Raw genomic sequence first — 55,604 nt, forward strand, 5'->3', positions numbered from 1 at the left:
TCAGTTCGGTGTACTCGTCCAGGCCGCCGCGGCCCAGTTCGCGGCCGATGCCGCTGGCCTTGTAGCCGCCCCACGGCGCTTCAGGGAAGTACGGGTGATAGTCGTTGGCCCACACGGTTCCGAAACGCAGTGCGCGTGTCACGCGGTTTGCGCGGTTCAGATCGGCTGTCCACACAGCGCCGGCCAAGCCGAACGGCGTGGCGTTGGCGCGGCGCACCGCTTCTTCTTCGGTGGAGAAACGTTCAACGGTGAGCGCCGGGCCGAAGATTTCTTCGGTGGCGATCTTCATGTCGTCGCGCACGTTGGCGAGCACAGTGGGCTCCAGCCAGAAGCCGCGCTCGAACGCCTTGCCTTCAGGCGCCTTGCCGCCACAGCGCAGCACGGCACCTTCCTGCACGCCGGCCTGGATCATGTTGAGGATCTTCTGGCGCTGGAATGCCGACTGCACTGGGCCCATCTCCGTACCTTCGGCAAAGCCGTTCCCGATACGGATGCGCTTGACGCGCTCGACCACCGCATCGACAAAGCGGTCGTGAATGCCGTCTTGCAGCATCAGGCGCGATCCGGCCGAGCACACTTGGCCCGCGTGGAAAAACGCCGCATTGACCGCGTAATCGACAGCGGTATCGAAGTCCGCGTCGTCGAAGATGATGTTCGGGTTCTTGCCGCCCAGCTCCAGGGCGACTTTCTTGAAGTTGCCGATGGCTGCATTCATGACCGCCGCGCCGGCAACCGCGCCCCCCGTGAACGAAACGAGATCCACGTCCAGATTGCGCGACAGCTCGGCCCCGGCCTCGCCCGCACCGGTGACAAGGTTGAACACGCCCGCCGGCACGCCCACCTCGATCAGCAGTTCGGCAAAGCGGTGCGTGGTCAGCGGCGTCAGGTTGCTCGGCTTGACGATGACGGTGTTGCCCGCACCCAGCGCCGGCGCGATTTTCCAGGCGGCTTGCAGCAGCGGGTAGTTCCACGGCGTGATGAGGCCGCACACGCCCACCGGTTCGCGCAGCGTACGGCTGATGACCGTGTCCGGCGCCTCGTTGATGAGGCCGGATTCCGTGGCAACCAACCCCGCGAAATAGCGGAACGTCGCGGCAATGCCGTCCATGTCCCAGCGGCTTTCGGTGATCGTCTTGCCGGTGTTGAGCGATTCGAGCGTCGCGAGGTTCTCGGCGTCCGCGTCAATGGCGTCGGCAATGCGGTTGAGCAGGCGAGCGCGATCGCGGGTGCCCGTCTGGCGCCACGGGCCTTCGTCAAACGCGCGGCGGGCGGCGGCAATGGCACGCTGCACATCGGCCACGGAGGCATCGGCCGCCTGCGTCAGGACGTTTTCGGTGGCGGGATCGACGATGTCGCGGTACACGCCGCCTTCAGGCTGGACCCACTGGCCGTCGATATAGAGATCAAGACGGGGTGCCAGCGTGGCGGAATGGAATTCGGTGGAAAGGGAAGCTTGCGTCATATCCAGTACCCCTGTGGATGGCTGGCGCACAAAGAGACGGCGCCCGAAATGCCGACACCGTAGCGTCTTGGCAGACGACATTCGGTGCGGCGACCCAGAAATTCACTGTTGGTATTTTTATTTACCTTCGGAGAATTTTGGACTAGTCTAGGAAAAATTAGTTGCGTCAGGCCAATCGTTATGGCCTAACGATGACGAATTTCGATAAATTTTGACTATTTTTAACGCGCTATACTCTTGGGAATCACTGCCAGTAAATCCGCCCCATGACCGCCGCAGCACTTCCGCCGCCCGACGGCCCCATCGATGACGACAGCTTTGCCGGCCGCCTCAAAGGCGTGCTCACACGCGGCCGCATCCAGCTCAAGCAAGTGGCGGCGGCACTCGGCGTGTCGCCGTCGGCGGTCCACAAATGGACGCGTGGCGGCGAGATCGAATACGCCAACCTGCTGGCATTGGCCCGCTTCCTGAACGTGAATTGGCTGTGGCTGCGCTACGGCGATCGCGCCCTCGCCGATCTGGAAGCCAGCCTGGCCACCGACGCCCGCGCCCGCGAAGGCCGCCAGAAACACATCGCGGCCATCATGGAAAGCGAGGCGCGCATGACCTTCGCGCAGGAGATTTCCGGCGTGGTCACGTGGGAGTGGAACCTGTTGACCGACGCGGTCGCGTATTCACCGAATGCCGCGCGCCTCTTTGGCCGGCCGATCCGGACGCTGGACGATTTTTGGCAATGCGTGCTTCCCGAAGACGTGCCCGGCGTGCGGGCCGCGGTCTCGCAGAACCTCAGCGCGGGCGGCGTCTACGAGCATGAATTCCGCATTGCGCCGGCGCCGGACGTGGTCCGCTGGATCGTCTCACGGGCAACGCTCGTGCGTGATGCGCAGGACCGCCCGGTCAAGATGATCGGCCTGAGCCTGGACACCACGGAGCGCCACACCGCCGAAGCCGCGTTGCGCGATTCGGAAGCGTTGCTGGCCAAGGCGCAGCAGATCGCCCACCTCGGCAGCTGGCTCTGGGAACCGGGCACCGATGCCTGCCGATGGACGGACGAGGCTTACCGCATCTTCGGCTGGGCGCCGCAATCCACACCCGTGACGATGGCGCGCTATCTGGAGGCCATCGTTCCCGCCGATCGCCCCCGCGTGCAGGCCGTGCTGGACCGCGCCGTGGCATCGCGCCAACCGTATCGCGTTGAATACACCATCACCCTTCCCGACGGTTCGCACCGCCATCTTCGTGAAGAAGGCGAAGCGCAAGACCCGTCAGCCGCCACGCCCACGATGATCGGCGCGGCGCAGGACATCACCGCTGAAGTGGAAGCCCAAGCCGCCTTCCGCGACAGCGAGGCCAAGCTGCGGACGTTGTTCGAACAGGTGCCCGTCGGCATCGCGCAGGTCAGTCTGGAAGGCCGCTGCCTGCGCGCCAACCCGTGGCTTTGCACGCTGCTGGGCCAGTCCGAAACAGCGCTGCAGCAACGCACGCTGCTCGACCTCACACACCGCAACGACCTGGCCCGCCACCTGCGCCTATACGGTGAGTTGCTCGCCGGCACGGTACCAACGTATGCGCTATCGCTGCAGTTGGTACGCGGGGATGGCTCTGCCGTACTGGCGCGGATCACCACGTCCTTGGCGCGCGATACAGCTACGGACGCACCGCTGCATCTGATTACCGTGGTCGACACCGTGCCCGAGGCGGGCGCCTCGTAGCCCACGGCACACCCCCGACGTCGCAGACGTCAACTTCTGACAATCCCGTCAATCATTGCGATTTTTTCCGGCATGCCTGGAGGGCCGGCATAGACTCCAAAAAACTTATAGTTAATTTATCAACCTCCAGTAATTAAAGCGTCACCCCGGTTTTTTGGGGTCTGATGCGTACAGAACAAGGAGATCGGTTTGGCTTCTTCCTCCGCCGCTCGCGCGGCCCATCATCAACGCACGCTGCAGTGGGGCTACCGCTGGGCCCTATGGGCCGCCATCCTGTGGGGCGCTTGGTACGTGCCCGGCACGGCCGTCTGGCATGAATCCCCCTTCGCCGCGATGGACCTTTCCGACCCGCGCGTCTTCCTCGTCTGCGCAGCGGTCATCACGGCGTTTCATAGCGTCATGGTGACGGTCTTCCAGTGGGTGTGGCTCGGCTCGCTCGGCAAGCTGGGGGATTACTTCCGCACCCTCGGCCAATTCCGCAAGATCTCCCGCTGGTACTTCATTGCGGCGGTCGTGGGCGGACTGATGGCCAACTTCGGCTCGTATCTCGCGATGGGCTATGTGGGCGCCGTGTTTGCGGCCGTGGCGGGACTGCTGTATCCGGTGGTGGGCGCGACAGTGGCCAAGCTTTGGTACAACGAGCGCATCAGCGCACGGGCGGCGGTGGGTATCGCCATCATCATCCTGGGCGGCGTGGCGATCTACGCGCCGGCACTGATGGCCGAATCGCACAGCGGCAGCCATCAGTGGATCGGCTATCTCGGTGGCGCCATGGCCGCCATCGGCTGGGGCCTGGAAGGCGCGATCGTCGGCCGCGCCATGGACGTGACGGACCCCGACTGCGGCGTCTCCATCCGCTACACCGCCGAGGCCATCTACTGGGTCGTCTTCATCCTGCCGGCCATCGCGTTGTTCGTGCATGTGCCGGTGCCCGTGACGGAGATTGCCTCGGGCATCGTCCATAGCAAGGCGCTGCTGTGGCTGGTCGTGGGCGGCCTCACCTTCTCGTTCTGCGCAGTCGCCTGGTACAAGTCGTTCCCGTTGATCGGCGTGGGACGCGGACAGGCGCTCGGCGCGTTCTACGCAATGTTCGCGACCCTCTTCACGGCCATCTTCACGCTGCAGTTTCCGGAGTGGTACTTCCTGATCGGCTTGGCGCTGGTGATCTTTGGCGGCTTCGTGATGGTGTCGGAAAGCGCGGAAAACCTGGAAGTCATCCGCGGCGGCGCGGCACCTGTAACCACGGAGACGCACGCATGAAACTGCACATGAAGGGCTACATCCTGCAACTGCTCGCGGGCAGCGACATGCTGTGGGACAGCGAAATCGCCCATCGCACCTGCATCGAATACGGCAAACCCGAAGACGAGTACTGGACGGGCAGCATCCGCGCCATCCTCGCAGACCTGTACTCCGGAGGCCTGGTGCAAACACCCGAAGACCAGCTCGACGAAGCCACCAACAAGGTGCACTTCCGCTACGCCATCACCGAGTTTGGCCGTCAACGCATGGCCGACACCGGCCTGCTCGACCTCGAATCGAAGGAGACCACGCAATGACGCAGTATTGGGGCTATCCGTTTGCCGACGTCCTGGCGATCGTGGTGATCGTCGGGCTGAGCGCGCTGGCGCTGTATCAGGCACGCACGTACACGAAACAACTCTGACGCTGAGCGTCGCAAGGAAAAAAACGGCCCGCTGGCGTGACTTGCCAGCGGGCCGTTTTGCTTGGGTGTCGCTTATGCGCTCAGCGCCGGATCGGACGCGCTGACACGGCCGGTTTCAACGTGGCCGGCAAGGCGACGCTCGAAGCCGGCATCGCTGCTGGCCGTGACGGTCACGTCGTACCAGGCGTGCTGGCCGCGCAGGTCCAGGTACACCGCCGCATCGTCACCGCCGCGCACTTCGCGTTGCACGCTCTCGCCCGTGTAGGCGCTCTTGATGGTGAAGACGGTAGACGCGCGGCCGCGGTTGATGAGACGCAGTTGCAGGTTGCCGTTGGCCACGTCGTAGCCTTCCTTCACTTCCAGCGCACGGCCATGCGGACGCAGCAGGCCCGACAGCGTGAGCTTGCCGACAAAGCGGCGCAGGAAGCCGTTCGGGCCGTGGACCGTGAAGTCATACGCGCCGCCTGCGTTGACGGCCAGCTTGTCCGACAGGCGCTTGCCCGCCTCGACCGTGTAGGTGCGCGGTGCGTCCGTGCTGCCGGCGGTGTAGACGAGGAAGGCGGCGCCCAGGTCCCCGGTGTTCACGAATTCCAGTTGGAACTTGCCGGCGGCTTCGTCCTGGCGGCCGCGCACGAACAGTTCGTACGGCAGCGCACGCGATGGGCGCACGCCGGCTTCCTGCTTCGGCACGGCCTGCACCAGCGGGGGCAGCGGCACGTAGCTGGCGTGGCGCAGCTTGTCTTTCGGCACGTAGGCGGCAGTGCTCGGCAGCGCGGGCACCACCTCGTTGGGCGTGGCGAAGTTGAACGCCGACGTCAGATCGCCGCAGACGGCGCGACGCCACTTCGAGATGTTGGGCGAGCGCACGTTGTGCGTGCGCTTGAAGCGCTGCTCGATGAAACGGATGATCGACGTGTGGTCGAACGTTTCCGAACACACGAAGCCGCCCTTGGACCACGGCGACACCACGAGCATCGGCACGCGCTGGCCCAGGCCGTAGCTGCCGGCGCCGTACGTGCTGTTGCCCGGAAAGTATTCGCCCGTGGTGTCGACCGTCGACAGGCCATTGCTGCCCGACGATGCAAACGGCGGGACGAGGTGGTCGAAGAAACCATCGTTCTCGTCGTAGGTGATGAACACCGCGGTCTTGCTCCACACCTCGGGGTTGGAGGTCAGGACCTGCAAGACTTGATCGATGTACCAGGCACCGTAGTTGGCCGGCCAGTTCGGATGCTCGGAGAACGCTTCCGGCGCGGCAATCCACGACACCTGCGGCAGCGTGCCGTTCTGCACGTCGCGCTTGAGGATGTCGAAGTAGCCGTCGCCGGCTGCTGCGTTGGTGCCGGTGCGCGCCTTGTCGTACAGCGGGCTGCCGGGCTGTGCATTCTGGTATTGCTTGAAGTACAGCAGCGAGTTGTCGCCGTAGTTGCCGATGTAGGCGTCGCTCGTCCAGCCCCAGGAGCCCGCGGCGTCCAGGCCCGTGCCGATGTCCTGGTAGATCTTCCACGAGATGCCGGCGGCTTCGAGCACCTCCGGATACGTCGACCAGCCGTAGCCGGCTTCAGCGTTGTCGATCACGGGGCCGCCGCCGACGTTGTCGTTGCCGACATAGCCGGTCCACATGTAGTAGCGGTTCGGGTCGGTCGACGTAGGCGTCGCGCAGTGATAGGCGTCGCAGATGGTGAAGGCGTCGGCCAGCGCATAGTGGAACGGAATGTCCTGGCGCGTCAGGTAGGCCATCGTCGTGGTGCCCTTGTGCGGGACCCAGCCATCGTAACGGCCGCCGTTGACGGCAAGGTGCGTGTCGTTCCAGCCGTGCGGCAGGTCTTGCAGGAACTGCAGGCCCAGATCGGGCGCGCTCGGGCGGAACGGCAGCACTTCACCCACGCCACCGGCCATCGGCTGATGCCACACGCTCTTGCCGGTCGGCAGCGTGACGGTGCGCGTATCGCCATACCCGCGCACGCCACGCAGCGTGCCGAAGTAATGGTCGAACGAGCGGTTTTCCTGCATGAGGATCACGATGTGCTGCACGTCTTCGATCGTGCGGTGCGTGTTATGGGCGGGAATCGCCAGCGCCTGGCGAATGCCTTCGGGCACCGCGCCCATGGCTGCGGAAGCAGCAGCCAACTGGGCAGCGGAACGGAGAAAACCACGGCGACTGTTGGAGGTCATGTTTTCGTCCTGATGTCTGAGTGTTTTGGGGTTGGGGGGAGTGGGGGGGGGACAACACGGGGCGGCGACTGATTGCACGCAGTGAGCAAGTCAATCGACGGTATCGGCGAGCGCTGACGCCAAGCCGTGTCGCGGGACAACGGCCTCAGGCGACGACGCAGACAGGGCGGCGCCGGCTTTTCGGTACGCAAACACAGATGACCTCCTGATGACTTCAGCAAGCCGGACTGTGCAGCGCGCGGCGTTTGCTCACCACGCGCTAAGGTAGAAAGGATTCATGTCGGTTACGTGAAGACGCCACGCGCCGACTCCGTCACGCGCGATCCATAGATTGATGGAATAGTGTTGCAAGTGCGAATAATTCTCATCTACACTGCAGCGCACCAAATGGCGCCTTCGCAGCAGACCCGCTGCTCGCATTGCGTACATACCTAGAAGAACGACCCTCGCTTGCAGCTTCCTCACAGGAGCCTTGCATTCCCGCCTGCCTCTGACGCGGCCCCTACATCTGGACCCCCTGTGCTGCAGGGCCGAGCCCCGCTCGCCTGCACACGCTCATGTCCCGTAGGAGCCCTCGTGCAACGTCGATCTGATACCGCCGCCCACACCGAAACCGCATCTGCTGCCGCCGCGGCCGGCAACCTCCGTCTTGAATCCATTCCCGCGCTGCGCGACGCCGGCGTGCAGGCCGAACATTGGTCGGCAGCGCAGCAGTTGGCACGCCGCCGGGTGCTGTCGCGCCTGTTGCAGGCGCTGTTTCGTGAAGCGCTGCTCAGCGCAGACCAACTCATCGCCGATACACGCGCCGATGTGACCTTGCTGCCGATCTGGCAGCAGCGTGTGCTGTTGCGCTTCACCGGCTTGCGGCCGGGCGCGCTCGGTAGCTGGACGCTGACGGGCGACGTCGCTGTCCTGGCGCACGGTCGCCCGCCCATGGCCATCGAGCGCCCCTCCGCCCTGCTCCACTGGCTCACGCCCATGCTCGACATGGGCGATGCCGCCGACGCCCCTCGCCTCGCCGCCATTGCCCGGCTCGCGACGGAACTGGACAACAGCCAGGACAACGACACGCTCTGCCAAGCCTATCGGCTCGCCTGGGGCGAGCGTCTGGCTGCCGAGCACCGCGCCGCGGCGTCGCAAGACGCGTTGGCCTTGCTCTGCGGCGACGGCACGCCGCACGCCCTGGCGCGTACCGAGCAATGGGGCACCGGCGGCCACCCGTGGCATCCGGCGTACAAGACACGGCTGGGGCTCGCGCCTGAGCAGGTCATCGCGCTCTCCCCCGAATTCGAGGCACAGGTGCCGCTCGGCCTGGTGGCCGTGGCGGCGCATCGTCTGCAGATCACGACGATGGACGATGTGCAGCCGTACGCCGACTGGTTCGCGGCGACCTTCCCCGACGCCATGGCGGCGTTTCGCAAAGCCCTGCTGGCAAGTCAGCTCGCACCCGAAGCGTGGCTGCCGCTGCCCGTTCACCCTTGGCAGCGCGACACGACACTCGGCGAGACCTTCGCCGCGGAATTTGCCGCAGGCGAACTGATCCGCCTGCCGGACATCAGCATCGCCGCCCGGCCAACGATGTCATTCCGCACGGTGGCCGCGACGAACGCGCCGGGCGGCCCCATGCTCAAGCTGCCCGTGAGCATGCGGCTGACGAGCGTCGAGCGCACCGTGTCGCCCAAATCGGCCGTGATGGGCCCGCGCGTGAGCGCGCTGCTCGAACGCATCCTCGCGAACGACGCCGCGTTGGCGAGCGTCCTGTCGATCGTGCCGGAACGCCACGGCATCCACTTGGCCGGCACCGACGATGAGCGCGCGCGCCATCTCTCGATGATCGTGCGCGACAACCCGACCACGCGCATTGCCGGCAACCAGCGGCTGCTGCCGGTCGGCGCGCTCTTCACGCCGGACTTCACCGCCGACATGACGCAGGCAGCGGCGCCGATGCTGCTGGATACCGTGCTGGCGCGCCAGGCCGGCGGCACCCGCGCCGAGCGGGCCGAACGTTTCTTCGAGGCATACCTGCGCGTCGCCATTCCGGCCATCGTCGGCCTCTACCTGCGTTACGGCATTGCGCTGGAGGCGCATCAGCAGAACACCTTCGTCGTCATCGACGCGGCCGGCATGCCGGTGCGGCTGGTGGTGCGCGACTTTGGCGACGTGAAGATCGCGTTGCCAACGCTGCAGGCGCAAGGCTTCTCGATCACGCCGTTCCGCGCCGGCCACACCACGTATCCCGATCGGGACATTCCGCGCAAGAAGCTGATCCACGCCTTCCTGCTGTGCCATATCGGTGAACTGGCGCTGGGGCTGTTCCCGGACCACGGCAGCACGGCCGGGCTGCGCCAATGGCGTGATGCCATGCACGCCGTGTTCGAGGCGAACCGCACCACCATGAATGCCGACACGTGGTCGCACGAACGCCACTCGCTGCTGGAAGCGCCGTGGACGTTCAAGACGTTTGTCCGCATGCGTCTGCGCGACCAGTCCGACGACATGCACGCCGCGCTGCCCAACCCACTGGGCGCAGCGGACCGAGCATGAGCCCGGCAACGCCCGTCCACACGTGGCGCAGCGCCATCCGGTGGCTCCTTGTCATCCAGGCCCTTTCGATGGGCGCCATGGAGATGACGGGCCCGTTCTGGCCGCTGTTTCTGCGTGAACTGACGCCGTTGCCGGCGGTGCCGTTCGCGTGGGTGGCCAGTGCAGCCTACTTTGCACCGATGGCGGCCACGCTCGTCACCGCGCCATGGTGGGGGCGCCTCGCCGACCGTGTCGGACCCAAGCCGATGATCCTGCGGGCGCTGGTCGCGCTGGCGGCGTCACAGCTGTGGTCCGTCTATGCAGACTCGGCGGCCAGCGTGCTGTTGGCGCGTACGGTCCAAGGCGGGCTGGCGGGCTTCCTGGCGGCCGCGCAAATCTATGCGATGCGCGTGGCGCCGCCTGACATGCGCCGCCGCGTCTTCGCCGATCTGCAAACCGTCACGGCATGCGGCAGCTTCATGGCGCCGCCGGTTGGTGCGTGGCTCGTCGCGTGGATGGGTTTCCGGATGGCGAACACGGCAGGCGCGCTCGTCATCCTGGCGTGCATTCCGCTGGCGATGTTCTGCTTGCCAGGGATTGCCCCCGCTCCGCGCAACACAGCAAAACGAGCCGCCGAGACGTCGCAAGCACGGCATGCCCCGTTGGGCGGCCTGGTGGTCGGCTTGCTGCTCGGCATGGTCGCCGTGCAGGCGGCGCGCGTCATGCCGCAGGGCTTTCTCGCGCCGTACATCACCGAGACGCTGCATGGCTCGGTGATGCTGGCCGGTCTCGCCTACAGCGCCACGGCCGCGACGCTGGCGCTGTCTGCGCGCTGGTGGGCAAAGCGGTTTGCGGGACTGCCCGTGCATGTCACGCTGGGGCGCGTGTGCGCATTGACGGCAGTCTGCGGCGTCACCGCGCTCTGGCAAGGCGTTGCGCAAGGGGAAGCTGGCTTCATCGCCGCGCGCCTGGCCTGGGGCCTGTGCCTGGGCGGCCTGCTGCCGGTCCTCAACAGCCTGGTCGCTGAAACCAGCCCGGAAGATCGTCAAGGTTTTGCGTTGGGATTGTGCAGCAGCGCAGCCAAGGGTGGTGCGCTCATCGGCCTGGGCGTGGCGGCGGTATCGACGGGGGTGTTTGGATGGCGCGCTGGATTTTTCGCCATGGCGGCGGTGTACCTTGCGGCACTGGTTGCGCTGCTCGCAGTCCGGCGCGCAGCCTCACCACATGCGGCATCGGCTGCGGCGCGCGCTCAACGCGCCTGACGTCCGGCGCGCCGCTGCAGCTGTGTCTGCTCGGCGCGCCAGGCCAGATAGCCCAGGCCGAGAAACGGCCACAGCCAGCCGATCCATTGCGACAGGCTGTTGAAATGGACGAAGCGCCCAAGCCGCCAGCTCTGCGCCGACACCCACGAATACGGGCTCGGCGGCAGCACGTTGGACAGGATGATCAGCGCGATCAGCAGGGCCATGGCCAGCGCACCACGCAGCCAGCGCGGCAGCCGCACCAGCAGCACCAGCACCAGCGAGCCGACGACCAACCCAAAACGCGCGCCGGACGAAAGCCAATCCCACGCGCCGCCCAGCGGAAACTGCAGCACCGTCGCCCCCGCCTTCACCAGCAGCGCCCCGGCCAGCAGCGCAGCCAGCAGGCGCAGCATCGGCGCGCCGCGGCGCATGGCCACGCTGGCCAGCAACCCGGTGCCGATCCAGCTGCAAGCCGTGATGAGCGCTTCGAGCAGTTCCTGGCGCTGCAGTGCTTCCGGGTGCGCCGTCAGCTTGTCCTGCCAGTCGAACAGCTCCGGAAACCAGCCGTTGACGAGGTTGACCACAAACGCATCCGGCGATGGATCGAGCAGGATGCTGCGGATCACCCCGCCCATGCTGAAGAGGAATTCCTGCGGAAAGATCTGCGCGAACGGCCACACCAGCATCAGCAGGATTGCAAAGGTCGCATGCGGCTCGAACCAGCGGCGGCGCAGACGGCGCAGTCCGCCCCGGTCGATGAGCCGCGCTGAAAACGGCAGCATGACGATGCCGCCGAGCAAGGAGCCCAGCGTATTCGTCGCCAGATCGACATTGGAGGACACGCGCGTGGGCAGATAGGTCTGGATCGCCTCCATCGCGCCGGAAAGCACCAGCCCCGCCAGCAGCGACAGCAACACCGCGCGCCACCCCGTGATGCGCGGATGCAGCGCCAGCACCGTCAGCATGCCCAGCGGCATGTAGCCCCACACGTTGGTGAGCAGGTCGAAGCCGGTGTTGTAGCGCGGCAGCGGTGCGCTGAGGAAGGCAAACGGCGACACGCCGGTGTCTGTCCAGCCCGCAAACGGATACAGGCTTGCGTAGACAACCAGCAGCACGAACCACCCCAGCCCGGCGCGCGCAAGCGGCGAGTGACGATGCGAGGTGGGCGCGGCGGGTTGCGAGTGGAAGTCCGTCACCGGAGAAGCTGCAATCGAAAAGGAGGGGCGGACGTGCCCGGAAGAAGCCGCCCATGATAGCGTCCGATGCCGCGCATCACGGATGGTTCCTCCGTCCGGTTGAGAGGTCGGGAGATCAACGCCGGCGCGTACCGAATGCCGCCCCCGGCGTTGCGGGCCCGGCAGAGGTCGACGCCGCCAGCGGCAAGCCGGCCACCCAGTCCAGCACCTCGCCGATGGCCTTGTCCGACGCCTGCGTCAGTGCCGCCACACCACCCGCTGCATCAGGGCTGGGCGCCGGGGCATCGGCCTGCACTACACGCTGATCGATCACGCCGCGCGCCAGCGACACCGTCGCTCGCAACCGCACCACGCCGCGGCTGGCTTCGGGCCTGTCGAACACCTGAGAGAAGTCGACCAGCTCGACGCGCAAGCTCGGCACATCGGGCGTGGGATAGCCCACCACTTGGCCGCGCGCGGCCGCCGCGTTGCGCAGACGCGCCTCGAACAGGTTGACGGGCGATTCCACCCAGCGGCTGTTGGCGTAGACGTCGGTGCGCTGGCTTTGCGCATACGCAAGGCGGTAATAGATGGCGTTGCCGTCCATCCAGCCCGGGCCGGCCACGTCGGCCACACGCAGGGCGGTGGGCAGGCGCGCGCCAGCGCTTGCGGCCGGCGCGAGCCCAAAGTCATACAGGGCAGCGGGCGCCACGGGCGCGCTCGAGCAGGCTGCCAGGAGCGACAGCGCCATCAGCGCAGGCAGCGCGTGCGCGCGGCGGAACACAGCAGACAACATCGGCATGGACTCTCCTCAGGGCTGGGCCGAAGCGCGGGCGGCGGGTGCGGTAAAGCCCGTTTCACCGGGGCCGGGCGCGGCGGGTGCGGGGCCAAACAGCACGCTTTGCGGCCGGGCGTTGAAGTCGGTCACGGCATGATCGAAGCCGCGCACGGCCTGGCGGGCCTCACGCGCAAAGCCATTGAGCTGCGGCAGCGTTTCGTACGTCAGCACATTGGCGGCGGATTGCATCGACTGCGTTGCCGCCGTCAGATCCGTGCCGGCACCGGAAAGCGTCGTCATCAACGGCCCCTTCGGATCCGACAGCGACTGCGTGAGCTTGCGCGTGGCCACCAGCGTGGAATCGAGGTTGTCGGCAATCTGCGGCAGGCGGCGCATGGTCGGTTCAGCCTGCTGTGCGAGCGTGCTGTAGGCGTCCATCGTCTTCTGGAACGATTGCAGCGACGCGGTGACCTGCTGGCGATGCTCGTCGTCAAACATGATCGACAGCGAGCTGAGCGTCTGATCGAGCTTGGAAAGCATCTGGTCGCCGCGCTTGTCCAGCTCGTCGAGGAAGCCGGCTTCCATGCGGATGCGCGCGGGGTTCTTGTCTGATGTAGCGAGGTGCGTCGGGTTAGGCGCGCGCTGGCTGTTGTCGAAGCCGCGGTCGTCAAGCTGAACATAGGCGAGACCCGTCACGCCCTGATAGGCCAGTCGGCCGTACGTGGTGGTGGTGATGGGCGCATCCTTGTCGACCAGCACGCGCACGACGATCTGCCCCGGCACCTTGTCGTCAAAGCGGATGCTGTCGACCTTGCCGACGTCCAGCCCGCGGTACTTCACAGAAGCTTGCGGGTTGAGTCCGTTGACGGTCGAACGCGTGACGACGTCGTACGGCAAGCGCACCGTCTGGTCGCGGTTGAACCACATGACGGCCAGGCCGATGAAGATGACCAGCCCGATCGTGAACAGCCCGGCCAGGAATGCGTGGGCCTTGTTTTCCATCAATCCTCCTGCGTCGAAAGCGAGGCTGCAGCCACCGCCTCCGTCATCTGCGGGCCCAGCGCCATGAGGGCCCGTTTGCCCCGTTCACCGAGGAAGTATTCCTTGATGAACGGATGATCGATCTGAATGATCTGGTCCAGCGGCTTGGCCGCCAGCACCTTGCGATCCGCCAGCACGGCAATGCGGTCGGACAGTGCCACCAGCGTGTCGAGATCGTGCGTCACCATCACCACGGTCAAGCCCAGTTCCTGGCGCAACTCGCGGATAAGCGCGACGTAATCGTCCGACGCGCGCGGATCCAGCCCGGCCGTCGGCTCGTCCAGAAACACCAGCTCGGGCTCCAGCGACAACGCCCGCGCCAGCGCCACGCGCTTGATCATCCCGCCCGACAGGTCCGACGGCATCTTGTCGGCATCGGTGGATTTGAGCCCGACCATCTGCAGCTTCAGCATCGCCACGCGCTGGATGAACGCATCGGGCAGCGTGCGCAACTCGCGCATCGGCAACGCCACGTTGTCGATCACGGACAACGCCGAAAAAAGCGCGCCATGCTGGAACTGCATGCCCCAGCGGTTGCGCATCGACTGCAGATCGTTGCCGACCTGGCAGGTCAGTTCTTCGCCAAAGATGTGGATCGTGCCGGAGGTGGGTTTCTCCAGCCCCACCACCTGGCGCAGCAACGTCGTCTTGCCGCTGCCCGACCCGCCGACGATGGAAAGCACCTCGCCGCGAAACACGTCCAGATCGATGTTGTCGAGCACGGTCACCTTGCCGTAGCGCTTGGTGACGCTGCGCACTTCAATCACGCGTTCGCGCGCGGGCGTGATTGCCGCCGGCGCCGCTGCGTGCTCGATGTGAGGATGGCGGGGCCGCGTCATATCCCGACGTCCTTGAAGAGGATGGCGAACACCGCGTCTGCCAGGATGACGATGGTGATCGACACCACCACCGACGTGGTCGTGCCTTCGCCCAGGCTCTGTGTATTGGGCTGGATGCGCAAGCCGAAGTGGCACGCCACCAGCGCGATCAGCATGCCGAACACCACGCCCTTGCCGATGCCGAGCCACAGGTTGGCCACCGGCACCGCATCGGGCAACGAAGTGATGAAATACGTCGGGCTGATATCGAGCTGGAACTTGGCCGCCAGAATGCCGCCCGCCAGCGCGAGCAGATCCGTCCACGCGACAAGCAGCGGCATGGCGATCGCCAGCGCAATCACCTTGGGCAGGATCAGCCGGAAGCCGTGCGAGATGCCCATCACGCGCATCGCATCCAGCTCTTCGGTCACCCGCATCACGCCGATCTGCGCCGTGATGGCCGAGCCCGAACGCCCCGCCACCAGAATCGCCGCCAGCACCGGCCCAAGCTCGCGGATGATGGCCATCCCCAGAATGTTGACGATGAAGATGCTGGCCCCGAATACGCGCAGCTGGTTGGCCGACAGGTAGCTCAGCACGATGCCGATCAGGAAGCCGACCAGCGCCGTGATGCCCAGCGCCTTGTAACCGGTGCTGTAGATGTTCGCGGAGATCTCGCGCCAGGGCCCGCGATGCGGCGCACGCAGGAACCTGCCGAAGTCGAACACCAGCTGCCCGACCATGGCGATGCCGTCGCGGGCATGATCGAAGAACTCGAGCATGCCTTCGCCCAGGATCGCCAGGGGGTTCATGCGCGGGGCCAGGCGCTGCTTCCAGCCGCCCGGGTCGAGCTTGGCAACGCGATCGAGCATGCGACGCTGGTCGGGCCGGGCGTCCAGGTGTTCGGGCCACTGGTTGCCCCACGCGCGCCAGAGCAGTTGCGCGCCAAAGTGGTCGATCCGGCCGACTTCAGTCAGGCACCACGCGTTGGCGTTGTCCAGCCCGGCGCGGATCTGCTGGCGCGCGCCGCGCACGCCGGCGCGTTCGGCCAAGGCAAGCGTGGTCCAGTCGCCGGAGAGAAAGGCGACGGAACGTCCATCGACAACGCGTACCTCGAGCTGCGGTGTACGGCAGGTGATCAAACGGTTCTCCGTAAGCGGTGATGCCGGATATCGGTCGAATTGTAGCCAACGCGCCGCCAAACGCTGTCACACTGGCTGCCACACTGTGAGGCCTCTGCGTCGCTTGAAGCAAGCGCCGGGCCCGTGTTTGCAACGCTGCTCGTACAATGCGCGCATTCTTAGCGCGAACCTGATCGCCCGTTTTTTATGTCTCTTGCCGAACCCTCCGCGCGGTGGCGCCTTGCGCGCGAGCGTATCCAGCCCAGCGGCCCGGCTGCCGGCTGGCCTGTCGATGTGGTTGAAACCACCGGCTCCACCAGCGCAGATCTGATGGCCGCGGTGCGCGAGGCCCCGTGGCCCGCCAACACGGCGATTCGCGGCCAGGCCGGCACTGCGCCGCTGCTCGGCGCCCGCGTGCTTGCCGCGCAGCGCCAGACGGCAGGACGCGGCCGCCAGGGGCGCCCATGGGGAGGCGACCACGGCCTGACCTTCTCCGTCGCCTGCGCCTTTGCCGGTGAGCCTGCGCAACTCGGCGGCCTGAGCCTAGCCCTGGGTGTGGCCGTGGCCGACGCCGTGGCTGGATACGCGGAAGCGCGGGGCGGCAGCGGACAGGCGCTCGGCCTCAAATGGCCCAACGACGTGCAGATCGCCGGGCGCAAGCTGGCCGGCATCCTGGTCGAGACCGTGCGCAAGGAACCGGGCCAGACCTGGGCCGTCGTCGGCATCGGCCTGAACCTGGAACGGCCACGCGTGTTGGAGACCACGCTCGGCCGCGGCCTGTCGGGCGTGGAAGAACTGGTGGATGCGCCGGAACCGAACGCCGTGTTCTCGGCGCTGCTCACGACGCTCGGTGAATACCTGCAGCGCTTCGGCGCACAGGGCCTGGCGCCGTTCGTGGCGCCGTTTGCCGCCCGCGATGCCTTTGCCGGCGAACGCGTGCGCCTGTGGCAGGACGGCACCGTGGTGCTCGAAGGCGTGGCGCATGGCATCGACGCGCAAGGCCGCTTGGCGATCGAATCCGGTGGACGGGTGCAGTGGGTCCACAGCGGCGAGGTTTCCTTGCGCAGCGCAGACGCGGAGCAGCCATGACACGCCTGAAGGCCTCTGCCGCGCACGCCGCCCCCGCCCGTCCGCTGTTGCTGATCGACGCGGGCAATACGCGCATCAAATGGGCGTGGATTGCCGGTGGTGCCGATGCCGAACTCGCCCTGCCGGAGGAGCCCGGCGGCACGCCCTGGCAGCATGCCGGCGCCCGCGCGCACGATCGATTGGCCGAACTGGTGGAAGACTGGCGCGATTGCCACGCCGCCGGCGTTGCGCCGCCCGAGGTGTGGATCAGCGCGGTGGCCGGTCCGGCACTGCGCGATGCACTCACCGCGCGCATCGCCCGCGTGTTCGACGGCGCGCGCGTGCGCATTGCGGCATCGGAAGACGCCACCGCTGGCCTGCGCAATGGGTATCGCGACCCGTCGCAGCTCGGCACTGACCGATGGGTCGGCGCGGTCGGCGCCCGCCATCTGTGGCCCGACACCGCCCTTCTGCTCGTGACGGCCGGCACCGCCACTACGCTCGACATCGTCACGCCGGATGGCCTGTTTGCCGGTGGCCTGATCCTGCCCGGCCTCACATTGATGATGCGCGCGCTGTCCCGCAACACGGCGCAGTTGCCCGAAGTCGATGTCAGCTACCTGAGCGCGGGCGACGTCGTGGCACCGCCCTGGGCCGACAACACGCAGGACGCCATCGCGCTGGGCTGCGTCATCGCGCAGGCGGGCGCGATTGCGCAGACGTGGATGGCACTGCAAAAGCAGCATCCCGGGCCGGCACGCTGCGTGCTGAGCGGCGGGGCGCGCGCTGCGCTGGGGCCGCATCTGCGCATGCCGTTCCAGATGCACGATAATCTCGTGCTGCTTGGCCTGCAGGTGCTGGCGCGCGCGAGCCGGGAAGGTGCCGCGACGCTGGCGTAGTCTCACTTGGCCGCGCTGTCTTCGTCTGACGTCTTACCGTTGCTGCTGTGTTCCTGCATTCCGAACCACCGTCCGAATCCACGTCCGTTCGCACCATGACGCTTCGCCTCGCCCTGCTGCTCCTGCTGCTCGTCAACGGCGTTCTGCTCGCGGCCAATACCGGCGTGTTCGGGCCCGAAGTGTCCAAGGCGTGGTTCGAAAGCGAGCGCGAGCCTGACCGCATGCGCCGCCAGATCCGTACCGAAGAGATCCGCATTCTCGAGCCGGCACCCGCTTCTGCCCCAGCCGGCGGCGTACCCAAATCGGCGCCGGGCTCGTCGTCAGCCGCTTCCACGCCTGCCGCGTCGGGCCCACAGGCCAACATCGAACGCACGGCTCTGTCCACCGCCACCACCGCTGACAGCGGCGGCAGCTGCACCGAACTCGGCGGCCTGACCGAAGCACAGGCCACGCGCGGCCTCGATCAGATCAAGCAGCTGCCCGGCGTGCAGGTTGAGCGCATCACGCGGCAGGAAGACAACCGCTGGTGGGTCCACATGCCGGCCCGCGACACGCGCGACGACGCCGATCGCAAGGTGGCCGAACTCAAGCGCCGCAACGTGGCGGATTCAGCCATCGTGCAGGAAGGCAATACGTTTGTGGTGTCGCTGGGCCTGTTCCGCGACAAGGAGCGCGCGCAGCAGCGTCTGGACGAACTGCGCGCCAAGGACGTGCGCACGGCCGTGGTCACGCAAACACGCCGGCTTGGCGCGCAGACCACGCTGCGCGTGACCACCACCGCCGATGCGGCTTCGGGCGTCGCAGCCCAGCTGGCCGCGCTGAAGAAGACCCTGGGCGCCGAAGACCTGCACGCTTGCGCGGCGGTCACGGCATCGCGCTAAACGCTCAAGACGTCGCGCGCACGCGCTTGAGCAGCGCCGTCGTCGAGCGATCGTGCTCGAATGGAATCGCCAGCGCCGTGCCGCCCCAGCTGCGCACCACGCGCGTTTCTTCCAGCGCATCGATGTCGTAGTCGCCGCCTTTCACGTAGATGTCAGGGCGCACGCGCTTGATGAGTTCGACCGGCGTGCGCTCGGCAAACAACACCACCAGACTCACCGCTTCGAGGGCGGCCAGCACGGCCAGGCGATCGTCCTGTGTGTTGAGCGGGCGGTCGTCGCCCTTGCCCAGCATCCGCACCGACGCATCGGTGTTCACGCCCACCACGAGCGACGCGCCAAGCGCACGCGCCTGCGCCAGATACGTGGCGTGACCGCGATGCAGGATGTCGAACACGCCGTTGGTGAAGACCAAGGGGCGCGGCAAGGCGCGCACGCGGGCTTCCACATCGGCGGCGTCGCAGATCTTCTGTTCAAAGGCGGGCGCGGGCTGGCGAGCGGTCATGGCGAATGCGAAATCGGAGTGGAAAACAAAACGGCCCATCGAATCGATGGGCCGCTTGCTGCCAGTGGCAAGGATCAGGCAGCTTGTTCGGCCGAGCCGAGCAGACGTGCGTTCAGTTCCTTGCGATAGCGGTTCAGGTCTTGCACGGTTTCGAAGGTGCGCTCGAACAGCAGGCCCATGTTGTGCAGGATGCGCTCGATGACCTTCTTTTCCCAGCCGGCGTCGAACTTGATCTGCTCGTCCAGCCAGTGCTCCAGCCAATCCGGGTTCGGCAGGCGCGACTGCACCGTGTCTTGCGGGAACAGCGCCTTGTTGACGTGCAGGTTGGTCGGGTGAAGCGGCTTTTCGGTGCGACGCGCCGATGCCATCAGCACGCCGATCTTGGCGAATGCGCTGCGCGCGCTGTCGCCAAACTGGCCGAGGTACTTCTTCATGTAACGCAGGTAGGCGCCGCCGTGGCGGGCTTCGTCCTGCGACAGATGCTTGTAGATCGCCTTGATGACCGGCTCGGTGTGCCATTCGGAGGCACGGCGGTACCAATGGTTCAGGCGGATTTCGCCGCAGAAGTGCAGCATCAGCGTTTCCAGCGGCGGAGCCGGATCGAATTCGAAGCGCACGTTGTGCAGCTCTTCTTCGGTCGGCACGAGGTCCGGACGGAAGCGGCGCAGATACTCCATCAGCACCAGCGAGTGCTTCTGCTCTTCAAAGAACCACACGCTCATGAAGGCCGAAAAATCGGAGTCGTGACGATTGTCACGCAGGAACATCTCGGTGGCCGGCAGGGCTGACCACTCGGTGATGGCATTCATCTTGATGGTCTGCGCTTGCGCGTCGGTCAGCAGCGACGCATCGAACGTGTCCCACGGAATATCCTTTTCCATATTCCAGCGGACCGCTTCCAACGACTTGAACAATTCGGGATAGAGCATGGTAAGCCTTTGAATTTGCAGGCGGATTCTAGCAGACATGCTTGACCGGGCCCTGTTTTTCGTGGTTGCCCGAGCAAAGTTCTGTGTCTGCCCGTTTCCTCGTGACAACAGGCCTGCCGATGCCACAGTTGCAAGGTGGCTTGGCGACCCCCTGACGCACGACGCAGTCGCGCGTTGTCTCGCGGTACACCGCGATGTGATCGGCAGCACGCGGCCACCGTCTTTTGTGTCGGACCGGGTCATCGCCCGGCGAGTTCTTCAGTATAGAAAGTGCAGCGATCCGTGCGGCGGATGGCGCGCCACGCATACCGCACATCCCACATGGGGCGACCCCGGCGCGTTATACCCTAGACTGAAGACAAACTCCCGCTCGCCCGCTGAGCGTCCGCTTTTGGAGGATCGCCATGTTGTTTTCTGCCACCGCGTCCGCACGTCGTCCGCGCCTGCAACTGCACACGTCGGGCGTCCTGCGTCGGCACCATCTGCTCATGATCGCCATTGCGATTGCCATTGCGGTCATCGCGTTGCTGCTGCCGCGCACTGGGCACGCTGCGACGGCCGGCGTCGCCCCTGCAGCACACGCGCCGGCCACTGCAGGTGCCTGCCCCGCCAGCCTGAATTTTCGCGTCAAGCGCCTTCAGGACGACGCGCCACAAGACCTTTGCCAGTACGCCGGCCGCGTCGTGCTGGTCGTCAACACCGCGAGCTATTGCGGCTACACGCATCAATACGAAGGGCTCGAGGCGCTGTACGCAAAGTACCGTGACAAGGGCCTGACGGTGCTGGGGTTTCCGTCCAACGACTTCCAGCAAGAACCCGGCAACAGCAAGCAGATCGCCGACTTTTGCTACAACACGTATGGCGTGAAGTTTCCGATGTTCTCGAAGACGGCTGTGGTGGGGGCGAGCGCGTCGCCGCTGTATGCGTGGCTGGCGACGCAGACGGGCCAGCCGCCCAAGTGGAATTTCCACAAATACCTGCTGGACCGCACCGGCCGCGTGGCGGCCATGTTCCCGAGCAGCGTCGAACCGAGCGACCCGGCGCTCATCAAGCGCATCGACGCGTTGCTGGCTGAACCGTCGACACGCTCGTCGCGCTGATCAGGCTGCGCGCATCGTATCCGGAATCGCGCCGTACAGGAACGCCGCCAACTCATCGCGGCGCGCCTGCACATCGCGCTCGCCCAGGTCGATCAATTCCTGCGTGAACTCCGGCTCAAAGAGCAGATAGCTGGCGAATGCCGCCCCCCGCGCCTCAGTGCCGCCCAGCGGCTTGAGCAGTGCGCGGACCGTGCCCGGCAGGCGCTGCACGTGGCGCGAGGCAATCAGTTCGATGCGCTCGGACGGCGCCATGACCAGCACCTCGATCTTGCGCCAGCCGTCGCGTGCGTCGGCAATCTCGGGGTTGCGGGCCACCATGGCGTTGACGTGTTGCAGCCGCTCGATATCGGCCGAAAGCCCGTCGAGAAAGATGCTCGCCAGCGCCTGCCCGGCAATCTGCGCCAGCGACGGATAACCCGACGCCGGTACCGTGTCGTACCAGCCCGGCTGCGAGCGGGACGCGGCACCCACCACCAGAATGCGATTCGCGCCCAGATGAATGGCGGGGCTCAACGGCGACATCTGCCGCATCGTGCCGTCGCCGAACCATTCGTCGTTCCCTTCGAGCGGCACCGGCTCGGCCGGGAAGACGAACGGGATGCTCGACGACGCCAGCATGTGCGACACGCCGATCTGATCCGACACCGCAATCCGCTGCGACCGCCGCCACGGCAGCACGACGTGCGGCGATTGATAGAACGTGACGTGACGCCCCGTGGTGTAAGACAGCGCGGTGATGGCCAGCGCGCGCAGCGCTCCGGCGTCGAATGCGGCCTGCACCTGCTGACCGTCGTGTTGCGATTCAAGCAGCTCGCGCAGCGGTGTGTTGTCGAACAGCGCGCGCGGCGTGCGGCCGGTCATCCAGCCGAACGCCAGTGCGGTCAGCCAGCGCGCGCCGCTGGAGCCGACGCGGCCGACGTCCGTGCGATAGACGCGATCGGCATGCAGGCTGCCCCAGAGCTGGGTCAGCGCCTCGGTAGCGAGCATGAAATCCTGCGCGCCCCGTGCGAGGCCCAGACTGTTGATCGCGCCCGCCGATGTCCCGCAAATGACGTCGAACGGCGTGCGCGCCACATCCGGCGCATACTCGCGCGCCAATCCTGCGATGCCGCGCAGCACACCGACCTGATAGGCGGCACGCGCGCCGCCGCCCATCATCAAGAGTGCAGTGCAGTCTGTCGACATCGATCAGGGCGCGTCGTTGTTGGGTTTATGCGATGCAGATTTCGCGGGCGTTTTCTTGGCAGCGGCCTTTTTGGTGGCGGGCTTCGCCGTCTTGCCTGCAGGCGTCTTGGCGGCCGGTTTCTGCGCCGACTTAGCGGCTGCCCGTTTGGGCTTGGCGGGCGCCGATGTGCCTTCGATGTCTTCCGGTGCCGCATCCAGGCCTTCCGCGCCCGGGGCGCCGCCAAACCCGGGGAAGCCGCCCGGGAAGCCCGGCATCAGGTTCTGCGGCATCGGCATGGCCGCCGCCGCGGAGCTGGCGATCTGGTTGAACTGCTGCTGCAGCATGTTCCACCACGGTGAAGGGTCAAGCGCGGCCGCGGCGGCGCGGGCGGCTGCTTGGGCCTGCGCAGCGGCCTGGGCTTGAGCCTGGGCATTCTCGGCGCGGGCTTCGGCCTGATCGTCGTCGGTGTCTTCTTCCGCCTCGTCTGCGTCTTCAGGCGGTTCGTCTTCGGTCGGCTTGGTCGTGGCGGCGGTGTGCGGCCAGGCAGGTTTGGATTCCTCGTCGGAAGACGATGCGGACGAGGACGCGTCCGGCGTCAGCCCGTCGAACGCAGATTTCATGGCCTCGGGCGACAGTGCGGAGCCGAACGTCTGCAAGGCCACCAGCGTGGCGCGCTGCACTTCCAGGCCCTGGATTGCCGTGCGCAGCAGGCTGGCGTTCAGTTGCAGCCAGCTCTCCACGGCGCGCAGGTCGTGGATGCGCTTGTCGATTTCCTCAAGATCCATCGGCGGCGCGGCAAAGCTTGCCATGTTGGGCATGCCGCCACCGGCCATGCCGGCAAAGCCGCCACCCCACAGCTTGCGCAGGAATTCAAAACCGCCTTCGGCGAAATTGGGCATCTGGGTGAACATGGTGTCTCCTACAAATCGGTCGGGGGTCGGGCGCGCTTGCGAGTCTTCATCTTCAATCACGCGCCGTCGAACGTGGGCGGACGTTTCTGGCGCAGGCTCGTAATGCCCTCGCGCACGTCGGGGCCCGCAAAACCCATGAATTCAAGCGCCAGCGACGTATCGAAACTTGGGCCGGCCATGCGCAGCCAGTTGTTCAGCGCATATTTGGTCCAGCGGATCGCCGTCTGCGAACCGGCCGCCAACCGCTCGGCGACTTCGAACGCGCGGTTCACGAGTTCCGATTCGGGCACGGCCAGCGAAACCAGCCCGATGCGCTCGGCCTCCTCGCCCGTCATGGACTCGCACAGCAGCAGGTAATACTTGGCCTTGGCCATGCCGCACAACAGCGGCCAGACAATCGCGGCATGGTCGCCCGCCGCCACGCCCAGGCGCGTGTGGCCGTCGACGATGCGTGCGTCCTTGGCGGCGATCGAAATATCGGCCAGCAATCCGGCGACCAGCCCTGCCCCCACGGCCGGGCCGTGCATGGCGCTGACGATCGGCTTGTCGCAGTTGATGACGTTGTAGACGAGGTCGCGCGCCTCGTGCCAGACGCGCGTGCGCACCTCGAAGTCGTCGGCCATCTGCTCGACGAGATGCAGATCGCCGCCGGCCGAAAAGCCCTTGCCCTCACCGCGGATCAGCGCGACGCGCACCGACGGCTCGGCGGACACGTCGCGCCAGATTTCCGCCAGCTCGCGGTGCAGGCCGGCATCGGCGGTGGACAGCTTGCGGTTGGCCGACTGCGCCGCACCCATCACGATTTCGAGGATCGGGCCGTGCTGGACGAGCGTCAGCGCCTGGTAGCGGGCAAAGCGGGGAGCGAGCGAGGTCATGGCGTCCGAGGTAATGGATCAAGCATAGCGGATGAGACTGCGCGTGCAACGCGGAATGTGCGCCATCGTCACCGTCACTGTCACTTCGCGGTATCGGCCAGGTGCCATTGGCCGCGGCGGATCTGCGCCATCACGCGGGCACGTTGGTCCAGGCCGACGTGGTCCTGCGGGCTCATGTTGACCACGCCGGTGCTGGTCGGCAGATCGCGCACCTGCTCCAGTGCGTCGCGCAGCGCCTCGCGAAAGGCCGGCGTGCCCGGCTTGGCGCGCTTGAGCGCCACCGGCACCGCGCGCTGCAACAGCAAGCCGATGTCGCCCGTGTAGGCGGCGAAGATCGAGACGCTGCCCTTGCCAAAGGCGGCCTCGTAGCGGCGCGCAAAATCCAGCGCCTGCTTCTTGGCCGGATTGGCGTCGGGCAATTCGGCGGCAACCATCACGGGGCCGGTCGGCACGTAAGCGCCTTCGCAGTCCTTGCCGCACAGCTTGACGAAATCGTTGTTGGAAACGCCGTGGTTGAAGTAAATCTTGCCGGTGTAACCACGCTCGGCCAGCGCGCGGGCCGGCAGTGCGGCGGGCGTTCCGGAGCCGCCAATCACCACCGCGTCGGGCTTGTTGGCGAGCAGATGCAGCACCTGCGCGGTCACGCTGTTGTCGGTGGGCGAAAAACGCTCGGTATCGGTAATGCGGATGTGCTTGAGATCGGCAAAGCGCTGGACCTCCGCGAGAAAGGCCTCGCCCAGCGCGTTGGCAAAACCGATGTAAGCGATGGTCTTCACGCCGTGCGCGGCAGCGTGCTCTGCAATGAGCGAGGCCATGTGTGAGTCCGAATGCGGCGTCTTGAAGATCCAGCGCCGCTTGGCATCCATCGGCTCGATCAAGCGGGCGGATGAGGCCAGTGAAATTACCGGCGTCTTGCCTTCGGCCGCCGCGTCCATCATCGCCAGCGTATTCGGCGTCGTGGAGGAGCCGACGATCACGTCCACGTTCGACTCGCTCATCAGCTTGCGTGTGTTGGTGACCGCGCGCGTGGTGTCCGATGCATCGTCGAGCACGATCACGTCGACTTTTTCACCGCCGATCTCGCGCGGCCACAGCGTGGTGGCGTTCTTCTCGGGCTGCCCCAGCGACGCCTGCGGCCCGGTGGCCGACACCGTGACCCCGATGCGAATATCCGCCAGCGCGGCGGAAGACAACAAAGCCAAACCAGCCAGTACGCCTGCGTGTCGCCGCTTCGGTCGCTGCATTGGGGTCTCCTCCCGTGGTTTGGCAGTGAGCGTAGCGGTTTTGCGACGGTTTGGCGATGCGGAGTCTCCCAGGCTGGACAGGTTCAGGCAGCGAGCGCCGTGATGCCGGCGCGCGGCAGCGCATCCTCCACCAACGCGCGCATCGATTCGAGCACGGCCGATTGCGGCATCAGCCCGAAGTTGTGCAGCGCCATCACATGGTCGACGCCCATGTCGGACAGCTGCGCGAGCTTTTCAGCCACCGCGTCGGGCGTGCCGAACAACGACAGGCCGCTGGCGAGCACATCGTCGTACGTCTGGCGACGCGCGTAGAGCCGCGTGGCGACGTACAGGTCGAATGCGTCGGCGGCCGTTGCACGCACGGCGGCTTCGGTCGGGCCCACATGCGTGTGCAGCGCGACGGCCGCCATGCCGCGCGTGTCGGCAATGCCGGCTTCGGCCAGGCCGCGCCGGTAGTCGTCCATCAACGTGCGGATGTCCTCAAAACTCTCGACCGAGGCATACGGCACGAACAGCATGCGCCGGCCCTGCCGGCCAATGTGATACGCCGCCTCGCGCCGCAGGATCGCCACGTGGATCGGCACGCGGGCCTGCACCGGCAGCACGTTGAGGCGCACGTCGCGCAGCGTGTGGAACTGGCCCGCGTGGTGCACGCGCTCGCCGGAAAGCAGGCGCTCGACAAGCATCAGCGCTTCGTCAAAGCGCTCGCGCTTGATGGCGGGGTCGACGTCGTAGCCTTCGAACTCGTGCTTGAGGTACCCCGAGCCCACGCCCAGCGACAGCCGCCCGCCCGAAAGCACATCGACCATCGCGTAGTTCTCGGCCACCGTGGCCGGATGGTGGAAGGTCAGGATCGAGATGGCCGTGCCCAGTCGCAGGCGTTGCGTCTGCGCGGCCAGATGCGACAGGAAGACCCCAGGATTGGGGACGGCGCCGTACTCGTGAAAGTGATGCTCGGCCACCCAGAAGGTGTCGTAGCCCAGCGCTTCGGCGTGGCGCGCCTGGGCAATGACGTCTGCGTAGAGTTGCGGCAGACTGCGGGGCCGGTCGGGGTAATGGTCCTGCACGGAAAAGATCGACAGCTTCATGGCGTCTCCCGGGTTTGAGGTCTTTTCCAGCGCGCAGGCCGCCGCGCCGGTTGTATCTTTTTACGTAACGCGTATCTTATAAAGCGACATCCGAGACTTCAAGATGCCCATCGACGACCCGCTGCCGCCGGATACCTCACCCGAAGACCTGCCCACAGAAGACGCCACGCCGGAACGCACCAGCGCCGGCATCCAGTCCGCCGAGATCGCGCTGAGCGTGCTTTCGGCGATGGCGCATGCCGGGGGCGCCCATGCCGTCTCCGAACTCGGTCGGCAGCTGGGCATGCCGCGCGCGAAGGTGCACCGCTATCTGGTGTCGCTGGAACGCATGGGTTTTGTCGAGCAGGACCCGGCCTCCGCCCGTTACCGGCTGGGCGCGCAGGCGTTGCACGTGGGGCTGTCGGCGCTGTCCGACGTGGATTTCGTGCGCGAGGGCAGCAACCTGCTCCCCAAGCTGGCCGAGCGGCTGAACGAAAGCGTGTTTCTGTCGATCTGGACCGCGCGCGGCCCTGTCATCGTGCGGTGGGAAGACAGCGGCCGGCCGGTGGCGGTCAATGTGCGGGTGGGCTCGGTCATGCCGCTGCTGAATTCGGCCACGGGCCAGGCGTGCGCCGCGTGGGTGCCCGAAATCCAGATCGTCTCGCTCATCGACCGTGAATTGCGCGGGCCCGGCGCCGGCAAGGCGGGCCTGACCGACTGGCTGAACTGCCGCGCGCGCTGGCAGGCGGTGCGGCAGGAAGGCGTGGCGCGTATCGGCGGGACATTGGTGCACGGCATTGATTCGGTGGCCGTGCCGGTGCTCGATTCACAGGGCAAGCTGGCCGGGGCGATCACGGCGCTGGGCTTGTCCAGCGTGTTCGATTCGAGCCTGGAAGGGCCTGCGTCGCGGCTGCTGCGCGAGGCCGGGCGGACGCTATCGCTGCGCCTCGGGTATCACGGGCAGGCGCTGACGGCCGGTGCCGCCGCGCCAAAGCGGGGGCGCCGCCCGAGGACGGCACCCGAATCCGCTTAAGCCTTACGCTTGCGTGCCCGGGGCAACCACTTCCTGGTCGATCGCCCCGAAAATCGACACGCCGTTGGCGTCGAACATCTCGATCTTCACGGTGTCGCCGTAGCGCATGTATTCGGTGACGGGCGCGCCGGATTCGATGGTTTCCAGCATGCGTTTCTCGGCAATGCACGCGTACCCCTTGCTACGGTCCACGTTCGAAATCGTGCCGGAGCCGACGATGCTGCCCGCACGCACGTTGCGCGTCTTGCAGATATGCGCGATCAGCTGGCCGAAGTCGAACACCATGTCGGTGCCGCACTCGGGCTGGCCAACCTTCTTGTTGTTCCAGCGCACCGTCATCGGCAGATGCACCTTGCGTTCGCGCCAGGCCTCGCCCAATTCATCGGGCGTGACGGCCACGGGTGAAAACGCCGTTGCCGGCTTGCTCTGGAAGAAGCCGAAACCCTTGCTCAACTCAGCCGGGATCAGATTGCGCAGCGACACATCGTTGGCGAGCATGATCAGGCGGATGCCCTCGGCGGCGGCGGCCGGCTCGGTGCCCATCGGCACGTCGCCGGTGATGACAGCGACCTCGGCTTCGAAATCGATGCCGAACGCCTCGCTGCGGCAGACGATGGGGTCGTGCGCGCCTGCCAGATCATCCGAACCGCCCTGGTACATCAGCGGGTCGGTCCAGAACTCGGGGGGCATCTCGGCGCCGCGCGCCTTGCGCACCAGTTCAACGTGGTTCACATAGGCCGAGCCATCGGCCCACTGATACGCGCGCGGCAGCGGCGCCATGCAGTTGGCCGGGTCGAATGCAAACGGGTGACGCGCGCGGCCCGCGTTCAACTGGTCGTACAGATCCTGCAGTTGCGGCGCATGGAAGGCCCAGTCGTCGAGCGCGCGCTGCAGCGTGCCGGCGATATGCGTAGCGAAGTGAGCGGTCTTCAGGTCGCGCGAGACCACGGCGAGTTGGCCGTCGCGCGAGCCATCCTTGAGGGTGGCGAGTTTCATGTGCGTTGTATGGAGAAAGGCTGCGCGGATGGTACACCGAGCATCGGCTAAACTGGCCCGAACCGATCCCTGACCCGTCACCATGTCACCGCTGCCCGCCGACACCGATCTCGACCTGGAGCCCGATGCCGATGGCGAGCTGGATGCGCCCGCGCGCTCGGGCATCCAGTCCATCGAAGTCGGCTTCCGGCTTCTGGAAGTGCTCACGCACACCACTGGGCCGATGATGCTGCGCGACCTCGCGCGTGCCGCGCCCATGAACCCCGCCAAGGCGCACCGTTATCTGGTGAGCTTTGCGCGGCTGGGGCTCGTCACGCAAACGCCTGAGGGCCGTTACGACCTCGGCCCGTTCGCGCTGGAAATGGGTTTGGTGAGCCTGAACCGGCAAGATCCGATGCGCCGCGCCCGGCCCGCCGCCGCTGCGCTGCGCGACGAAATCGATCACACCATCGGCCTGGCCGTCTGGGGCAACCAGGGCCCGGCCATCGTCCACTGGGAAGAAGCGAGCCATCCCGTGACGGTCAGCCTGCGCCTGGGGGATGTGATGCCGATGCTGAACTCCGCCACCGGCCGCGTGTTCGGCGCGTACTTGCCGCGCGCGCAAACGCGCTCGTTCGTCCAGCGCGAACTCGATCGCATTGCGGCCAAAGGCGAGTCCGGCGACACCGAGAACCCGGAGCTGCCGCAAACGCTCGAAGCCTACGACGCCATCTGCGCCGACGTGCGCTTGCACGGCGCCTCGCGCATCCACGGCGGCGTACTTCCGGGCATCAACGCGATGTCGCTGCCCGTATTCGACGCCAACGGCCAACTGTGCCTTGCGCTGATCGCGCTGGGCGCACAAAGCACCTTCGACACCACCTGGAGCAGCCCGCTGGAGCGGCGCTTGCGGCTGGCCGCACAACAGCTTTCCGCCGACCTTGGATACGTTGCCCCCAACGCCCCGCAATCCTGACGAACTGAGTACCGACGGCGTGCCATCGCGCAGGCGCCGTTTCCATCGGCTTGGCCGTCTCGGGGTCGTGCTATTGGCCGTGCTTGTGCTGCATGTCATTGCCGTCGTGTGGATCGCGCGCACCCGTCAGGTGACGTGGCCGCCCGCGCCGGAGCAGATCATCCCCGCCCTGTTGCTGCAACCGGAGCCGGTGCAGCCGCCACCGCCTCCGGCCGCGCCCAAGCCCCAGCCTGCTCCGAGTCGTCCGCACCCCCAGGTCGCACCCGCCCCAGCGCCGGCTCCCACCCCGCTCGCGCCCGACGTGGCAAGCATGGACCCATCCGAGTTCACGAGCGCCGGTGCCCAAGCCTCTGGCGATACCGGCGTGATCACGGATCTTAGTGGCGAAGGCCCGAGCGGGCCGCCCGCTCCGCCGGGGGATGCCTTTGCACTGCCGCCCTCCGCCACGCTGCGGTACGCCACCTACGTCAACGGCGTGCGCAACAAGGACGGTGTGATCCGTTGGGCCACCGATGGCAAAACTTACACGCTGGCCGTGGAAATTCCCTTGCCGCTGTTCTTCGGCACGCTCGCGTTTCGCAGCGCCGGCATCGTGGCTGCGTATGGCCTGACGCCCATGCGGTACGAAGAAGTGCGCGGCCGTCGACAACCCGACGTCACCACGTTCCACTACGCGGCCGGCACCCCACCGGCGTCCGGCCCCCAGAGCGCCTCCACCGTCACATTCACACGCACGCCGGCCGTGCTGCCCTTGCCCGAGGGCACGCAAGACCGCTTCAGCGTCTTCCTCCAATTGACCGGGCTGGCGCGCGGTGCCCCGGAGCGCATTGCCAGCCCGGGCCTCACGCTGGAATTCCCGATCGCCGATACCGACAGCGTGGAAGTCGCCCGCGTCCAGCACATCGGCGAGGAGAGCGTCGACACGCCGAACGGCACGATTCGTGCGCAGCACTTCATACGGCTGCCGCGCCGTGCAGACGACAAGCGCCGCGTGGAGATCTGGCTGTCCCCCGATCGCGGCTGGCTGCCGGTACGCCTGCGCCAGACCGAGCCCAACGGCATGCAGTTCGATCTGGTCTACCAGTCCCAGGAAGGAGGCTGACATGGACGCCAACGCCCTCTCCAATTCCGGCACGGTGCACGCCAACGACATCGACATCCACTACCGCACCGATGGCGCAGACGGGCCATGGATCGTGCTCGCCCATGCCTTAGGTGTCGACAACGAACTGTGGGACAGCATCGCGCAGAAGCTGGCCAGCCGCTACCGTGTTCTCCGCTACGACGCACGCGGCCACGGCAAAACCAGCGCCCCGCATGGCCCTTACACGCTGTTCCAGATGGCGGACGATGTGGCCGGCCTGCTCGATGCGCTGTCGATTGAACAGGCGCATTTCGTTGGCCTGTCGATGGGCGGCATGGTTGGGCAGGTCCTCGGCGTCCGGCACCCGCAGCGGCTGCGGTCGCTCACCCTGTGCGACACCGTGTCCTACACGCCCGTGTCGGCGCACGCCATGTGGGACGAACGCATCGGCCAGGTGGAAGCACACGGGATGAGCGGCATTGTCGAACCCACGATGCAGCGCTGGTTGACCACACCGTTTCGTGAGGCCCATCCCGACGTAGTTGAACGCATCCGCAACCTGCTGCGCGCCACGCCGCCCCACGGCTATGTCGGGGCGTGCCTGGCCATCAAGGCGCTCGACACACGCAGCTCACTGGCGCGCATCGCGTGCCCCACGCTCGTCATGACAGGCGAGCAAGACACCGGCGCGCCCGTGGAAGCAGCACGCGAAATCGCCTCGCACATTCCCGACGCACGTTTGAAAGTGATCCCGCATGCGGCGCACCTGGCCCCTATCGAACAGGAGGATGCCTTTCTCGCCGATCTGGATGAGTTCCTCGGGCACGCAGGATGCGGGAGTCAATGTCACACGCCATGAGGCCTGCTTGCCTTGCCGATAGTTGCAGGCGCCCCGCACACGGCCCCTCGTCTACCGGCCGAACGGCGGAAGGGCGCTTGCTTCTTTCGGTGCAGGACAGGAAAGGTCTTGTTACGCGATCACAACGCACGTCACACATTTCGCCTCGCGTTCGCGAACTTTGTGACCGATCATGAAGCCGAAGGGGTAGATGAAACGGTCATGAGGCGGGAGCTGATCGGCCCTTGAAGTCGTGATGGTGGGCCCCATCTACCCGGTGCAGCAGTAGAGCAGTCCCCACAACAGCAAGACGATTGACGCCTCGGAGGTGCACCATGCAGATGATCTACAACAGCGACAACTACTGTGTTGTTGAGTTCGGTGTAGACGGCCAACACGCCATTCTGGCAGCGGGCGGCTACGAGATCGTGGACAAGAACCTCAAACGTGAGATCTTCCTCGGGGGCGAGCTGGCCGAGCATTTCCGCGAGGACGTGAAAAAGCTGATCGCCAGCGAGCCGACCGTTGAAGAAGTCGACGATTTTCTCGGCAAATTCGACACGGTGATGACGCAACCGGTCACGATGCACTGATGTACTCCGCGGGCGCAACGGCCCGCCACGCGAACCAACCAAAACGCCCGGAGCATGGCGCTGCCGGGCGTTTTTCATGTGCCGACCGGCTATGGCGATGATAGCTTCGTTCTAGCACTGCTCCCACGGCAGGCCGGCATGGCGCCAGCCGTTGAGGGTGTTGCGATGGCGCGTGCCGTCCAGATCGCCCTCGAAGCCGTGGCGGACCACGTAGACATCCCGGAAACCCGCCTCTTCCAGCGCATGCGCGGCAGCCGCCGAGCGATTACCGCTCCGGCAAATCAGCACAACGGGGCGCTCGACGCCATGGCCGCTCAGTTTGCGCACGGTCGGCACGAATTCGGGGTTCACTTCCCAATGCGGGCCGTCGTTCCACGAGACATGGTGGGCGCCGGCCGGATGGCCCACGAACAGGTGTTCCATTTCGCTGCGGCAGTCGACAAACAGCGCGGCGGGTGTGCGTTCCAAGAAGGCGTGAGCGTCTGCGGGATCAAGCAATTGCATGGCGGGCATCGGACGGGCAAATGACGTGATGTGGATTATAGGAGCGCGATTGCCCACAACGGCGGCAAGTCATTGATGCGACTGGTAAAATTCTCCTTTGGCCGCAAATTTTGAATATTTGACCGGCCGCTGCACCTCGGAGTCCCTCCTCATGACCGCGCCCCTGCCCTACACCCGTGCCGCCAACCTGCCCGCGCTGTTGCGCGACCGCATCCTGATCCTGGACGGCGCGATGGGCACCATGATCCAGCGCTACAAGCTGACCGAGGCGCAATACCGTGGCGAGCGTTTTGCCGACCACCCGATCGACGTGAAGGGCAACAACGAGCTGCTGGTACTCACGCGTCCCGATGTCATCCGTGAGATCCACGAGCAGTACCTTGCTGCCGGCGCGGACCTGATCGAAACCAACACCTTCGGCGCGACGACCATCGCGCAGGAGGACTACAAGATGGCGGATCTGGCGTACGAGATGAACGTCGTGGCCGCCCGTCTCGCACGCGAGGCCTGCGACAAATACAGCACGCCCGACAAGCCGCGCTTCGTGGCAGGCGCCTTCGGGCCGACGCCCAAGACCGCCAGCATTTCGCCCGACGTGAACGACCCGGGCGCCCGCAACGTCAGCTTCGACCAACTGCGCGACGCGTATTACGAGCAGGGCAAGGCGCTGCTCGAAGGCGGCGCGGACGTGTTCCTGGTCGAGACCATCTTCGACACGCTCAACGCCAAGGCGGCACTGTTCGCCATCGATCAGCTCTTTGAAGACACCGGCGAGCGCGTGCCCGTGATGATCTCCGGCACGGTGACCGACGCCTCGGGCCGCATTCTCTCGGGCCAGACCGTCGAGGCGTTCTGGAACAGCCTGCGCCACGCCAAGCCGATCACCTTCGGCCTGAACTGTGCGCTGGGTGCGGCGCTGATGCGTCCGTACATCGCCGAGCTGGCGAAGATCTGCGACACGGCCGTCTCGTGCTACCCCAACGCCGGCCTGCCCAACCCGATGAGCGACACGGGCTTCGATGAAACGCCTGACGTCACGTCCAGCCTGGTCGACGAATTTGCTTCGGCCGGCCTGGTGAATCTCGTGGGCGGTTGCTGCGGCACCACGCCCGAGCACATCAAGGCGATTGCCGAGCGCGTGGCCAACCGCAAGCCGCGCGCATGGCCCGGCCAGTATCTCGAAGCCGCCTGACATGAACGCGCGCATCGACAGTACGATCCCGGTGCTGGCCTCGCTGGACCTGCAGGAATCGGCCCGCTTCTACACGGAGCGGCTCGGCTTCACGCAGGAACTGATCGCCGACGACTACCTGATCGTCAGCCGCGATGGCGCCGAAATCCATTTCTGGCTGTGCGACGACCGCCGCATTGCCGAGCACACCTCGTGCTACCTGCGTGTGCCGAGCACGCAGGCCCTGTTTGAAGAATTCACCGCGCGCGGGCTGGAGCTCGCGCCGCCGGCGGTGCGTCCGTGGCGCATGAAAGAGCTCTACGTGATCGACCCGCACGGCAACCTGCTGAAGCTCGGCGAATACGCCGCCGCCTGACCGAACCCCGCACCATCATGACCGACCACCCCATGCGCCTTTCCGGCCTCGAGCCGTTCAACATCGGCGAGAGCACGCTGTTCGTCAACGTCGGCGAGCGCACCAACGTCACCGGGTCCAAGGCGTTTGCGCGCATGATCCTGAACAGCCAGTTCGACGAGGCCCTGGCCGTGGCACGCCAGCAGGTCGAAAACGGCGCGCAGGTCATCGACATCAACATGGACGAGGCGATGCTCGATTCGAAGGCGGCGATGGTGCGCTTCCTGAATCTGATCGCCTCGGAGCCCGACATCGCGCGCGTGCCGATCATGATCGACTCGTCCAAGTGGGACGTGATCGAGGCGGGCCTGAAGTGCGTGCAGGGCAAGGCGATCGTCAACTCGATTTCGCTCAAGGAAGGCGAAGAACAGTTCGCGCACCACGCCAAGCTCATCAAGCGCTACGGCGCGGCCGCCGTGGTGATGGCCTTTGATGAGCAGGGCCAGGCCGACACATACGCGCGCAAGACCGAGATCTGCAAGCGCAGCTACGACTTCCTGGTCAACAAGGTCGGCTTCCCGCCGGAAGACATCATCTTCGACCCGAACATCTTTGCGGTCGCCACCGGGATCGAAGAACACAACAACTATGCGGTGGACTTCATCGAAGCCACGCGCTGGATCAAGCAGAACCTGCCGTACGCGAAGGTGAGCGGCGGCGTGTCGAACGTGTCGTTCTCGTTCCGCGGCAACGACGTGGTGCGCGAGGCGATCCACACCGTGTTCCTGTACTACGCGATTCAGGCGGGCATGGACATGGGCATCGTCAACGCGGGCCAGTTGGGCGTATACGAGAACCTCGACCCCGAACTGCGCGACCGGGTGGAAGACGTGGTGCTCAACCGCCGCCCGGATGCAACCGACCGCCTGCTGGAAATTGCAGACCGCTACAAGGGCGGTGGTACCAAGCGCGAAGAAAACCTCGCCTGGCGCCAGGAGCCCGTGGAAAAGCGGCTGGCCCACGCGCTCGTGCACGGCATCACCGACTACGTGGTCGAAGACACCGAAGAAGTCCGGCAGAAGATCTTTGCCGCCGGCGGCCGTCCGATCCAGGTCATCGAAGGCCCGCTGATGGACGGCATGAACATCGTGGGCGACCTCTTCGGCGCCGGCAAGATGTTCCTGCCGCAGGTGGTGAAATCCGCCCGCGTGATGAAGCAGGCGGTGGCGCACCTGATTCCGTTCATCGAAGAAGAAAAGCGCCAGATTGCGGCGGCGGGCGGCGACGTGCGCTCGCGCGGCAAGATCGTCATCGCCACGGTCAAGGGCGATGTGCACGACATCGGCAAGAACATCGTCACCGTCGTGCTCCAGTGCAACAACTTCGAAGTCGTGAACATGGGCGTGATGGTTCCGTGCAACGACATCCTGGCCAAGGCGAAGGTGGAAGGCGCGGACATCATCGGCCTGTCGGGCCTGATTACGCCGTCGCTCGAAGAGATGGCCTACGTGGCGTCGGAAATGCAGCGCGACGAATACTTCCGCGTGAAGAAGATCCCGCTGCTGATCGGTGGCGCGACGACGAGCCGCGTGCATACCGCCGTGAAGATCGCCCCGAATTACGAAGGGCCGGTGGTCTACGTGCCGGACGCTTCCCGCTCGGTGAGCGTGGCATCGAGCCTGCTGTCCGACGAAGGCGCCGCACGCTACGTCGAAGAACTGCACGCCGACTACGATCGCATCCGCACGCAGCACGCCAACAAGAAAGCCACGCCGATGGTGTCGCTGGCCGCCGCGCGCGCCAACAAGACGAAGATCGACTGGAGCAACTACACGCCGCCCAAGCCGAAGTTCATCGGCCGCCGCGTGTTCCGCAACTACGACTTGAACGAACTGGCGCAGTACATCGACTGGGGCCCGTTCTTCCAGACGTGGGACCTGGCGGGCAAATTCCCCGACATCCTGAACGACGAGATCGTCGGCGAATCGGCCCGTAAGGTGTTCTCCGACGGCAAAAGCATGCTCGCGCGCCTGATCGCCGGGCGCTGGCTCACGGCCAACGGCGTGATCGCGCTGCTGCCGGCCAATACCGTCAACGACGACGACATCGAGATCTACACCGACGAATCGCGCTCGGAAGTCGCGCTTACCTGGCGCAACATCCGCCAGCAGAGCGAGCGCCCGATCATCGACGGCGTGATGCGTCCGAACCGCTGCCTGGCCGATTTCATCGCACCGAAGAGCACCGGCATTGCCGACTACATCGGCCTGTTTGCCGTCACGGGCGGCATCGGGGTGGAAAAGCGCGAGAAGCAGTTCGAAGCCGACAACGACGACTACAGCGCGATCATGCTCAAGGCGCTGGCCGACCGCTTTGCCGAAGCCTTTGCCGAATGCCTGCACGCCCGCGTGCGGCGCGACCTGTGGGGCTATGCCGCGGACGAGACGCTCGACAACGATGCGCTCATCCGCGAGGAGTACAAAGGCATCCGCCCCGCGCCCGGCTACCCGGCCTGCCCCGAGCACACCGTCAAGCGCGACATGTTCCGCGTGCTCGACGCGCAGGAGATCGGCATGGGCCTGACCGAGGCGCTGGCGATGACGCCGGCCGCGTCGGTCTCGGGCTTCTACCTGTCGCACCCGGAAAGCACGTACTTCACGCTGGGCAAGATCGGGCAGGATCAGGTCGATGACATGATCGCCCGCAGCGGCGAAGACCGCGCCTTTGTAGAACGCGCCCTCGCGCCGAATCTCTGATTCTGTGACAAGACGTTTAAGACATGGCGTGATCCACACTGTGTCTTACGTCCGCAAACCCTTGCCGGTGTTGGCTTTGTCGACGTTTCAAGAGGGGCGTGCCTTACATTACAAAGGCTTACACCCCCTAACAGTCGTAACCGGAAGGGCTCCATAGACTGAACCCATTCACTCAACACACACAGAGTGATGCCGCGACGAATCCCTCGCGTGGCCGTTCAGAACGAAAGGAGTCTCTTCCATGAACAAGCTGCTGATCTCCCTGTCCGCCATCGCCATCGCTGCTGCTTCGGCTTACGCCAACGCGCAAACCCCGTCGGCCGGCGCATCGCTGCAAACCAACGGCACGGCTGCCGTGGCCCCGGCGCAAGGCAATGCCGGCGCAGGCCTGAAGGCCGATGCGAAGTCGGACGGCGGCGCCAAACTGGACACCGAGCCCGCCAAGAGCCAACTGAACACCAAGGCCGAGCACGGCGCCAAGGCGGCGCACGAGCGCAAGGCCAAGACGCAAGCCGGCGTCGACAAGACCGCAGACAAGGTCGGCAAGTCGGTCAGCAAGACGGAAAAGTCCGCAGAGAAGTCGGGCAAGGCTGCCCAGGCTGATACGGGCGCGGGCCTGAGCGCCGACGCCGGCGCAAACGCCGCCGCGACTACCCAGACGAAGTAACACGTCACTGCGCAGAACTGCCGGCCCCGTCCGGCAATCCTGGCTACCCTCTGGGGCGGAACTCTTCCGCCCCATTTTCTTTGGCCGCACGCGCCCAGGCACGCCGATTGCTCATTGGGAGGCATCGACATGTTGCGATTCATGCACATTCCCGAGGTCTCTTATGGAAACGCAGACAACTTCCCCTGAACACGCTGGCACGAGGAGCCCCGGTTTGGCGCAACAGTCCGATACAATTGCTGTCGTATCGAACCAACAAGCGCAGCGCGCGGCGTCGGATAGACCGCCCAGCGCGCTCATAAGGAGCAGCATGATTCGCGTCCTGATTGCGGACGACCACGAGATCGTCCGTGCCGGCCTTCGGCAGTTCCTGTCCGAAGAGCGGGACATCGAAGTCGCGGGGGAAGCGGCCAGCGGGGAAGAGGTGATGGAGCAACTCCGCACCGGCGCCTTCGACGTCGTGGTGCTCGACATTTCCATGCCCGATCGCAACGGCATCGACACGCTCAAGCTGGCCCGCCAGCGCCATCCCGATCTGCCGGTGCTGATCCTGTCGACCTTCCCGGAAGACCAGTACGCCATCAACCTGATCCGCGCAGGCGCATCGGGCTACCTGACCAAGGAAAGTGCGCCGGACGAGCTGGTCAAGGCCATTCGCACCGTGTCGCAAGGCCGTCGCTATGTCAGCCCGACCGTGGCTGAGCTGCTGATTGGCGGCCTGGAAAAGCCGACCGATCAGCCGCTGCACCAGACCCTGTCGAAGCGTGAATTCCAGATCTTCTGCAAGCTGGCACGCGGACAATCGGTATCGATCATCGCGGAAGAGCTCTTCCTGAGCGTCAAGACGGTCAGCACGTACCGCACGCGGATTCTGGAAAAGATGGGCATGAAATCCAATGCCGATCTGACGTATTACGCCATCAAGAACGGCCTGGTCGAGTAGCCGCCGGTGGAGCGCCAAAACCCCTCGGCGCGCCGCAAACCCAACTGGCATGTAGGACAACGCCTGATACCACCTCGGCAACCCGCTGGCTAACATCAACCCATGCTGGATCAAGCCGTCACCCTCTCCGCCCGTGGCCTGCGTGTCCTCCTGATCGAGGACTCCCCCGTGCTTCGCGGCATGGTGCTGGAATACCTCAAGGCTTCCGCCTTCGTGGCGACGGTCGAATGGGCAGACACCGAAGATCTGGCGCTCGGCCTACTCGGGCAGGGCAACTACGACGTCGTGATCGTCGACCTGCAATTGCGGCAGGGCAACGGCTTCAAGGTCCTCCAAACGTTGCGCGATCAAGCGTCGCCCAGCGTGCGTATCGTCTACACCAATCACGCGCAAGTGCCGACTTACCGGCAGCGCTGCTTTGAAGCCGGTGCCAACTACTTCTTCGACAAATCGCTCGAGCTCGACAAGGTGTTCGAGGTGATCGAAGAGCGCGCAGGCGTCGGCCGCCCCCGCCAGCAGCCCGCGCAGCATTTCCACCCCTGAGATTCTTCGCGCGCTGCATCTGCCGTCGCGCCGCGCGCTCAACGCCATTTCTCACCCCAAGGAGCGTTCGATGAAGACCTTGTGTGCCGCACTTGCACTGACGTGTATGTTCCTGGCCGGCTGCAACACCATGGCCGGCGCCGGCAAGGACATCCAGACCGGCGGTCAGAAGCTGGAAAATTCCGCCGACAACGCCAAGCAGAAGATGTAACGCCTCCACCGGCCACATCGCCTAAACAAAAAGCCCCATCGCGGGGCTTTTTTGTTTGGGTGATGCCATCACGCCCGGCGGCTTACACCGTCGCGCCCCCGTGGCCCGGGGCGGGCGCGATGCCGCCGGTCAGCGCCTGCATGCCCGATGGTTCGTTGGCGGCAGCGCGGTCGAACACGGCATCGCTGGGCGGCAGCTCGACGATGATCGTCACGCCCCCGCCGGGCATGGAGTCGATGACGAGCGTGCCGCCCAGCGCAATGGCGCGCTGCTCCATCCCCAACAGGCCGTGATGGCCGACCATGCGGCGCCGCTCGATGTCGGCAGGGAAGCCGCGGCCGTTGTCTCGCACGCGCAGGCGCACGCCCTCGTCATCTACGTCGAGCGCCACCGATACGGTCGTCGCATGCGCGTATTTCGATGCGTTGGTCAGCGATTCCTGCACGATGCGATACAGCGCGATGGCCGCATCGTCGGTCAGCTTGGGCATGTCGTCGGGCAGGCTCACTTCCGTATGCCAGCCGTTGCGCGTGCCGACGTCCTCCGTCAATTGCGAGAGCGCTTCCACCAAGCCCAGGTTCAGCAGAATCGTCGGGCGCAGGTCTTCGATCAGGCGGCGCTTGATCTGGATGCCCTGATCAACGTGGGCCATCACGCGCGTGATCTTTTCGCTCACGGCCGGCTCACTGGCGTGAATGCGCGAGCGCAGCCAGTGCAGATCCATCTTGGTGGCGGTGAGGATGGCGCCCAGCTCGTCGTGCAGCTCGCGCGCCAGGCGCGTCTTCTCGTCTTCGGTCACGCGCTGCAGGTGAGCGGCCAAATCGCTCAACTGCCGCGTGCGCTCACGCACCATGCGGTCGAGCTTCTGGCTTTCTTCTTCTGCCATGTCGCGCTCGCGCTCCGTCACGGCAAGACGCTTGGCGTGCTGCATGCCCAGCACCACCAGCAGGATGATGTTGACCGCCGTGATGAGCGCAATGCCGTAGCGCGAGAGCGCCAGATCGCGCTCGGCGTGTTCCAGGCTACGGGCCACGGTGGCGATCTCACGCTGACGCAGGCGATCCAGCCCCTGCCGCACCGCTTCCATCGACGCCTTGCCGAAATCGGTGCGCACAAGATCGAGCGCCACTTCCAGGTCACGCTTGCCGTAGATCAGCGTGAGTTCCATCTCGGTGAGCTTGCGGCTGACCTGCAGCGCCGTCTCGGAGAACAGCTTGAGCGCGTCCGGATCGTTGGCGTAGTGATCGCGAATTTCTGCCATCAACGCGTGGATGTGCGGGATGGCCTTGTTGTACGGATCGAGGTATTCGTCCTTGCCCGTGAGCAGGAAACCGCGCTGGCCGGCCTCGGCGTTCACCAGCTCGGCAAGCAGCTCGTTGATGGCGGTTTCAGCCTGCTGCGACTGAATCACCTGCCGATAGCCCTGGCTCAGGCGGATGTTGCCCGTCTCCGAGGCAATCAGCACCCCGAGCGTCAGCAGAATGCCGCCGGCGAGCAGCAGAGTGGAGCGCAAGGATGACCGCATGGCGTGCAGACCCATAGGAAACGCGTCAAACCGCCCGACGCGGCGCGCGTTGCGTTTGTGTTTTTTTGGCAATTCGGATGATACCGCGTGGGCGCCCCGCGCGACACTTGGGGCGCACCCGGGCCAGGCACGCGATGTGCGTGGGAATACGCGACAGGGCGTCGGCCTCACCCCATGCGCCGTCCCCTGCATTCCGATCCATCCGAACCGGAGACGACAACATGCTGAAATGGGCACTCATCTTCGCCATCATTTCCCTGGTGGCCGGCGTGCTGGGCTTTACCGGCATTGCCGCAGGCGCGGCGAGTATCGCCAAGGTCCTGTTCTTCATCTTCGTGGTGCTGTTCGTGCTGTTTCTGGTACTGGGCGTCACGGTCTTCAAGGCCGTCGATTAGCGCGGACCCTTCGCGCGAAAGCGCGGCCCGTGTCTTGCTAAGTGGTTTTGCATGCGGCCCGCTTTCGCACGAGCCGAAATCGCACCCGAACCAACCGCGCCGCCGGCGTGTTTTCCCGCGGCGCCACGATGAGGAGCTTCACCATGTCACTCTTTGCCAGCCACCGCGTCCGAAGCCGAATTGACGACGTCAATGATCGCGCGCACCGCGCCATGAACAGCGCCAGCGACGCCGTCGACCACGCCCGCTACGCTGCTCGCCCCGCCGTGGAAGACGTGCAGAGCTTGCTGCGCTCGCTCGAAAACGCCATCCACACACTGACCGACGAAGGCAGCACCGAAGCCAACCGCGCAAGCCGCACGCTGCACGCTCGCGCGGAGCAACTGCGCCGGGCCGCCAACGACCGTGCCCATCAAGCCCGCGAACGCATGGACTGGGCACTCGATCGCACCGAAGAAACCATCACCGGCGCACCGTTCAAGTCAGTGGGGGTTGCGGTGGCGATCGGCGCGGCGATCGGGCTGGTAGTAGCACTGGCAGGCGGCAGCAGCCGACGCGACGCCAGCGAATAAGCCCTTTCACGTCCACGCCAATCACCCCGCAGGAGCATTCATATGAGCCGGACCAACGTCGCCGCACCCTCGGAAAGCAGCTTCCTCACCGACATCAAAACGTTGCGCGAACGTGCCCGCAAGCACATCGAAGAAGGTGCGGTGACCGAAGACTACAAAGCCGACCGGGAGACCGTGCTGCGGCTGCTGAACGAGGCGCTGGCCACGGAGCTGATCTGCGTGCTGCGCTACAGGCGCCACCACTTCATGGCCAAAGGCATCAACGCAGAGCCGATCGCCGCAGAATTTTTGGTGCACGCCAACGAGGAACAGGCGCACGCCGACAGCATTGCCACGCGCATCGTGCAACTGGGCGGCGAGCCCAACTTCAACCCGGAGGGCCTGTCGACGCGCAGCCATTCCGAATACGTGGAAGCCGACGGCCTGGTCGACATGATCAAGGAAAACCTGGTGGCCGAGCGGATCGCGATCGACAGCTACCTGGAGATGATCCGCTACATCGGGGACCGAGACCCCACCACGCGGCGCGTGCTGGAACAGATTCTGGCCGTGGAGGAAGAGCACGCGGACGAGCTGTCCGACATGCTCCACGACCAATAACGCGAATGCAGTAAGACGAGATACCGGCCAACGCGCCAGCCCCCTCCCCCGCTCCCGGCCCGCTGTGGCCGGATGCCCGGACCGCCCCGTTTGGCGGCCGGGCATTTTTTTTGGCCGGCGTCCGGAGGTCAGACGCCCCAGAGCACGTTGGACTGCTCGACCAGCGATTCTTCCAGCATGTGCAGCAGCGGATAGGCCCGCTGACCAAGGTGCGGCGGCTCTTCTTCGCCGTTTTCGTCCAGCTCGGAGGCCGACAGCTCTGCCACTTTGATATGTGCCTGGTGGGTGTCGTCCTTGATGGCGCGCTTCAGGCGGTCGATGGCGTGGGGCATTTCTTCGGGCGTGATGACACCACGCTCGCCCAGCGTCTTGCCGATCACGCCCAGCAGCACCATGGCGAGATCCTTCTGCATCGAGAATTTTTGCGAAGCGTGCGAAGTAAAGGTGATCATGATTTCTTATTTCCCTTGGTTGGGTTGGGGCCGCGGATTGCCATGACTGGGGGCGGATACCTCTGAGACCGTGGCTCACCTGATAAAATTTCGTACTTTTCCCCGAACAACGCAACTGGCGGCGCCAGGACTGGATTTCAATCCATTTCAGCACTGCCGGCGTCATGGTTTCTTTATGCTGCCCTCCCACAAACAGACGATCGCCCAATTGTTGTCCGACGCCGTCGGCTCCCTGCTGCCCGAGGGCCAAGCCCGACCGGAGATCGTCCTGGAGCGCCCCAAGCAGGCCGCGCACGGCGACATCGCCTGCAACGTCGCGCTGCAGCTCGCCAAGCCGCTGGGCACCAACCCGCGCGAGCTGGCCGGCAAGATCGCCGATGCCATCCGCGCCGATGCTCGCGGCCAGCGCCTCGTGGCCGCGGTGGAAATCGCCGGCCCCGGCTTCATCAACCTACGCCTGTCTGCCGCCGCGCGCGCCGACGTGATCGCCGCCGTGTTTGCAGAAGGCGATCGCTACGGCGCCGCCAACACGCATGACGGCGCGCCGGTGCTGGTGGAGTTCGTCTCGGCCAATCCGACCGGTCCGCTGCACGTGGGCCACGGCCGCCAGGCCGCGCTGGGCGATGCGCTGGCAAGCCTGCTCGACTGGCAGGGCCACAAGGTCCATCGCGAGTTCTATTACAACGACGCCGGCGTCCAGATCCACAATCTGGCCGTCTCCGTCCAGGCCCGCGCGCGCGGCTACAAGCCGGGCGACGCCAACTGGCCCGAAGCCGCCTACAACGGTGATTACATTGCCGACATCGCCGCCGATTACCTCGCGGGCAAGACCGTACGCGCCTCCGATGGCGAACCCGTGACGGGCGAGCGCGATGTCGAGAACCTCGAGGCCATCCGCCGCTTTGCGGTGACGTATCTGCGTAACGAGCAGGACATCGACCTGCAAGCCTTTGGCGTGAAGTTCGACCGTTACTACCTGGAATCGTCGCTCTACACCGAAGGCAAGGTGCAGCAGACGGTGGACGCGCTCATTGCCGCTGGCAAGACGTACGAGCAGGAAGGCGCGCTGTGGCTGCGCACGACCGACGACGGCGACGACAAGGACCGCGTCATGCGCAAGTCCGACGGCGCCTACACCTACTTCGTGCCCGACGTGGCGTACCACACGACCAAGTGGGGCCGCGGCTTCACGCAGGTCATCAACGTGCAGGGCAGCGACCACCACGGCACCATCGCGCGCGTGCGCGCCGGCCTGCAGGGCCTGAACATCGGCATCCCGAAAGGCTATCCCGATTACGTCCTGCACAAGATGGTCACGGTGATGAAGGACGGCGCCGAGGTGAAGATCTCCAAGCGCGCCGGCTCGTACGTGACCGTGCGCGACCTGATCGAATGGTCCAACGGCGATGCTGAATCGAAATCCGGCGTCGACACCATCCGCGCCTGCGTGGAAGCCGGCGAGCCGAACTGGCCGGCGCGCTTCACGCGCGGCCGCGACGCCGTGCGTTTCTTCCTGCTGTCGCGCAAGGCCGATACCGAATTCGTCTTCGACGTCGATCTGGCGCTCAAGCAAAGCGACGAAAACCCGGTGTACTACGTGCAGTACGCCCACGCGCGCATCTGCTCGGTGTTCGAGCGCGCCGGCGTTGACGCCGACTCGCTCACCAGCGCTGATCTCGCTGCCGTGACGGGCCCCGATGTCAGCCCGCAGGCGACGGCGCTGGTGCAACGCCTGGCCGCATTCCCCGACATGCTGGCCGACGCCGCGCGCGAACTGGCCCCGCACGCCGTGGCCTTCTACCTGCGCGACCTCGCGGGCGATTTCCACGCGTTCTACAACGCCGATCGCGTGCTGGTCGACGACGAGGCCGTCAAGCGTGCCCGTCTGGCGCTGCTGGCCGCCACGCGGCAGGTGCTGCGCAACGGGTTGGCGGTGATCGGGGTGTCCGCGCCGCAAAAGATGTAAACGCGCACGATTTGGCATCACACGGCGCTCTTATAATCGGGCGCTTCTAGAAGGATCGACATGGCACGCAATACGCAATCTTCCCGTGCCCGCTCACAACGGGGCGGCACGTTTCTGGGTCTGGTGCTGGGCTTGATCGTCGGTTTGGCGATCGCCGTGGTGGTGGCGGTGTACATCACCAAGGCGCCGGTACCCTTCGTGTCGCGTGGCGGCGCGCAGCCCAAGCCGAGCGAAGCGGGCAACGTGGTCAACACGCTGCCGACGCCGGTGCAGCCCGCGCCGCAAGCCAGCACCCCGCAGGCAGCAGACCCGAACGCACCGTTGTGGAGCCGCGTGCCGGCCAAGCCGGTCGATCAGGCCCCGGATCAGAACAATCCGCCGCCGGGCATCACCATCCATCCGGCCCAGCCGGGCTCGGCTCCGCAGGTCGCAAGCGCGCCCGCCGCCAAGCCGCCCAAGCCGCCGGTCACCGCCTCCAACGAGAAGCCGGTAACGGACCCGATTGCCGAAATCGCCCGCCAGGATGCCGCCAAGACGGGCTATTTCCTGCAAGTTGGCGCTTACAAATCGTCCGAAGACGCCGAGCGCCAGAAGGGCAATCTGGCCATGCAAGGCTTCGAAGCCAAGGTGACGCAGCGTGAGGTGAACGGCACCACGATGTATCGCGTGCGCTTGGGGCCGTTCAATTCGCTGGATGAGATGACCGCCGTGCGCAGCCGCCTGCAATCGACGGGCGTGGAATCGTCGGTCATCCGCTTCGCCCGCCAGTAACGTGAAGTCTGTGCAGCCCGCTGTGAACCCGGCGGGCTGTGATCGGTCAGAAACCTGAGTCTCAGTGACGCTGACAGCGGCGTCTGTCGGTTCTGCGCTGGATTCCGCTGGTTTTTCCGTCGCTTCGTCCAGTTCGTCGTCTAATTCGTCGTCCATTCACCATGAAAAAACTCGCTGCTTTCCTGATCGCCCTCGCCACCGGCGCCGGCTTCCTGATGACCGCGCCGGCCAACGCCGCGCCCACCGCCGGCAAGGAATACAAAGTGCTGCAAACGCCGCAGCCCGTGCCCGCAGGCAAGATCGAAGTGACGGAGTTCTTCTGGTACGGCTGCCCGCACTGCTACGACTTTGAAAACACCTGGACGGCGTGGGTCGCCAAGCAAGGCAAGGACGTCGTGATCAAGCGCGTGCCGGTGGCCTTCAATGCCAAGCTGGAGCCGCACACCCGCATCTATTACACGCTGGAAGCGCTCGGCAAGCTCGACGCCAAGGATGCCAGCGGCAAGACGCTGCATGACCGCGTGTTCGACCAACTGCACAAGAACTACCGCTCGATGTCCGAACTGGATGACATTGCAAAGTTCATGGCCGCCAACGGCGTCGACGAAAAGCAGTTCCGCGACACCTACAACTCGTTCAGTGTGAACGCCAATACCAAACGCGCCGCGCAACTGGCTGATCAGTACAAGATCGAAGGTGTTCCGACCGTGGTCGTGCAGGGCAAGTACACCACCTCGCCGGCAGATGCCGGCAGCAACGTGGGTGCCGCCCAGACGCTCGACTACCTCGTCGACCAGGTGCGCAACCGCAAGATGTGACGGGTTGCCGCGTTTCCGGGCATCCGCCCGGGCGTGACACCGCCATCGACGCCCGCCCCTGTGCGGGCGTTTTTTGTGCGTCGGCCTTCTTCACACCAACAGGACATCGACATGAGCGAGACCGTCTTCATCACCGGCGCTTCCAGCGGCATCGGCCAAGCCTTGGCACGTCAATACGCAGCGCAGGGCGCCACGATCGGGCTGGTCGCGCGGCGAGTTGAAGTGCTCCACGAGTTTGTCCAGACGCTGCCGGCCGGCATCCAGAGCCGCTGCCATTGCTACGCCGCCGACGTGCGCAACGCCGAATCGATGCGCGACGTGGCCAGCGCATTCATCGCCACGGTCGGCGTGCCCGACGTGGTGATCGCCAACGCCGGCATCTCGGTCGGCACGGACTTGCGCGAACCGGGCGACCTGAAAGCCTTTGCAGCCGTAATGGACACCAACTGGATGGGCGTGCTCAACACGTTCCAGCCGTTCGTCGCGCCGATGCTGGCACGCGCGAAGCCGGGGCGGCCCGGCGGCACGCTGGTCGGCATTGCCAGCGTGGCGGGCGTGCGCGGCTTGCCCGGTGCGGCGGCCTACAGCGCGTCCAAATCGGCGGTCATCAAACTGATGGAGAGCCTGCGCGTGGAGTTCCGCCCGCTTGGCCTGCGCGTCGTGACGATCGCCCCCGGCTACATCCGTACGCCGATGACCGAACACAACCCGTATCCGATGCCTTTCCTGATGCCGGTGGACCGCTTCGCGCAAAAAGCCGTGAATGCGATCCGTCGCGGCGTGCGCTTCACGGTGCTGCCATGGCAAATGGGCGTCGTTGCCAAGCTGCTGCACGTGCTGCCGCGCGGGCTCTATGACTTTGCGTTTGCGCGCGCCGGGCGCAAACCCCGCAACCCCGAGATTTCGTCATGACTTACACCGATGCGGCTGGGTTTGCCCACGCCCCCGTCGACACCGCACCGCGCATTGCCAGCCTGGTGCCTTCGATTACCGATCTGCTGTTCTCGCTTGATCTGGGCCATCAGCTCGTCGCCCGCACCGGCTTCTGCATCCACCCGCGCGAAGCGGTGCGCAACGTGCCGAAGGTAGGCGGCACCAAGACCGTCAAACTCGACAAGCTCCGCGAGCTGGCCCCCACGCACGTGATCGTCAACATTGACGAGAACACGCGCTCGACCGTCGACAAGCTGCGCGAATTCATCCCGCACATCATCGTCACGCATCCTTGCTCGCCGGAAGACAATCTCGCGCTGTACCAGCTGCTGGGCGGCATCTTTCGCCGCGAAGCGCAGGCGCAAAAGTTGTCGGATGCGCTGACGCAGGAGCTGGAGGCGCTGCGCGGCCGCCACTTCCTGCCGCATCGCGTGCTGTACGCCATCTGGCAAGACCCGTGGATGACGGTGTCGCGCGACACGTACATCTCGTGCATGCTCAAGCTCGTCAACTGCCATACATGGCCCGACGATCCGGCGCCCGTGCAATGCGGCACCGACAAGAGCGGCGATTGCGCCCGTCCCAACCGGCCCGACACGCGCTACCCGACGTTCCGCTGGAGCGATGACGTCGTGCGCAACATCGACTGCGTGCTGCTCTCCACCGAGCCTTACAGCTTTAGCGAAGAGCATGTCGACGCGCTGGAAAAGCAGATCGGCAAGCCGGTCTATCTCGTCGATGGCGAGATGGTGTCGTGGTACGGGAGCCGCGCGATCGACGGCGTGCGGTACCTGGGGCAATTTGCGAAGACGCTGCGTTAGATCTTCCAGCGGTGCGCACAAAAAAGAACCCGCCAATTGGCGGGTTTTTTGTCGGTCGGAGCGATGCGTTATCGGACAAACCCATAGTCGTACTCCACCTTGGCAATGCGCAGGTGGTACGACGCATACCACTGCTCGCGCCCTAGCTTCTGCGCGGCAAGGTGGTCGCTCTGGTTCTTCCACTCGCGAATGGCCTCCAGCGACGACCAATACGAGACGGTGATGCCCGGCCGCCCCTGGTCGCCGGCCAGCTCATCGCGCACGGATTCGATGCCGAGAAAGCCCGGCATGCTGCGGGCCAGTTCCACCATGCGGTCGGCCATGGCGCCGTAGCCGTTGTCGCCGTCGGTGCGGGTGGAGGCGAAGATCACGGCGTAATACGGCGCAGTCGGCGTTTGCGCGGGAAACGGCAGGACGACGGCGCTGTCGTCGAGAACGTCATGCTGGTCAGCCATGGGCGGCTCCGGTGAATGGCGGCAGTTGTGCAGCTTACGCTGCTGCGTGGAATCGAACGATACCGTCAGCGCCGGTTTCGCGCACCAGTTCACCGCGATGCCACAGCGCGTGCAGGTGGGCGAGCGCCTCGCCCATCGCAAAGGTCATCTGGTGCACGTCAAACTGGCGCTTGAAGATGACGTTGACGATGTCGCGGGCCGATTGCGGGGCGGCCTTGCATGCAGCCAACGTTTCGGCCAGGCGATCCGCATGGTGGTCCCGCAGTTGCTGGATGCGCGTATGCAGCCCGCGGAAGGGCCGCCCGTGCGACGGCAGAATCAGCACGTCCTTGGGCAGCGGCTCGTACTTGCCGAGCGAATCCAGATACAGCGTGAGCGAATCGGCTTCAGGCTCCAGATCGAACACGCTCACGTTGGTGGAAATGCGGGGCAGGACCATGTCGCCGGAAATCAGCACGTTGGCGTCTTCGCTGTAGAGCGCGACGTGCTCGGGCGCATGGCCAAAGCCGGTAATGACACGCCACTTGTGCTGGCCGATGGCGACGACGTTGCCGTCCATCAGGCGGCGGTACTGGCTGGGCACGCCCGGCACGAGCGTGCTGTAGTAATCCTTGCGGTTGCGGATGCCTTCGATGGAGGCCGGGTCCGTCAAGCCGTGGCGCTCGAAATGGCGCGCGGCGAATTCGCCGCCGGCGTTCGACGCGCCGGTGCCGCCCACCAGCATGCGGGCGAAGGCGTAGTCGCCCAGGCTCATCCACAGACGCACGTTCCAGCGTTTTTCGTCGCCGCCTTCGCACAGCCAGTTCGACAGGCCGACATGATCCGGATGGCAGTGCGTGACCAGCACGCGCAGCACCGGCAGGCCATCGAGGTGGTTCGCGAAGATCGTTTCCCAATACCCGCGAATTGCTTCGTGGTTGATGCCGCAATCGACGATCGTCCAGCCGTCCTGCCCGTCCTGCCGATCGCGCAGCAGCCAGAGGTTGATGTGATCGAGCGCAAACGGCAGCGGCATGCGCAGCCAGTAGACGCCGGGGGCGACTTCAAACCGCGTGCCGCCTTCGGGAAGCGTGTCGCCAAAGGGATAGTCGAGTTGGTGTTCGAGCGCGTTCATGTGGATGGGGTCTCGGTCGCCGCCTTTGAGGGCTTCGGGCGGTCTCTGCGATTGCGGTTTGGCGCCATTGACGCTAACGTAAACGTCAATTCGCCGCCGGTCATCCATCTTAAGCGAAAACTTAATGTCGCTGGCTGGCGTGCATGTGTCATCACACCTCTGTCGTTACTCCGCTCCCGCCGTATGTCTGCCTCCACTCCGTCTGCCGCCGCCGCGCTTGCCGCCGATCTTGAATCGGGCGATGCCGGCGCGCTTGCCGACGCAAGCTTCACCATCACCGATCTTGCACGCGAGTTCGACATCACGCCGCGCGCCATCCGCTTCTATGAGGATCAGGGCCTGCTCGCTCCGGACCGCCAAGGGCCGGGCGGACGTCGACGGGTGTATTCAGCCGGCGAGCGCACGCGCCTGAAGCTGACCTTGCGCGGCAAGCGACTCGGCCTGTCGCTCGGCGAGATCAAGGAGATTCTCGATCTGTACGAATCGCCACGCGATACGGTGCCGCAGCTGGAGCGCTTCCTGGCCTCGCTGGCGCAACACCGTGCGGTGCTCACGCAGCAGCTGGAAGACCTGAACGCGCAACTGGCCGAGATCGACCAGCACGAACGGCAGTGTCGCCAGCTGCTGGAGGATGCGCAGGCCGGCGCGGGCAAGCCGCCCAAGCGACGCAAGGCCGCCTGATCCGCAAATCTACGTAATCGCCAGTCATTGACGTTTACGTAAACGTCAATACAATACGCAACACCTCGCATCACCCTCCCGGCACCGGTGCGCTCGCCACAAGCGGCGCGCACCGCACAGCGCCAGACCACTTACCCGAGACACCGCGGCTTGAACCGCGCCCAAGGAGACCACCATGATTGATCTGCCCGGCCTGAAATTCGACTTGGGCGAAGACATCGAGATGCTGCGTTCGGCCGTGCGCGATTGGGCGCAGGGCGAGCTGGCACCGCGTGCCGGCGAAATCGACCGCACCGACCAGTTCCCGATGGATGCGTGGCGCAAGATGGGCGAGCTGGGCGTGCTGGGCATCACGGTGGCCGAGGAGTACGGCGGCGCCAACATGGGCTACCTGGCGCACATGATCGCCATGGAAGAAATCAGCCGCGCATCGGCGTCGGTGGGCCTGTCGTATGGCGCGCACTCGAACCTGTGCGTGAACCAGATCCACCGCAACGGCACGGCGGCTCAGAAGGCCAAATACCTGCCCAAGCTGGTTTCCGGCGAATGGGTGGGCGCGCTGGCAATGAGCGAGCCGAATGCCGGGTCGGACGTCGTCAGCATGAAGCTGCGCGCAGAGCTGAAAGGCGACCGCTACGTGCTCAACGGCACCAAGATGTGGATCACCAATGGCCCCGACTGCGACGTGCTCGTCGTCTACGCCAAGACCGAGCCCGAACTGGGCGCGCGCGGCATGACGGCGTTCATCGTCGAGAAGGGCATGAAGGGTTTCTCGGTGGCGCAGAAGCTGGACAAGCTCGGCATGCGCGGCTCGCACACGGGCGAGCTGGTGTTCGAGAACGTGGAAGTGCCGGTGGAAAACATCCTCGGCCAGGAAAACGGCGGCACCAAGGTGCTGATGAGCGGCCTGGATTACGAGCGCGCGGTGCTCTCCGGCGGCCCGATCGGCATCATGCAGGCCTGCATGGACGTCGTCACGCCGTACATCCACGACCGCAAGCAATTCGGCCAGAGCATCGGCGAATTCCAGCTCATCCAGGGCAAGATGGCCGACATGTACACCACGCTGCAGGCGTGCCGTGCGTACCTCTACGCGGTCGGCAAGAATCTTGACTCGCTGGGCCGCGACCACGTGCGCCAAGTGCGCAAGGACTGCGCCGGCGTGATCCTCTACACCGCCGAAAAGGCCACCTGGATGGCCGGCGAAGCCATCCAGATCCTGGGCGGCAACGGCTACATCAACGAATTCCCGGTCGGCCGGCTGTGGCGCGACGCCAAGCTGTACGAAATCGGCGCCGGCACGTCGGAAATCCGCCGCATGCTGATCGGCCGGGAGCTGTACGCAGAGACGATGTAACGGGGCGGAGCAGGCCGGCTGGCGGCACGGGGCCATCAGCCAAACGGATAAGGAGGCGCAACGGTTTCAGGACACGAACACAGCACCGAAGACCCTACAATCTAGGTCTGCCTGGTTTGCTGGTTTTGCCGCTTCCCTGCCCTCCCCGCGTACACGCCATGTCCCATTTCCCCAAGCTCCTCTCGTCGCAGATCGCTTTTGACGTCGCCCGCACGATGCTCGACGGCTTCGACAAGCACTACCGCTTGTTCCGCGAGGTGAGCGTACAGGCCAAGACTGCGTTCGAGACCGGGGACTGGGCCGGCCTGCAGCAACTGCAGCGCGACCGCATCGCGTACTACGACGAGCGCGTGCGTGAAGCGTCGGTCATCCTTGAAGACGAATACGACGCCGAGAACATCGACGACGAGATCTGGCGCCAGATCAAGCTGCACTACATCGGCCTGCTGACCAACCATCACCAGCCGGAACTGGCCGAGACCTTCTTCAACTCGGTGTGCTCGCGCATCCTGCACCGTTCGTACTTCAACAACGATTTCATCTTCGTGCGCCCGGCCATCTCGACGGAATACATCGAGAACGAAGAATCGCCCACCAAGCCGACGTATCGCGCGTACTACCCCGGCACACGCGACGGCCTGGGCGCCTGCTTCGAGCGCATCGTCCACAACTTCCAGCTCAACGCGCCGTTTGAAGACCTGGAGCGCGACATCGGCCACGTCGTGCGCGCGGTGGGCGAGCACTTCGGCGATTTCCGCATCGCGCCGAATTTCCAGATCCACGTGCTGTCGTCGCTGTTCTTCCGCAACAAGGCGGCGTACATCATCGGGCGCGTGATCAACGGCGACAAGACGTTCCCGCTGGCCGTGCCGATCCTGCGCAATGCCGCGGGCCAGCTTTCTCTCGACACGGTGCTGCTGCGGCAAGAACAACTGCTGATCCTGTTCTCGTTCACGCACTCGTATTTCATGGTGGACATGGAGATTCCGTCTGCCTACGTGACCTTCCTGCGTGACCTGATGCCGCGCAAGCCGCGCGCCGAGATCTACACCTCGCTGGGTCTGCAAAAGCAGGGCAAGAACCTTTTCTATCGGGACTTCCTGCATCACCTGCAGCATTCGTCCGACAAGTTCATCATCGCGCCCGGCATCCGGGGCCTCGTGATGCTGGTGTTCACGCTGCCGTCGTATCCGTACGTGTTCAAGGTCATCAAGGACTACTTTCCGCCGCCCAAGGAAACCACGCGCGAGCAGATCAAGAGCAAGTACCAGCTTGTGAAGCGCCACGACCGCGTGGGGCGCATGGCCGATACGCTCGAGTATTCCGACGTGGCGTTCCCGCTCTCGCGCTTTGATGACGACCTCATCAAGGAGCTGGAGAAGCATGCGCCTTCGATGGTCGAATACCAGCGCAGCGATGACGGCGGCGAAGAGATCGTCATCCGCCACGTCTACATCGAGCGCCGCATGACGCCGCTGAACATCTGGCTGCACGAAGGCACCGATGCGCAGGTCGAGCACGGCATCATCGAATACGGCAACGCCATCAAGGAACTCATCGCCGCGAACATCTTCCCGGGCGACATGCTGTACAAGAACTTTGGCGTGACGCGCCACGGCCGCGTGGTCTTCTACGACTACGACGAGATCGAATACCTCACCGACTGCAACATCCGCACCGTGCCCGAACCGCGTACGGAAGAAGAAGAAATGTCCGGCGAGGTCTGGTACAGCGTCGGCCCGCACGACATTTTTCCGGAGACGTACCGCACGTTCCTGCTGGGCGACCCGCGCGTGCGCGAAGCCTTCCTCAAACACCACGCAGACTTCTTCGAAGCCTCCATGTGGCAGGGGTACAAGGAGCGCCTGCTCTCCGGGCAGATGCACGATTTCTACGCGTATGACGCAGCGGAACGCTTCGTCAATCGCTACGGGGCGAGCGCGCCCGACAATGCCGCGCAAGACAACACGACGCAGCAGCGCGCCGCCGCTTAACTCTCTCAACACGACGGGAAACCATGCCACATCGCATCAAGGAACTCTTCGAAAACAACCGGAAGTGGGTCGAGCGCGTCAACGCCGAAGACCCGGCTTTCTTCTCCAACCTGGCCAACCAGCAGAACCCCGAGTACCTGTGGATCGGCTGCTCGGATTCGCGCGTGCCTGCCAACCAGATCATCGGTCTGCCGCCGGGCGAAGTGTTCGTCCATCGCAACATCGCCAACGTGGTGGTGCACTCGGATCTGAACTGCCTGTCGGTGCTGCAGTTTGCGGTGGAAGTGCTGAAGATCCGGCACATCACGGTGGTGGGCCACTACGGCTGCTCGGGCGTGAAGGCTGCACTGACCAAGCAGCGCTTCGGGCTGGCTGACAACTGGATCCGCCACGTGCGTGACGTGGCCGAGCAGCACGAAACGTATCTCGGCACAGTGGTCCGTGAGCAGGATCAGCATGATCGGCTGTGCGAGCTCAACGTGATTCACCAAGTCAACAACGTGTGCCTGACGACGATCGTGCAGGACGCGTGGGATCGCGGGCAACCGCTGACCGTTCATGGCTGGATTTACGGCGTGAAGGACGGGATGCTGCGCAATCTGGGGATGGCGGCGAGTTCCAATGAGGAACTGCATGCTCAGTTGGCTGAGGCTTGGCTGAATTATGGGAAGGAAGGGAGTACGCCTAGTCCGGTGGGGTTCTGACTTCTTTTTTGTTTGGGATGGGTTGTTTTGTTGTTGGTCCATCCCTTGTTTCATCCCCTGCCGGGGCTGACTCACTTTTCTTTGTCTTGCCAAAGAAAAGTAAGCAAAAGAAAGGCGCGCCCGAGATGGCGAAAGATTCCTTGAATTTATGTCGCAGAGAGGGGAAGGGAAAAACTCGCTGCGCTCAGACAGTTTCCCTTCCTTTTTCCTCTCTGCAACATAAATTCAAGGCGCCATCTAGGGCAAGAACGTCAACGGCCAAACCATCGGCCACGAGGGCAGTAGGAATCGGCAGCACAACGCGAAGCAGAGCGAGCAGCAACAGCAACAAACAAGAGCCAGCTAGGTCAGCGCACAGATTGTGTGGCCGTACCCTGCCCTAGATGGCGCCTTGAATTTGTGTAAGCGGGCGGAAGAAAGAACGGGAACTGTCTGAGCGAAGCGAGTTTTCCCGTTCTCCGCCCGGTTACACAAATTCAAGGAAGGGGTCGCCATCTCGGGCGCGCCTTTCTTTGCTTACTTTCTTTGGCAAGACAAAGAAAGTGAGTCGGCCCCGGCAGGGGACGAAACGGAGATGGACCAACAAGGCCCACCCACCCAACAAGCAAGAGACACACAACCCCTGCACCAAAAGTGCAGAACATGTCCCAAGCACAGTTCCAGGAGATTGCAGCAATGTCCGACCGCATCGTCATCGCCTCAGCAGCCCGCACACCGATGGGCGCCTTCCAGGGCGAACTCGCCAGCCTCACCGCTCCGCAACTCGGCGCCGCTGCCATTCGCGCGGCGGTCGAACGTGCGGGCTTGAAACCGGAACAGATCGAAGAAGTCATCATGGGCTGCGTGCTGCCTGCGGGCCAGGGGCAGGCACCGGCACGCCAGGCCGCACTGGGGGCGGGCCTGCCGCTGTCGGTCGGCTGCACGACGGTCAACAAGATGTGCGGTTCGGGCATGCGCGCGGCCATGAACGCGTATGACGCGCTGCTCGCGGGCTCGGTCGACGTGGTGGTCGCGGGCGGCATGGAAAGCATGACGAATGCGCCGTACCTGATCCCGAAAGGCCGCGGCGGTTATCGCATCGGCCACGGCATGATCTACGACCACATGATGCTCGACGGCCTGGAAGACGCTTATGACAAGGGCCGCGCCATGGGCACCTTCGGTGAGGATTGCGCCGAGAAATACGGCTTCACGCGTGAAGCCCAGGACCACTTCGCGATGACGTCCGTGCGGCGCGCGCAGGAAGCCACCGAATCCGGCGCGTTCCGCTGGGAAATCACGCCCGTCACCGTGTCGAGCAAAGCCGGCGACACCGTCATCGACACCGATGAAGGCCCGCGCCGCATCAAGGTCGACAAGATCCCGTCGCTCAAGCCCGCCTTCAAGAAGGACGGCACGGTCACGGCCGCGTCGTCGTCGTCGATCAACGATGGCGCAGCTG

The 55,604-nt window shown here is 65.2% G+C and carries 54 protein-coding genes (2 of these 54 running past the window's edge); 34 read left to right on the forward strand and 20 right to left on the reverse strand.

The genetic code is table 11. From position 1 onward, the window contains the following. Positions 1–1,462, reverse strand: the 5' portion of a protein-coding gene (locus R2669_RS12295; RefSeq protein ID WP_316900320.1) for an aldehyde dehydrogenase family protein. 62 nt of this gene lie to the left of the window's left edge; the window shows 1,462 of its 1,524 coding nt (coding positions 1–1,462); the start codon lies at positions 1,460–1,462; its stop codon lies beyond the left edge, outside the window. 266 nt (positions 1,463–1,728) lie between these two features. Between R2669_RS12295 and R2669_RS12300 the strand changes: the two genes are divergently transcribed. From R2669_RS12300 to R2669_RS12310, 3 genes are all read left to right on the forward strand, one after another. Beyond that, the gene (locus R2669_RS12300; RefSeq protein WP_316900322.1) at positions 1,729–3,174 is read left to right on the forward strand and encodes a PAS domain-containing protein; all 1,446 of its coding nucleotides are present in this window, start codon (positions 1,729–1,731) and stop codon (positions 3,172–3,174) included. A 189-nt stretch (positions 3,175–3,363) separates the two neighbouring features. Next, positions 3,364–4,434, forward strand: a complete 1,071-nt coding sequence (locus tag R2669_RS12305; RefSeq protein ID WP_316900324.1) for a DMT family transporter — start codon at positions 3,364–3,366, stop codon at positions 4,432–4,434. Continuing rightward, positions 4,431–4,733 carry a hypothetical protein gene (locus tag R2669_RS12310; protein ID WP_147214000.1) on the forward strand — a complete coding sequence of 101 codons (303 nt, stop codon included), beginning with the start codon at positions 4,431–4,433 and terminating at the stop codon, positions 4,731–4,733. The genes R2669_RS12305 and R2669_RS12310 overlap by 4 nt, the downstream gene beginning before the upstream one ends. 179 nt (positions 4,734–4,912) lie before the next feature. Here R2669_RS12310 and R2669_RS12315 read toward each other — a convergent pair whose 3' ends face one another. Next, a complete protein-coding gene (locus R2669_RS12315; RefSeq protein ID WP_316900326.1) occupies positions 4,913–7,015 on the reverse strand; it encodes a phosphocholine-specific phospholipase C in 2,103 nt (700 codons plus the stop codon). Between the two features lie 576 nt (positions 7,016–7,591). Between R2669_RS12315 and R2669_RS12320 the strand changes: the two genes are divergently transcribed. Next, positions 7,592–9,559, forward strand: coding sequence for an NRPS-independent rhizoferrin synthetase (locus tag R2669_RS12320; RefSeq protein ID WP_316900328.1), 1,968 nt, complete (start codon positions 7,592–7,594; stop codon positions 9,557–9,559). Next, positions 9,556–10,800 (forward strand): rhizoferrin export MFS transporter, encoded by a 1,245-nt coding sequence (locus R2669_RS12325; protein ID WP_316900329.1) that lies wholly within the window; start codon positions 9,556–9,558, stop codon positions 10,798–10,800. Before R2669_RS12320 ends, R2669_RS12325 begins: the two co-directional genes overlap by 4 nt. On the opposite strand, the gene R2669_RS12330 is transcribed toward R2669_RS12325, so the two are convergent. From R2669_RS12330 to R2669_RS12350, 5 genes are all read right to left on the reverse strand, one after another. Further along, positions 10,788–11,978: a VanZ family protein gene (locus tag R2669_RS12330; RefSeq protein ID WP_316900332.1), complete on the reverse strand. Its 1,191-nt coding sequence runs from the start codon at positions 11,976–11,978 to the stop codon at positions 10,788–10,790. The two genes, R2669_RS12325 and R2669_RS12330, sit on opposite strands and share 13 nt — an antisense overlap. A 115-nt stretch (positions 11,979–12,093) precedes the next feature. Continuing rightward, positions 12,094–12,759 carry an ABC-type transport auxiliary lipoprotein family protein gene (locus R2669_RS12335; RefSeq protein WP_316900334.1) on the reverse strand — a complete coding sequence of 222 codons (666 nt, stop codon included), beginning with the start codon at positions 12,757–12,759 and terminating at the stop codon, positions 12,094–12,096. A gap of 9 nt (positions 12,760–12,768) precedes the next feature. After that, on the reverse strand, positions 12,769–13,737 hold the full coding sequence (locus tag R2669_RS12340) for an MlaD family protein (protein ID WP_316874909.1): 969 nt from the start codon (positions 13,735–13,737) through the stop codon (positions 12,769–12,771). Then, on the reverse strand, positions 13,737–14,615 hold the full coding sequence (locus tag R2669_RS12345; protein WP_316900336.1) for an ABC transporter ATP-binding protein: 879 nt from the start codon (positions 14,613–14,615) through the stop codon (positions 13,737–13,739). The genes R2669_RS12340 and R2669_RS12345 overlap by 1 nt, the downstream gene beginning before the upstream one ends. After that, on the reverse strand, positions 14,612–15,736 hold the full coding sequence (locus tag R2669_RS12350) for an MlaE family ABC transporter permease (protein WP_316900339.1): 1,125 nt from the start codon (positions 15,734–15,736) through the stop codon (positions 14,612–14,614). The genes R2669_RS12345 and R2669_RS12350 overlap by 4 nt, the downstream gene beginning before the upstream one ends. A gap of 186 nt (positions 15,737–15,922) precedes the next feature. Here R2669_RS12350 and R2669_RS12355 point away from each other — a divergent pair, with 186 nt between their 5' ends. From R2669_RS12355 to R2669_RS12365, 3 genes are all read left to right on the forward strand, one after another. Further along, positions 15,923–16,804, forward strand: a complete 882-nt coding sequence (locus R2669_RS12355) for a biotin--[acetyl-CoA-carboxylase] ligase (protein WP_316900341.1) — start codon at positions 15,923–15,925, stop codon at positions 16,802–16,804. Continuing rightward, positions 16,801–17,682 carry a type III pantothenate kinase gene (locus R2669_RS12360; RefSeq protein ID WP_316888726.1) on the forward strand — a complete coding sequence of 294 codons (882 nt, stop codon included), beginning with the start codon at positions 16,801–16,803 and terminating at the stop codon, positions 17,680–17,682. The genes R2669_RS12355 and R2669_RS12360 overlap by 4 nt, the downstream gene beginning before the upstream one ends. A 95-nt stretch (positions 17,683–17,777) precedes the next feature. Next, complete coding sequence (locus R2669_RS12365) at positions 17,778–18,563, forward strand: SPOR domain-containing protein (protein WP_316888728.1); 786 nt, start codon at positions 17,778–17,780, stop codon at positions 18,561–18,563. Between the two features lie 4 nt (positions 18,564–18,567). Here R2669_RS12365 and rfaE2 read toward each other — a convergent pair whose 3' ends face one another. Both rfaE2 and R2669_RS12375 read right to left on the reverse strand, forming a co-directional pair. Next, positions 18,568–19,065, reverse strand: a complete 498-nt coding sequence (gene rfaE2, locus R2669_RS12370; protein WP_027678400.1) for a D-glycero-beta-D-manno-heptose 1-phosphate adenylyltransferase — start codon at positions 19,063–19,065, stop codon at positions 18,568–18,570. A gap of 74 nt (positions 19,066–19,139) precedes the next feature. Further along, positions 19,140–19,994, reverse strand: a complete 855-nt coding sequence (locus tag R2669_RS12375; protein ID WP_004633768.1) for a ferritin — start codon at positions 19,992–19,994, stop codon at positions 19,140–19,142. 404 nt (positions 19,995–20,398) lie between these two features. Here R2669_RS12375 and R2669_RS12380 point away from each other — a divergent pair, with 404 nt between their 5' ends. Continuing rightward, positions 20,399–21,094 (forward strand): glutathione peroxidase, encoded by a 696-nt coding sequence (locus tag R2669_RS12380; RefSeq protein ID WP_316900343.1) that lies wholly within the window; start codon positions 20,399–20,401, stop codon positions 21,092–21,094. Here R2669_RS12380 and R2669_RS12385 read toward each other — a convergent pair whose 3' ends face one another. From R2669_RS12385 to R2669_RS12405, 5 genes are all read right to left on the reverse strand, one after another. Continuing rightward, entirely contained in the window at positions 21,095–22,279 is a 1,185-nt protein-coding gene (locus tag R2669_RS12385; RefSeq protein ID WP_316900345.1) for a patatin-like phospholipase family protein, read from the reverse strand. A 3-nt stretch (positions 22,280–22,282) separates the two neighbouring features. After that, positions 22,283–23,170: a PhaM family polyhydroxyalkanoate granule multifunctional regulatory protein gene (locus R2669_RS12390; RefSeq protein WP_316900347.1), complete on the reverse strand. Its 888-nt coding sequence runs from the start codon at positions 23,168–23,170 to the stop codon at positions 22,283–22,285. 56 nt (positions 23,171–23,226) lie between these two features. Beyond that, entirely contained in the window at positions 23,227–24,045 is an 819-nt protein-coding gene (locus tag R2669_RS12395; protein WP_316900349.1) for an enoyl-CoA hydratase/isomerase family protein, read from the reverse strand. Positions 24,046–24,125: 80 nt separating this feature from the next. Next, positions 24,126–25,289 (reverse strand): ABC transporter substrate-binding protein, encoded by a 1,164-nt coding sequence (locus tag R2669_RS12400; protein WP_316900351.1) that lies wholly within the window; start codon positions 25,287–25,289, stop codon positions 24,126–24,128. Positions 25,290–25,372: 83 nt separating this feature from the next. Next, on the reverse strand, positions 25,373–26,377 hold the full coding sequence (locus tag R2669_RS12405; RefSeq protein ID WP_316900353.1) for an LLM class flavin-dependent oxidoreductase: 1,005 nt from the start codon (positions 26,375–26,377) through the stop codon (positions 25,373–25,375). 103 nt (positions 26,378–26,480) lie between these two features. On the opposite strand from R2669_RS12405, the gene R2669_RS12410 reads away from it, so the two are divergent. Further along, positions 26,481–27,389, forward strand: coding sequence for an IclR family transcriptional regulator (locus tag R2669_RS12410; RefSeq protein ID WP_316888736.1), 909 nt, complete (start codon positions 26,481–26,483; stop codon positions 27,387–27,389). Between the two features lie 3 nt (positions 27,390–27,392). Here R2669_RS12410 and R2669_RS12415 read toward each other — a convergent pair whose 3' ends face one another. Continuing rightward, positions 27,393–28,385, reverse strand: coding sequence for a fumarylacetoacetate hydrolase family protein (locus R2669_RS12415; RefSeq protein WP_316900355.1), 993 nt, complete (start codon positions 28,383–28,385; stop codon positions 27,393–27,395). Between the two features lie 82 nt (positions 28,386–28,467). Here R2669_RS12415 and R2669_RS12420 point away from each other — a divergent pair, with 82 nt between their 5' ends. The 4 genes from R2669_RS12420 to R2669_RS12435 all read left to right on the forward strand — a co-directional run bounded on the left by R2669_RS12420 (position 28,468) and on the right by R2669_RS12435 (position 31,855). Further along, positions 28,468–29,340, forward strand: coding sequence for an IclR family transcriptional regulator (locus tag R2669_RS12420; protein ID WP_316888737.1), 873 nt, complete (start codon positions 28,468–28,470; stop codon positions 29,338–29,340). After that, positions 29,306–30,442: a DUF3108 domain-containing protein gene (locus tag R2669_RS12425; RefSeq protein WP_430708788.1), complete on the forward strand. Its 1,137-nt coding sequence runs from the start codon at positions 29,306–29,308 to the stop codon at positions 30,440–30,442. The genes R2669_RS12420 and R2669_RS12425 overlap by 35 nt, the downstream gene beginning before the upstream one ends. Position 30,443: 1 nt before the next feature. After that, positions 30,444–31,283, forward strand: coding sequence for a 3-oxoadipate enol-lactonase (pcaD, locus tag R2669_RS12430; protein ID WP_316900357.1), 840 nt, complete (start codon positions 30,444–30,446; stop codon positions 31,281–31,283). A gap of 314 nt (positions 31,284–31,597) precedes the next feature. After that, on the forward strand, positions 31,598–31,855 hold the full coding sequence (locus tag R2669_RS12435; protein WP_147213979.1) for a BTH_I0359 family protein: 258 nt from the start codon (positions 31,598–31,600) through the stop codon (positions 31,853–31,855). A gap of 111 nt (positions 31,856–31,966) precedes the next feature. Here R2669_RS12435 and R2669_RS12440 read toward each other — a convergent pair whose 3' ends face one another. Then, entirely contained in the window at positions 31,967–32,359 is a 393-nt protein-coding gene (locus tag R2669_RS12440; RefSeq protein WP_316888740.1) for a rhodanese-like domain-containing protein, read from the reverse strand. 151 nt (positions 32,360–32,510) lie between these two features. On the opposite strand from R2669_RS12440, the gene R2669_RS12445 reads away from it, so the two are divergent. The 7 genes from R2669_RS12445 (at position 32,511) to R2669_RS12475 (ending at position 39,005) form a co-directional block, all read left to right on the forward strand. Beyond that, positions 32,511–33,551, forward strand: a complete 1,041-nt coding sequence (locus tag R2669_RS12445; RefSeq protein ID WP_316900359.1) for a homocysteine S-methyltransferase family protein — start codon at positions 32,511–32,513, stop codon at positions 33,549–33,551. A gap of 1 nt (position 33,552) precedes the next feature. Continuing rightward, the gene (locus tag R2669_RS12450; protein WP_316900361.1) at positions 33,553–33,906 is read left to right on the forward strand and encodes a bleomycin resistance protein; all 354 of its coding nucleotides are present in this window, start codon (positions 33,553–33,555) and stop codon (positions 33,904–33,906) included. Then, on the forward strand, positions 33,903–36,641 hold the full coding sequence (metH, locus tag R2669_RS12455) for a methionine synthase (RefSeq protein ID WP_316900860.1): 2,739 nt from the start codon (positions 33,903–33,905) through the stop codon (positions 36,639–36,641). The genes R2669_RS12450 and metH overlap by 4 nt, the downstream gene beginning before the upstream one ends. 241 nt (positions 36,642–36,882) lie before the next feature. Next, the gene (locus tag R2669_RS12460; RefSeq protein WP_147213976.1) at positions 36,883–37,308 is read left to right on the forward strand and encodes a hypothetical protein; all 426 of its coding nucleotides are present in this window, start codon (positions 36,883–36,885) and stop codon (positions 37,306–37,308) included. 310 nt (positions 37,309–37,618) lie between these two features. Beyond that, positions 37,619–38,251: a response regulator gene (locus tag R2669_RS12465; protein WP_009277190.1), complete on the forward strand. Its 633-nt coding sequence runs from the start codon at positions 37,619–37,621 to the stop codon at positions 38,249–38,251. Positions 38,252–38,353: 102 nt separating this feature from the next. Beyond that, positions 38,354–38,794 carry a response regulator gene (locus R2669_RS12470; RefSeq protein ID WP_147213975.1) on the forward strand — a complete coding sequence of 147 codons (441 nt, stop codon included), beginning with the start codon at positions 38,354–38,356 and terminating at the stop codon, positions 38,792–38,794. 70 nt (positions 38,795–38,864) lie between these two features. Continuing rightward, complete coding sequence (locus R2669_RS12475; RefSeq protein WP_147213974.1) at positions 38,865–39,005, forward strand: entericidin A/B family lipoprotein; 141 nt, start codon at positions 38,865–38,867, stop codon at positions 39,003–39,005. A gap of 82 nt (positions 39,006–39,087) precedes the next feature. On the opposite strand, the gene R2669_RS12480 is transcribed toward R2669_RS12475, so the two are convergent. Then, positions 39,088–40,530: a CHASE3 domain-containing protein gene (locus R2669_RS12480; RefSeq protein WP_316888746.1), complete on the reverse strand. Its 1,443-nt coding sequence runs from the start codon at positions 40,528–40,530 to the stop codon at positions 39,088–39,090. Positions 40,531–40,751: 221 nt separating this feature from the next. Here R2669_RS12480 and R2669_RS12485 point away from each other — a divergent pair, with 221 nt between their 5' ends. The 3 genes from R2669_RS12485 to R2669_RS12495 all read left to right on the forward strand — a co-directional run bounded on the left by R2669_RS12485 (position 40,752) and on the right by R2669_RS12495 (position 42,097). Continuing rightward, positions 40,752–40,925, forward strand: coding sequence for a DUF1328 family protein (locus tag R2669_RS12485; protein WP_004633727.1), 174 nt, complete (start codon positions 40,752–40,754; stop codon positions 40,923–40,925). Positions 40,926–41,068: 143 nt separating this feature from the next. Next, positions 41,069–41,497 (forward strand): ElaB/YgaM/YqjD family protein, encoded by a 429-nt coding sequence (locus R2669_RS12490; protein ID WP_147213972.1) that lies wholly within the window; start codon positions 41,069–41,071, stop codon positions 41,495–41,497. A gap of 42 nt (positions 41,498–41,539) precedes the next feature. Then, on the forward strand, positions 41,540–42,097 hold the full coding sequence (locus R2669_RS12495; RefSeq protein WP_004633723.1) for a ferritin-like domain-containing protein: 558 nt from the start codon (positions 41,540–41,542) through the stop codon (positions 42,095–42,097). A gap of 128 nt (positions 42,098–42,225) precedes the next feature. Here the strand turns inward: R2669_RS12495 and R2669_RS12500 are convergent, their stop codons facing one another. Next, on the reverse strand, positions 42,226–42,549 hold the full coding sequence (locus R2669_RS12500) for a DUF1840 domain-containing protein (RefSeq protein WP_147213971.1): 324 nt from the start codon (positions 42,547–42,549) through the stop codon (positions 42,226–42,228). A 175-nt stretch (positions 42,550–42,724) separates the two neighbouring features. On the opposite strand from R2669_RS12500, the gene argS reads away from it, so the two are divergent. The 5 genes from argS (at position 42,725) to R2669_RS12525 (ending at position 47,858) form a co-directional block, all read left to right on the forward strand. Then, positions 42,725–44,515, forward strand: coding sequence for an arginine--tRNA ligase (gene argS, locus R2669_RS12505; protein WP_316900363.1), 1,791 nt, complete (start codon positions 42,725–42,727; stop codon positions 44,513–44,515). A 60-nt stretch (positions 44,516–44,575) separates the two neighbouring features. Next, positions 44,576–45,286 carry an SPOR domain-containing protein gene (locus R2669_RS12510; protein WP_316900365.1) on the forward strand — a complete coding sequence of 237 codons (711 nt, stop codon included), beginning with the start codon at positions 44,576–44,578 and terminating at the stop codon, positions 45,284–45,286. A gap of 161 nt (positions 45,287–45,447) precedes the next feature. Continuing rightward, positions 45,448–46,104, forward strand: coding sequence for a thiol:disulfide interchange protein DsbA/DsbL (locus R2669_RS12515; protein ID WP_004633713.1), 657 nt, complete (start codon positions 45,448–45,450; stop codon positions 46,102–46,104). A 111-nt stretch (positions 46,105–46,215) separates the two neighbouring features. Next, positions 46,216–47,016 carry an SDR family oxidoreductase gene (locus tag R2669_RS12520; protein WP_316900367.1) on the forward strand — a complete coding sequence of 267 codons (801 nt, stop codon included), beginning with the start codon at positions 46,216–46,218 and terminating at the stop codon, positions 47,014–47,016. Then, positions 47,013–47,858, forward strand: a complete 846-nt coding sequence (locus R2669_RS12525; RefSeq protein ID WP_316900369.1) for a helical backbone metal receptor — start codon at positions 47,013–47,015, stop codon at positions 47,856–47,858. The genes R2669_RS12520 and R2669_RS12525 overlap by 4 nt, the downstream gene beginning before the upstream one ends. 68 nt (positions 47,859–47,926) lie before the next feature. Here R2669_RS12525 and R2669_RS12530 read toward each other — a convergent pair whose 3' ends face one another. Both R2669_RS12530 and R2669_RS12535 read right to left on the reverse strand, forming a co-directional pair. Further along, entirely contained in the window at positions 47,927–48,313 is a 387-nt protein-coding gene (locus R2669_RS12530; protein ID WP_147213966.1) for an antibiotic biosynthesis monooxygenase family protein, read from the reverse strand. 34 nt (positions 48,314–48,347) lie between these two features. Then, positions 48,348–49,427 (reverse strand): MBL fold metallo-hydrolase, encoded by a 1,080-nt coding sequence (locus R2669_RS12535; RefSeq protein ID WP_316900371.1) that lies wholly within the window; start codon positions 49,425–49,427, stop codon positions 48,348–48,350. A 183-nt stretch (positions 49,428–49,610) separates the two neighbouring features. Here R2669_RS12535 and R2669_RS12540 point away from each other — a divergent pair, with 183 nt between their 5' ends. From R2669_RS12540 to R2669_RS12560, 5 genes are all read left to right on the forward strand, one after another. After that, positions 49,611–50,108 (forward strand): MerR family transcriptional regulator, encoded by a 498-nt coding sequence (locus R2669_RS12540; RefSeq protein WP_147213964.1) that lies wholly within the window; start codon positions 49,611–49,613, stop codon positions 50,106–50,108. Positions 50,109–50,283: 175 nt separating this feature from the next. After that, positions 50,284–51,465, forward strand: coding sequence for an isovaleryl-CoA dehydrogenase (locus R2669_RS12545; protein ID WP_147213963.1), 1,182 nt, complete (start codon positions 50,284–50,286; stop codon positions 51,463–51,465). 158 nt (positions 51,466–51,623) lie between these two features. Beyond that, positions 51,624–53,459, forward strand: a complete 1,836-nt coding sequence (gene aceK, locus R2669_RS12550) for a bifunctional isocitrate dehydrogenase kinase/phosphatase (RefSeq protein WP_316900373.1) — start codon at positions 51,624–51,626, stop codon at positions 53,457–53,459. 23 nt (positions 53,460–53,482) lie between these two features. Then, entirely contained in the window at positions 53,483–54,163 is a 681-nt protein-coding gene (gene can / locus R2669_RS12555) for a carbonate dehydratase (RefSeq protein ID WP_147213962.1), read from the forward strand. Between the two features lie 675 nt (positions 54,164–54,838). Continuing rightward, positions 54,839–55,604 carry the 5' portion of an acetyl-CoA C-acetyltransferase gene (locus tag R2669_RS12560; RefSeq protein WP_316900375.1) on the forward strand. 416 nt of this gene lie beyond the right edge of the window, so 766 of the gene's 1,182 nt are visible here — the first part of the coding sequence; the start codon lies at positions 54,839–54,841; the stop codon falls past the right edge of the window.

The sequence above is a fragment of the Ralstonia edaphi genome (genome assembly GCF_958350185.1).
GTDB lineage: Bacteria > Pseudomonadota > Gammaproteobacteria > Burkholderiales > Burkholderiaceae > Ralstonia > Ralstonia edaphi.

Excerpts from the sequence above, each read along its gene's own strand:
- R2669_RS12355 (WP_316900341.1), top strand. The coding sequence starts at position 15,923 with ATGTCTCTTGCCGAACCCTCCGCGCGGTGGCGCCTTGCGCGCGAGCGT.
- R2669_RS12515 (WP_004633713.1), top strand. The coding sequence starts at position 45,448 with ATGAAAAAACTCGCTGCTTTCCTGATCGCCCTCGCCACCGGCGCCGGC.
- R2669_RS12475 (WP_147213974.1), top strand. The coding sequence starts at position 38,865 with ATGAAGACCTTGTGTGCCGCACTTGCACTGACGTGTATGTTCCTGGCC.
- R2669_RS12470 (WP_147213975.1), top strand. The coding sequence starts at position 38,354 with ATGCTGGATCAAGCCGTCACCCTCTCCGCCCGTGGCCTGCGTGTCCTC.
- R2669_RS12445 (WP_316900359.1), top strand. The coding sequence starts at position 32,511 with ATGACCGCGCCCCTGCCCTACACCCGTGCCGCCAACCTGCCCGCGCTG.
- R2669_RS12530 (WP_147213966.1), bottom strand. The coding sequence starts at position 48,313 with ATGGCTGACCAGCATGACGTTCTCGACGACAGCGCCGTCGTCCTGCCG.
- R2669_RS12480 (WP_316888746.1), bottom strand. The coding sequence starts at position 40,530 with ATGCGGTCATCCTTGCGCTCCACTCTGCTGCTCGCCGGCGGCATTCTG.
- rfaE2 (WP_027678400.1), bottom strand. The coding sequence starts at position 19,065 with ATGACCGCTCGCCAGCCCGCGCCCGCCTTTGAACAGAAGATCTGCGAC.
- R2669_RS12545 (WP_147213963.1), top strand. The coding sequence starts at position 50,284 with ATGATTGATCTGCCCGGCCTGAAATTCGACTTGGGCGAAGACATCGAG.
- R2669_RS12340 (WP_316874909.1), bottom strand. The coding sequence starts at position 13,737 with ATGGAAAACAAGGCCCACGCATTCCTGGCCGGGCTGTTCACGATCGGG.
- R2669_RS12440 (WP_316888740.1), bottom strand. The coding sequence starts at position 32,359 with ATGCAATTGCTTGATCCCGCAGACGCTCACGCCTTCTTGGAACGCACA.
- R2669_RS12420 (WP_316888737.1), top strand. The coding sequence starts at position 28,468 with ATGTCACCGCTGCCCGCCGACACCGATCTCGACCTGGAGCCCGATGCC.
- R2669_RS12395 (WP_316900349.1), bottom strand. The coding sequence starts at position 24,045 with ATGACCTCGCTCGCTCCCCGCTTTGCCCGCTACCAGGCGCTGACGCTC.
- can (WP_147213962.1), top strand. The coding sequence starts at position 53,483 with ATGCCACATCGCATCAAGGAACTCTTCGAAAACAACCGGAAGTGGGTC.
- R2669_RS12335 (WP_316900334.1), bottom strand. The coding sequence starts at position 12,759 with ATGCCGATGTTGTCTGCTGTGTTCCGCCGCGCGCACGCGCTGCCTGCG.
- R2669_RS12465 (WP_009277190.1), top strand. The coding sequence starts at position 37,619 with ATGATTCGCGTCCTGATTGCGGACGACCACGAGATCGTCCGTGCCGGC.
- R2669_RS12345 (WP_316900336.1), bottom strand. The coding sequence starts at position 14,615 with ATGACGCGGCCCCGCCATCCTCACATCGAGCACGCAGCGGCGCCGGCG.
- R2669_RS12405 (WP_316900353.1), bottom strand. The coding sequence starts at position 26,377 with ATGAAGCTGTCGATCTTTTCCGTGCAGGACCATTACCCCGACCGGCCC.
- R2669_RS12535 (WP_316900371.1), bottom strand. The coding sequence starts at position 49,427 with ATGAACGCGCTCGAACACCAACTCGACTATCCCTTTGGCGACACGCTT.
- R2669_RS12485 (WP_004633727.1), top strand. The coding sequence starts at position 40,752 with ATGCTGAAATGGGCACTCATCTTCGCCATCATTTCCCTGGTGGCCGGC.
- R2669_RS12310 (WP_147214000.1), top strand. The coding sequence starts at position 4,431 with ATGAAACTGCACATGAAGGGCTACATCCTGCAACTGCTCGCGGGCAGC.
- R2669_RS12490 (WP_147213972.1), top strand. The coding sequence starts at position 41,069 with ATGTCACTCTTTGCCAGCCACCGCGTCCGAAGCCGAATTGACGACGTC.
- R2669_RS12495 (WP_004633723.1), top strand. The coding sequence starts at position 41,540 with ATGAGCCGGACCAACGTCGCCGCACCCTCGGAAAGCAGCTTCCTCACC.
- R2669_RS12380 (WP_316900343.1), top strand. The coding sequence starts at position 20,399 with ATGTTGTTTTCTGCCACCGCGTCCGCACGTCGTCCGCGCCTGCAACTG.
- aceK (WP_316900373.1), top strand. The coding sequence starts at position 51,624 with ATGTCCCATTTCCCCAAGCTCCTCTCGTCGCAGATCGCTTTTGACGTC.
- R2669_RS12525 (WP_316900369.1), top strand. The coding sequence starts at position 47,013 with ATGACTTACACCGATGCGGCTGGGTTTGCCCACGCCCCCGTCGACACC.
- R2669_RS12365 (WP_316888728.1), top strand. The coding sequence starts at position 17,778 with ATGACGCTTCGCCTCGCCCTGCTGCTCCTGCTGCTCGTCAACGGCGTT.
- R2669_RS12390 (WP_316900347.1), bottom strand. The coding sequence starts at position 23,170 with ATGTTCACCCAGATGCCCAATTTCGCCGAAGGCGGTTTTGAATTCCTG.
- R2669_RS12325 (WP_316900329.1), top strand. The coding sequence starts at position 9,556 with ATGAGCCCGGCAACGCCCGTCCACACGTGGCGCAGCGCCATCCGGTGG.
- R2669_RS12300 (WP_316900322.1), top strand. The coding sequence starts at position 1,729 with ATGACCGCCGCAGCACTTCCGCCGCCCGACGGCCCCATCGATGACGAC.
- R2669_RS12315 (WP_316900326.1), bottom strand. The coding sequence starts at position 7,015 with ATGACCTCCAACAGTCGCCGTGGTTTTCTCCGTTCCGCTGCCCAGTTG.
- R2669_RS12435 (WP_147213979.1), top strand. The coding sequence starts at position 31,598 with ATGCAGATGATCTACAACAGCGACAACTACTGTGTTGTTGAGTTCGGT.
- R2669_RS12415 (WP_316900355.1), bottom strand. The coding sequence starts at position 28,385 with ATGAAACTCGCCACCCTCAAGGATGGCTCGCGCGACGGCCAACTCGCC.
- R2669_RS12385 (WP_316900345.1), bottom strand. The coding sequence starts at position 22,279 with ATGTCGACAGACTGCACTGCACTCTTGATGATGGGCGGCGGCGCGCGT.
- pcaD (WP_316900357.1), top strand. The coding sequence starts at position 30,444 with ATGGACGCCAACGCCCTCTCCAATTCCGGCACGGTGCACGCCAACGAC.
- R2669_RS12450 (WP_316900361.1), top strand. The coding sequence starts at position 33,553 with ATGAACGCGCGCATCGACAGTACGATCCCGGTGCTGGCCTCGCTGGAC.
- R2669_RS12510 (WP_316900365.1), top strand. The coding sequence starts at position 44,576 with ATGGCACGCAATACGCAATCTTCCCGTGCCCGCTCACAACGGGGCGGC.
- argS (WP_316900363.1), top strand. The coding sequence starts at position 42,725 with ATGCTGCCCTCCCACAAACAGACGATCGCCCAATTGTTGTCCGACGCC.
- R2669_RS12400 (WP_316900351.1), bottom strand. The coding sequence starts at position 25,289 with ATGCAGCGACCGAAGCGGCGACACGCAGGCGTACTGGCTGGTTTGGCT.
- R2669_RS12410 (WP_316888736.1), top strand. The coding sequence starts at position 26,481 with ATGCCCATCGACGACCCGCTGCCGCCGGATACCTCACCCGAAGACCTG.
- R2669_RS12500 (WP_147213971.1), bottom strand. The coding sequence starts at position 42,549 with ATGATCACCTTTACTTCGCACGCTTCGCAAAAATTCTCGATGCAGAAG.
- R2669_RS12460 (WP_147213976.1), top strand. The coding sequence starts at position 36,883 with ATGAACAAGCTGCTGATCTCCCTGTCCGCCATCGCCATCGCTGCTGCT.
- R2669_RS12540 (WP_147213964.1), top strand. The coding sequence starts at position 49,611 with ATGTCTGCCTCCACTCCGTCTGCCGCCGCCGCGCTTGCCGCCGATCTT.
- R2669_RS12375 (WP_004633768.1), bottom strand. The coding sequence starts at position 19,994 with ATGCTCTATCCCGAATTGTTCAAGTCGTTGGAAGCGGTCCGCTGGAAT.
- R2669_RS12360 (WP_316888726.1), top strand. The coding sequence starts at position 16,801 with ATGACACGCCTGAAGGCCTCTGCCGCGCACGCCGCCCCCGCCCGTCCG.
- R2669_RS12520 (WP_316900367.1), top strand. The coding sequence starts at position 46,216 with ATGAGCGAGACCGTCTTCATCACCGGCGCTTCCAGCGGCATCGGCCAA.